The organism is Streptomyces sp. NPDC059477 (genome assembly GCF_042749375.1).
GTDB lineage: Bacteria > Actinomycetota > Actinomycetes > Streptomycetales > Streptomycetaceae > Streptomyces.
Genome location: NZ_JBHYUG010000040.1, coordinates 1 through 57,671, shown reverse-complemented (window position 1 = coordinate 57,671; position 57,671 = coordinate 1). Strand labels below are relative to the sequence as shown.

The window sequence follows — 57,671 nt, the reverse complement described above, 5'->3', positions numbered from 1 at the left end:
AGCCAGTACCGCCGTGTCTTCGAGTTGCAGAGCGACTTCTCGCTCTGCCAGACCCTCCCGCCCACGGCGGCGTGCCCCAACACAGCCGTGGAACAGGGGCAGACGACGGCTGGTACGGGCGCTCGGTGAACGACCGCCGCCGCCCCCACCCCGCCCTGCTCGCCCTGGCGGCCGTGCTCTCCGCCGCCATGACGCTGGCCCTGCACTCGTCCAGGACGACCACCGCGGCCCCTCCCCGGGCTCCTCCGCCCCGGTGCAGACACGACCGGGAGCGCAGGACCCGACGAACTTGCCGCCCACCGGACCGAGTCCCGCGTGCGCAGGCGCCAATCTGGAAGGCATCACCGGATCCGGCGACGACACCGGAAGCGTCCAGGCGTACTGGCGCGGGCTGGTCGGCCCTGTGTATGAGGCAGCCTGCGCGGGGGACGAGCGCCCCCTGTCCAATCTGTTCCTCTTCGTCGAGTCGCACGAGGACTTCATGACCTCGCCGTGCCCGGGGTGCACACCCGGCGAGATCATCACGATGTGGCTGAAGGACTTCGGATTCGGCACCGAGGACCTCGCCCTGCTCCTGGAGACCCCGCCGACGCAGGACCAGAGCGGGCTGACGTACCGGCGGGGCGACGCCGTCACCTGGTTCTCCCGCGGCACCCACGACACACCGGGCGGATGGGCCGGCCTGTATCCCGGGTGCGAGGCGGATCGCCGGTGCCGCGAGTACCTCGCGCCCTGAGCTTGCTCGTGCCTGTCGGCGTGCGTCTGGCACAGCCATTGGCAAAGCCAACCCCGACGATCAGCCGGACCGGGACCGGCAGGGGCAGGCTGCTCGACGTCCACGCCCTTGCGAACCTCGGCTACGGCATAGCCCCCCACCCCGTCACGCTGCTCCGCCTGGCGATGGGCGCCGTCGAGGACGGGCCGCTCACCCTGGCCCGCGAAGGCACCCAGGACCAGGCCCGGCGTGGCCTCACATGTCGTCTCCCTGGAGAGGTTTGCCGAGGTAGTAGAGGATCTCGTGGCTCGTGGAGTGGACCACGTGCTCCGAACCGCGCCGGTAGTACAGGTCGAACGTGGTCGGCCGGGGAGTGAGATCGACGGGCCGGCCGGCGCGCAGCGAGGCGACGATCCGGGGGATGTCGTAGGCGAAGCCGACCGCGCGGGCGACGTAGTACTCGACGCCGTCCCGGACCTCGGTCGGCAGGCCGGGCTCCGTCGCCGCCTCCGGCGGTGCGTGGACGGGGTGGGTCTCCAGGTCGTAGCGGATCATCTCGTCGAGCAGTGGACGGTGTTCCGTGGCCAGCCGGTCGCGGACGCTCTCCCGCCACCAGCGCCGCAGCAGGTCCTTGGCGGCCGGGTCGGTGTAGAGGATGCCGACGGCGACACCGCGCTGGTCGCGGCCTCCCACCGTGGCGTCCCGCGCGGCGCGCAGCGCGCCCGCGACCGGGCCGTCCGCGCCGTCGATCCAGCGGGCGAAGTCGCGCAGCAGCTGTGTCTGGGTGAACCCGGCGAGTTCCGCCATGCCGACCCAGATGTTTCTCAGTACCAGCATCTCGGCGAGCACCCTGATCCAGAACAGCAGGCGGAGCATCTCCTGATTTTCCGTCAGGCTCGTGCTGCGGTGGGCCAGGACATACTCGAAATCGTCACTGTCGCCACGCACGGTGATGAAACCGTGCTCGGCCTTCTTCGTCGCGTAGTCCGTGTTGGGCAGGATCATCATCGGATACGGCGAGATCTGTGTGACGTGGCGGGCCAGCCGGTCGTAGCCCGCCATGAAGGTCTCCGGCGTCTCTCCCGGCGCGCCCCAGATGAGTTCCGCTTTGACGTCCATGTTCTCCGTGGCGAGCCAGCTGACGAGATCCTCCCAGTCGTTGACCTTCATGTTCTTCCGGTTCATGGTGGCGAGGACGTCGTCGTCGAGGGTCTGGAGGGACAGGACGAAAGAGCTGTGCAGGCCGGCCCGCTTCATCTTCTTGACGATCTCGTAGAAGGTGAGGGACTTGTTCTTCGCCCAGGACGCGACCAGCGCCTTGGGGAATCCGTACTCCGCGCGCACCGCGATCACGTCGTCGATGAAGTCGACATCGCTGCGCAGCATCCCGAAGTTCGCGTCGCACAGAAAGATCGAGTGCACTTTGAGCCGGGCGAACGTCTCGATCTCGGCGCGCAGCCGTCCCCGGGAGAACGTGCGCACCTTCTGCCCGATCGCCCCGCCCCAGTAGCAGAACGCGCATTTGTAGGGACAGCCGCGGTTCGTCTCCATGAGGCCGACCCGGTAGCGGAAGGCGCCGTCCGTGTCGGTGAGGGGGATGGCTCCGGTGAGAACGGGAGACGGTATCTGTTCCAGGTCCTGGATTCGCTCCCGCTCGCGGGTCGTGCGCGCGGTTCCGTCCCGCTTCCGGTACGAGATGCCGTCGATGTGGCTCAGGGTGTCGAGATCGCCGGGATCTCCGCCGTCGAGGTAGGCGTGGAGTATCTCGCGGAAGACGAATTCACCCTCGCCGTTGACCACCACGTCCACCGCCGGGTACATCCGGAAGACCCGTTCGCTCTGGCCGGACACATGGGTGCCGCCGAAGACGACCCAACCGTGCGGATTGAGTTGTTTGAAGGTTTCCGCCAGTTCGCCGAAGGATCGGTAGTTCCAGCCCAGCACGGAGAACGCCAGGACGTCCGGTACCGCACCCGTGAACAACTCGGCGGCCATCTCGGCGAGCGTCGTTCCACCGCGAAAGCTGACGATCTCGATGTTCGCGCCGTGTTCGATGCGTTCGTCGGCGAGCGCGGTGGCCTTGAGATAGCCCGACGCCAGGGGCATCGACTCGCGGCGGCTGGCCCAGACGCCCTGTTCCACCAGCCGGACCGACAATCGCTCACTGGTCATGGCGTGCTCCTTCCCGGACGCGGCCGAGAACCTCGACGATCAGGCAGCCGGGCTGGGCGTGCAGGATGCGGTGGCGTGCGGCCAGCTCGCTCAGGGACTCCGCGTCGACGTCACTGCGCATCGGGGTCTGCACCACGGCCACGTTCCGGCCGGCCCCGCTCCGGGCGGCGATGGTGTCGAGCACGGTCAACACCGGCGGCTGGGTCAGCCGCAGGTCGAGACCGCGCGCGAACGAGAACGCGCTCTGCCACGGCGGCGCCACTATGAACAGGCAGACGCCCTCGACCGGGCAGGGTGCGGTGAAGTAGGCGCCCCAGTCCCCGTGGCGCAGACAGGAGGGCGAGGTGCCCTGAAGGGACAGATTCCGGGCCGTGAGCCGCGCGACGGTGTGGTTCTTCTCGATTCCCAGGACGGGTTTGGCCAAGCTCTGCCCGATGTGCAGCATCAGGTTCCCGGACCCGGCGAAAAGATCGACGACGAGTTCCGGGGTCTCCCGGGCGGAGAGCGTGTCGCGCACGGCCTCGGTAATACGCACCGCGGTGGGATCGATGCAGGCCTCCACCAGCGTACGGCCGGGTACCCGGAATCCTTCGCGATACCACTGACTCGGCGGTCTTCCGTAGAGCGATATTCCCTCGGGGTCGTTGAAGAACACTCGACCCGCATTCTGGATGGTTTCCAGTTCGGTGGGCATGTTGCCGAGTTCGCCCAGCAGCAGGCGTCGGAGTTCGTCGGCATCGTGCCGGATCTTCTGGTCTTCGCTCAACAAGGGCTTTGGCACTTCCCTGGTCAATTCATGCAGTTTCGCTGCGGAGGCACAGCGAAATCACAACGACCTTCGCCGACCCTTCGCCGCGCTGACCGGATTCTTGCCCTTGCCTCCGGCTCGGCGCGATCGAATACCGGACAGTTTCGAGGCAGTTGATGTGATGCTGGAGGTGTCTGCCCCTACCATCTTTCGCTTCTCGCGTGATTCATCGGTGGGCCATGCGATGGCCAAGATCTCCTTTGGGGATACGGCGGGTGCGGCGGGTGCGACGCATGCGCGGATACTGCGAATGCCGCTCCCGGCAGGGACCCGGGCTTGTGGCCAAACGCCTGGAAGGCGCCAGCTCCGCGGCACAATGCGCCGCTCGGATCTGCGTCATCGGAGAAGACGCCGGGACCAGGACCGCGAGGGCGCCGACGGTGCCTACCGGCCACTGTGCTCACCAGCCACGACCGCCTCCGCTGGCCTCCGGCGGCCAGCTCACGCCATGGCCGAAAGTCGACCACCACTCGACCGCCAGCGCGCCTCCCGCTGGTCGCGCACCGCGAGGAGCCCGTGCCGGCGGGGGACGTGGAAGAGGTACTCCGTGACGGAAGAGTCCTCCATGTACGGCATGGCGCTGGCCCGCAGCCCGCAGCCTGTGGCCGCAGCGCGGCGCGAAGGACGCGGTCACCGACAGGCCCGCTGGACGAGACCGGCGTCTCGGTCGACCCGCAGCACCTGCGCCCGGTGCACGTCGTGCACCACCGGCAGAACTCCACCAATGAACGGATCGGGGCCCCGCCCAGGGACGCTGGTGTCCCGTTCGGCCATGGCTGCAACTCACCTGCTTTCTTTGACCGTTGGAGCCGTTGCCCGCCGTGCGCGCGATACCTAAGCTCTTCCCCCATGCGGCGCAGTGGTGTGACGGAAGCAACGGGTCGGCGGACACGATGACGGACACGACCGAGTTCCGGACGAGCGACGGCACGGTGGTGCGGGTGGAGGTCGACGGCGTGTCCTCGTCGGGGCCTTACGACGGTGACCCGTACGAGCCGATCTCCCGGCGGCGGACGGACCGCACGGCGGACACCGCCGACACCCTGCGGCAGGCGGTGGACCGCGTCCGGCCCGCCGCGCAGGACGTACTGGACTCGCTGCGCGCGATGCCCCAGATGCCTGACCGGGTGGCCCTGGAGTTCGGGGTGAAGCTGAGCGCGGAGGCAGGCGTCGTCCTGGCCCGTGCCGCCTCCGAGGGGCACTTCAAGATCCTGCTGGAGTGGGAGCAGCAGCCGGACGCACGGGGCCGTGACACGGAGCCGGCGGACGAGGCACCCCGCCCCGAGGCCCTCCACCCCGAGGCCCTCCACCCAGAGGACCCCCGCCCCGAGGACCCCGGCGCGCCGGACGCCGCCCGGTAGCCGCCGTGCAGAACGCCGTCATCGCCGGGGACATCACCGCTCCCGTCACGGGTGGGAGCGATGGCAGCCTCTGACGCAAAGCCACCGCTCTCGTCGTCCTCCGGCGCGGTCTTCGAATGGGGGCTCGCCCGGATCCTCGGCCCGGACGGCGAACCGCGCGGCGCCGGATTCCTCCTCGCTCCCGACCTTGTCTGCACCTGTGCCCACCTGCTGGTCGGACGGCCACAGGCGGACTCGGTGGCTCCGGATGTGCCGCTACGGGTGGACTTCCCGCTGCTCGCGGATCCGTCGGCGCCGGTCGCGACCACCGTCGCCGAGTGGCGCCCGGCGGACGACATTCTGGTCCTGCGTCTCGCCGACGAGGTGCCGGGCACCATGCCCCTGCCGCCGGCCGGTCTCGACGCGCCGCCCTGGGGGGTCGAGGCCCGCGTCTACGGTTTCCCGGAGACCACCCGCAGCGGAGTGAACGCCCACGGAGTCCTGCGCGGCGGCGAGGGAAGGGGCCGCTTCCAGCTCGACGCCGGGCACGGCAGCGTGCCGCTCACCGGCGGCTTCAGCGGTAGTCCGGTCTGGGACGTCCAGGCACGCGCGGTGGTCGGAATGCTCGCGACGCGTGGGCGGGCGGGCCTGGAAGGGACGGCGTATCTCGTCCCCGAACGGCGCCTCGCCCTCCAGGACGCCGCCGTCGGATCGGGCCCCTTCAAGGGCCTGCTGCGCTTCGAGGAGGAGGACTCGCACCTCTTCCACGGCCGCGAAAGGGAGACGGAGGACCTCGCGGAGGCTGTCCGGGTCCGTCCGCTGACACTGCTGACCGGCCAGTCGGGCACGGGGAAGTCCTCGCTGCTGCGCGCGGGACTGCTGCCACGGCTGCGGGACGTACGCGCGGTCGTCACGGTACGCACGCCACGGGAGGCGGACGCTCCTGCCGAGTTCCTCGGCGAGGCATTGCTGGCCCTGTGGGACACGGCCGAGGGCGGGGCGTCGGACGACTCGCGCGTCAGCGTCGTACGGCAGGCATTGTCGGAGGGCGGGATCGCGCTGGCCCACCTGCGGGAGCGGCTGCGCGCCGCGGCCGGGGACCGGCTGTGCGTGCTGCTGCTCGATCAGTTCGAGGAGTATGCGGCGGCGCCCCGGGCGGCCCGGCAGATCGTGACCTGGCTGCGCGAACTCACCGATGTCGCCGACACGGTGCCGGGCCGCGGGCTGCGGGTGGTGCTGTCGGCTCGCCACGCCACGCTCGACGTACTGGCTCCCGCGCTGCCCGCGGCCGAACGTCGGGCCGCGCTCGTGTACGCCGACCCGCTCTCCGAGGCGGCCCTGGCCGAGATCGTCTCGGAACCACTGCGGACCACTCCCGGGATCACGCTCCAACCGGGCCTCCTGCAACGGCTGTTGCGGGACGCGCACGAGGCCCAGGAGGCGCATGGGGAGGCGAACTGCCTGCCGTTGCTGGAGTTCACCCTCGCCGAGCTGTGGCGCCACCGCACCGGCGGACGTCTCACCACGGCCGCGTACGAGGAACTGGGCGGCCTGTCCGGGGCACTGGCGGGGCACGCCCAGGCCACTTTGGACCACGCCGTCGCTGACGGCGCCGCCGACGAGATCGCGGCACGGCGGCTGTTCCAGCGGCTGGCTCGCCCGGACGGGGTCGGCAGGTTCGTGCCCGATGACGTACCGGCCGCCGAACTCGACGACAGCCAGACACGGTTGGCGCGGCGCATGGTGCGCGAGAAACTGCTCGTGTGGACCCGACCGCACAACGCGGAGGAGTCCGGCGAGTCGTTGCGGATCGCGCACGAGGCCCTGCTGCGTGAGTGGCAGTGGCTCGGCGACTGCCTGCGCGAGGGCGCCGAGTTCCGCGCCTGGCAGGCCGAGGTGGAGGACCATGCCCGCCGATGGCGCGAGTCGGGCGGCCGACTGCTGGCCGCGCCGCCCGAGCGGCTGCTGGGGGCGGCGAAGCGCTGGCTGACCGAGCGCGCCGCCGACGTCACCGAGCGGCAGCGCGCCTATCTGGCCGCAGGTCGGCGCCGCGCGCGCATGGGCACGTACGGATTGATGTCGTTCGCCGCCGTCACCGTCGTACTCGCCGTGCTGACGGCCCTGCTCGCGGTGGACGCGGTGCAGCGGCGGGACCGGGCCGAGGAGCGCCTGCGCACCCTCGCTTCTCAGCAGTTGGCCGACCTTTCCGAGGAACGCGCCAGTTCCGACTTCGAGTTCTCCGTGCAGGCCGCGATGGGAGCGTGGGCGACGCAGGACACCGACAAGGCGGAGGCGGCGCTGTTCCGGCAGTACCTGCGCATGCGGGGCGTCGAGAGCGTACGCACCGGGTTGTGGCAGGGCAGGGCGACAGCCATGGAATCCGCCCCGGCAGGCGATGCCCTCGCGGTCGTCATCCAGTCGGAGGACGAGACCCGCGGCCAGATCCGGCTCATCACCGGCGCGACCTCCGACCAGCCACGGGGCCGGACCCTCCAGGGCATCCCGAAAGGCGACTTCCAGGACGCCTTCAGCGACGACGGCCGGTGGTACGCCGTCACCGCCGCCGACGGCTCGGTCCGCCTGTGGGAGGTCGGCTCCGACGACACCGCGGGACGGCTTCTATCGGCCGCGGGACCCGCCTATCACGCGGTGTTCGGACCCTCGCTCGACTTCTCCGACGACGGCACACGTCTGCTGCGCCTGCATGCCTACGACGCCGAGGCGGGCGGGACCGATCAGCAGGCTCGTCTGGACGCCTGGACGGTCTCCACCGGCCGGCCGATCCCCATGGCCGACCGGATCAGGGACAGACCAGCCGAGTCAGCGACCTTCGTCGCAGGCGGGGACAGCGTCGCCGTCACCTGGAACGGGCCCGACTCGAAGGAACCGACCTGGTCGGCCGGAGTGTTCGCGCTGTCCGACGGACAGGAGAAGCGGCGACTGGTCACGGACAGCAGCTCCATCATCCGGTTCACCGCGCGTGGGACGCTGCTGGAGACCGGAGTGAGCAACGCCCGCCCGGCGTTCATGACCCTGGACGGCACCGAACAGGGCACGGGCTTCCCGCTGAGGTTCCTCGATCCCGACGCGACCGGGCTGTACCGGACAGCCTTCGCCGAAGCGGGCGACCCGCTCGAAGGCGTCCCGGAGTACGGGGTCCTCGCCGTGACCGCCGTACGCCCGGACACTGCCCCGAGAAAGACGTGGACGGCGATCGTCCCCACGGACGGCACGGCTGAGGAGAGTGTCCCCGTCGCCGTCTGGCCGCCCCGCAGCGACGGCGGAGTACCCACAATGGCCGCGGCACTCGGCGAGAGCCTGCTCCTGCTCAACCCGGTCGAGGGCCTGCCGCCGGGCGACCTCGACTTCGAGAGCGGTGTGAACGCTGTCGCCCTGGCCCCGGCCGCCGATCGGTTCGCCGTGCTCCAGGAGAACCGGCTGTACGTCGTCGGCGAGGGCGTTCCGATCCGGTCCGCCGTGCCGCCCGGCGAGCCGGAGGGATCGGAGGGATGGCAGCTGACCTGGATGGACACGGACGGCTACGGACAGGTGGCCCTGTGGGACCCGGGAGGCCGCGCCATCAGCCTGCACGCGGCCGACGATCCCGCCCGTCGCGCGGACATCGAGCTGCCGATGCCGGACGGGTCACACATCGAATGGGTCACCCAACTCGGCAACGGCGACCTCGCCGTACTGCTGTCCTCGAACGAGGTGCTGCGCGTCGATCCCGACACCGCGACCATCCTCGCTCCCGCGCTGCGGGTGGCTCCCGCACCGCAGGGCGCCCCCTCACCCTTCGCCCCGATCGGCCAGATCGTCCCGCGTCCCGGGCACCCCGCTCAGGCCCTGATCACCACCAGCATGGGCAGCCGAACGGGAGAGGTGACCGTATGGGACCTCGTCGAAGGCAAGCAGGTGACCCGCTGGGACGGGTCGGTCGGCGTGCGGAATCCACTCTTCCTGACACAGGAACCTCCTTCGGTCACGTTCAGTGCCGACGGAAGCCTCGCCGCGGTCGCCCACTCGGACCGAAAGATACGGTTCTGGAATGTGGCGAGCGGACGCAAGGTGGGAAACACCGTGCCCTTTCCCACCGGTTCCAAGCTCGTCGCCTTCGCGGGGACGACCCGGCTGCTGGTGCTCGACGCGGGCAACACCCTCGCGCTGTACGACGCACCTTCCGGCCGCGCGGTGGGCGCCGGTCCGTCCCCGGCCGGCGGGAGCGGGTTCGGAGCCGTCACTTTGCCCGACTCCACAGTCCGCTTCGTTGTCAGCGGCCAGATCCAGACACTCGCCATCGAAACGGACACCTGGTGGCGATCCCTCTGCCGGATTGCGGACCGGCCCTTCAACGACCGGGAGCGCGAGGAACTTCCTCCGGGCTCGCGCCCCGAGCCGCCCTGCACCGCGGAGTGATTCCCCGGTGACCGCCGACCCAGTACGCGCGCAACGGCCCCAGCGCCGCTACCCGGTGTACCGCTCCGGGCCAGGTGCCGCCGTCGACCGACAGGGCGGTAACGGTGACGTACGAGGCCTCCGGCGAGCACGGCCACACAGTCGCGGCTGCCGCAACGGAGGGGGGTGCGATCGTCGTTGACAGGCGATCGCTCCAGTGTCAGGAGCCTCCGACCAGTCTCTTGACCTCCGGAGGAAGGTCGTTCTCCAGGGCTTTGGCTATGAACAGGACGCCATCGGGTGCGTCGTCCACAGCGATCGCGATGCTGGGATCCACTCCCTCGACCGCGTAGGCGATCGTCAAGTCCGGCGAAACCGGACTGTTTCCATCACCGGGTGTGTCGTCGCAGGGTGGGACAGTCGCCGGGCCCAGTTCTTCCCCGATCTTGAAGTCGGCGTTGGCGAGGTCGGAGTACACGCGCCGGTCGTACTCGACCCGGTATTCGCAGGACGATTCGGACTCGCCGCCGCTCGGCGAAGCGCAGGAGGCGGATACCGCGACGGTCACCGCTGCCGCCAATGCCGTCAGGACGCTGTGCCGTCGGACCAGGACCACGGCGTTCACTCAGTTTCCTCCTTCTGGAGCGTCCGCTCCCAGGTCAGCTGTACCCGGCCCTATCAACTCCGCCGGCCCGGTCCCCGAACCCGCTCCCGCCGCTCGCGGATCAGCGTGTGATAGTCGTCGTACCAGGGGGTGGCGGCAGCCGCACGGACCACCCCATGTGCCCGCCGGTACTGGCCCCGGTCACGGTGTGCCGCCTCCAGCACAGCCCACATACCCAGGACGGGAAGCAGCCAGCGTATCCAGGAGGCCGGGACGAGGGCGGCCACCACCGCACCGATGCCTCCGACGAGGGCGATGGAGATACCCATTCCCCACATGTAGACCCGGGGCCCCAACTCCTTCACCTCATCGGCGTCGGCGTCGGGTCCTTCGTCCTCGGGCAGCCGGTAGAGCCAGACGATCCTCCCGAGCGGTACGGCCACCACGGCCGCGAACAGCGGCAGATAGACCACCGAGGCGAAGGCCACGGCCCGGGCGTCCTCGGCCGGGATCACCCACACCACGACCGCGCAGGCGACGGCGATCACGGCGTGTATCCACGGCTGGATGACCTGTCGCGCCGCGAGGGTGCCTTCGGCCTTGGCGAGTTCCCTGACCTCAGCGGCGTATCTCTCGCGTCGCTTCACTTCTCGTGCCCCCTGTCGGGCTGTTCGCCGGACTGTCGGCCGTCGACGCGCGCCGCAGCGGGGAGCGGACAGTCCAGCAGCTTGTCGTTCTTGGTGGGCGACGAGCATGGTGATGTCGGCGCCGAGCGAGTTGGCCCGCGCACGTCGCCTACCGCACGGCGACATGGTCCCCGGTCGACGACTTCGCCCCGGAGGCGGAGTCCCCGCTGCATGACCACCGCCACGTCCCCGTCCCGGTCGCCTTCACCGTGGTTCTGAGCGCTCCTGTACCACTGGAGGTCGCTTTCTTGACCGTCGTGTACGAGGACGCTCCCGCCGGCACCGCCACCCCCGTGAACACGACCGCCGCCCCGCCGACCACCGCCGCTCTCCACATCGTCTTCCCCATCTCCGGCCCGCCCTCTCCCCTGAAGCCTGAACCGAACACACAGGAACACCGGTCAGAGGCCCCTGTGGCTGACTGTGTGACAAGGGAGAGCTTCACGCGGTTGCACGCAATGCGGCAACGATTTGATCACCACCGCATCGCCTTGACCCGGTTCTCGGAGGGCGACCCATGCCCTTCGGCCCGGGAGGCCGCCCCGGTCTGCGGGGCACGATCCCCACATGGGTGGCACTGGCCGGCCGACTCGGTGGCCGCAGCGGTCATCCGGGTCTGCTCCAGCCGATTCCTCGCCGCTCGGGCCGACGACTCCGGGCACACCGTGGACCGACCGAAGTCCGGGTCGTCGTAGCCGATCGCGGCACCGAGTCCCATCTGCTCGCGTCTGCTCCTGTTCTTCGGCCGTGCTGGGAAAAGCCGAGTAGCTCGGCGGCGGCTCGCTCGATACTGCCTCCGGCGCTTGGCGGCCGTCGCCGTCGGATGGGAGACAGATCTGCATGGACGGCGTGCTGCTCCGGACAGCAGAGGTTCCGTCGGGATGCTCCGTACCGATGCCTGAGGAGTTGATGGGTTCACCTCTGTGTCGGATGACGCGCAGCGCCCCAAGGCAGGCTCCCCGCGATCGAGGCGTCCCGCCCGGTCGGCATCGACCATCCAGGGTCTTGCTGGGCCAAAAGGCGAAGCCTCCACTTCCTCCGGTCGGGTACTCCCGGGTGCTGATGTATGTGACTGTGCCAGGGGAGTGACTGGCGTGAGGGTAGTGGGCCGCCGGGGGCACACGGAGGACGCGTTCAGTCGTCCCAGCGGGCGAGAACCTTCGCCCGGATCTCGGCCCGCTGGTTCGAGTGGCGTCCGCCCGCGAAAAGACCCGGTCGCTCCAGTGATGCAGGTCACATCTCTGCCAAGTCACAGGGCGGCAGGCTGCCTCGTCTCGGGTGTGTAGCCACTCACGAGCACGGAGGAACACACCATGGACGCGCGACTGGACTTCATGGCCGAGCCGAGCACCGGCAAGGCCCTCAAGTACCTGATGTCGGCGGGCAAGGCGCTCAGGGACACGACGCTGCCGATCACCACGCAGGAACTCGTCTCGGTGCGGGTGAGCCAGATCAACGGCTGTGCCGCCTGCCTCGACATGCACACCAAGGAGGCCCTTGCCGTCGGCGAGGACCCGGTGCGACTGGGTCTGGTGGCGGCGTGGCCGGAAGCCACGGTCTTCACCGACGCCGAGCGGGCTGCGCTGGAGCTGGCCGAGGAGGGAACCCGGCTCGCGGACGCGGCGCACGGCGTCAGCGACGAGGTATGGGCGAACGCCGCCAAGCACTACGACCAGCAGCAGCTTGCCGCCTTGGTGCTGCTGGTCGGCTTCCTGAACCTGGCGAACCGGATGAACATCATCACCCGGCAGCCCGGGGGTGACTACCAGCCCGGGAAGTGGCACTGAAGCACGGAATCACGGGAGCAACTGCGAAGTCGCGGATATCCGTAGCCGACCGGCCAGCGAGACGCACGCTGACCGGTCAGCGGTCGAATGAGCACCGGACGGACGAAAAGCGGGTCAGGTTGTCGGCAGGGCCGAGGAGTTCGCAGAACTGCGACCGTTGCTGTTCTCGATCGCCTACCGGATCCTGGGCAGCGTCAGGGAGGCCGAGGACGCGGCTCAGAAGACCTGGCTGCGCTTCGAGGCCGGCCCTAGGGTGTGGGTCGGAGCGCTCTAGGTTGGCTGATGTGAGTGCGCGGGGGCGGAGTTGCCGATATGTCGGACCGGCCGAGCCGAAGGCTGCGGTCCGGCCTGGCAGCGGATTTCGCGGCGGCGCAGGTAGGTACGGTTCTTGCGGGAGGCGTACGCCTTGTCCGCGCGGACCCGGTTGGTTGGGGCGGACGCGCGTGGGCGACCCGGTCCGATACGAGGCACGCGGACCTTCTCCAGCACAGGCTCGAACTGCGGCGAGTCGCCGCGCCGCCCGGCCGTCACCACGATCGACATGGGCCTCTGACCTTGCTCGACGGCCAGAGCGCGGCTTGGTCGTGAACCCGCCGCGTGAGCGTCCCGGACCGTGATGTCCCGGCTCGGTGAACACACCGCCCGGTGGTTCTTTCTGCGGGTCGTCGCCCTGCTTTTGCGGGCCCCGGCCGCATGCTGATGGGCGCGGCACACCGTGGAGCCGATGCTCAGGTCCCACGTGATCGCGCTTTTCGTGTGGGTCGGGGCTTGGAGCCGGGTGAGGGGGCGCGCCGCCCGCTCGGCGTTGTGTGACGTCGTCCCGGTGAGTGGTCGGGGCATCGGGGTCGGTCAGTCGTCGATCCGGTGGGTGGTCCAAAACGGGGTCAGGTCCTTGGTGGTGGCGGACTGGGCGGCGGCCTTGAACGCGGGTGTGGTGCTCACGCCGTAGCGGTGGGTGCGGACGTAGTCGTGGAGCAGGCGGGTCATCGCGTCGGCTCCGATCGTCCGGCGTAGGTCGTGCAGTGCGCAGGCGCCGTAGGTGTAGACGACGTCCTCGTAGCGGGCCGGGTGTTCGTCCCAGTACGCCATGCCGTTGGTGATCCGCTCCTGTGGTGTCGTCCACTCGACGGCTCTCCAGCAGTCCGAGCCGTCGCGGCCGAGGGCGAGTTCGGTGGCGTACTCGGCGAAGGATTCGTCCAGCCAGGGCTGGTGGTACTGGTCGTCCCCGACGATGCCGTACCACCACTGGTGGGCGATCTCATGGATGAGGGCGGACGTCTTCACCCGGTTCAGGACGAACCCCGGGTACTCCATGCCGCTGAACCAGAGGTCGTTGTCCAGTACGACGTCCAGCTCGGGGTAGGGGTAGGCGCCGAACGCGCGGGCGTGTGTGTCCATCGCCGACCCGGTGGCGGCCAGCATGGCCCGCGTGTCCGCCGCCGTGATGCCTGCGCCGCTGTGGACCTTGATCGTGACCCCGCCCGCCATGACCTGGGAGACGGTGTCGAACGGGCCCGCGGACCAGGCGAAGTCACGTACCTTGCGGGCCGTCGCCGTGGTGACGGTCCGTCCGGTGGTCCCCGGGGTGTCCCACGTGCTGCCCGTGGCGGGCACCACGATGGTGGCCGGGTGGTCGAGTGCCACGGTGAAGTCGGCGGCCAGGGTGTAGAAGGACTCCCCGGTATCGGTGAACGGGGCGAGGTGCCAACCGGCGGTGTCCCGGACCGCGAGCAGCGGCAGGGCGTTGCCGAAATGGCTGTACGCCCCGTGCCGTCCGAACCTCCCGGCGTTGTCGGCGAGTTCGGGGGCCCGTACGGTGAGGTCGAAGTCGATCGTGTGGCGCTCGCCGGGACCGAGCGGGGTCGGCAGGGCGAGCCGCAGCGCCGTGCAGCCGACGTGGAGGCCGTCCGCGGTGGCCCCGGCGAGATGGGTCACGGTGACCGCCGGCGCCGCGCAGCCCCCGTGGGCGTTGCCCCACAGCCTGAGGAAGACCTCCCGAAGCGGATCGGCCGAGACATTGGTGAAGCTCACCCGCTCGTGCCCGGACCACTGGCCTCCCGAGGAGTCACCGGCCAGCTCGACCGTGTACGCCGCCGAGGCCGGCGTCCGGGTATCGGTATGACGCTCCTTGCCGGGTGGTGCGCCGCCCGTCATCGAGGCGAGCAGCGCGACACACCCGAGCACGGCTGCCAGGAGCCGAGCGGACCTGCTCAAGCGTCCTCCTGTGGAGTCGGCGGTGGGGCCTCGTGCCCGCTCCGGAGAGCCAAGGGGCGATGCGTGGTCAGTCCTTGAGGAAGCACTGGATGAACGCGTCGCCGGTGGTACCCCCGTGCGTGTACTCGGTGGTGTCGTACGCGACGAAGGGGTGCCGCTCGACCCGGATCCGGCGGAAGTGCGGGAGGTACTGCCAGCGCAGCTCCGGCTTGGTGCTGAAGAACGGGATGAAGACACCGCCCGGGCGCAGCACCCGGACGACCTCCGGCATGGTCCGGGCCCACAGCGCGGCGTCCGTCCAGACGTCCATGTCGAGGGCCGGGTCGAAGAACATCCCGTCGACGCTCTCCGACGGCAGTTCGAAGATCCGCTCGAAGAAATCGCCGCGCTCGACCGTGAGGGTGTCGGGTACCGCGGGGTACCGGGTGCGGAACAGGTCCTCGACCTCGCCGAAGAGTTCCAGCACCGTGTGGCTGCGGGTCACCGGATTGCCCGCGATACGCAGCGCGGACAGACCCAGGCCCAGCCCCACCTCGTAGAAGTCCTGGCCGTACTCGCACAGCATGTCGGCGCTGGCCCACATCAGGTCGCGCTCCCAGGCCTGCATGGCCTGCTCGCCGCCGATGCTGAGGGTGACTTGGCCGTTCTGCTCGATCAGTTCGATCGCCGGCCTGCCCTGGGGCGCGGTGCTCCGCTCCGAGACGTTCTGGCTTTCCATGGTCTTCTCCTTACGGGGGTGTGGGCGGGTGGTCGGGCATGGGAGGGAGGGGGAGGGGCGGTCAGGTGGTACGGGGGACGACTCCGAAGTGGCGCCGGGCCGTGGAGACCGCCAGGTCCTGTACGGCGAACACCGTGAAGTAGTAGGCCTGCGGAGCGGTGCCGGGCGCGAACCGCACACGGAACGTGATGTCCTCGGCCCGCCCACCGGGGAGCCGGCGCCTGGTGGTGGCCGGTTCCACGGTCGTGTCCTCGCGCAGATAGGTCGGTACGAACAGGCCCAGCCGGACCGGGCCCGTGCGGGCCGCGGTGACCGTGGCCCGCACCTCCAGCACCTCGCCCTGCCCGACCTCGTCTGCGGCGTGGGCGAGCAGGGCGGGGGCGTCCGGGATCCGGAAGGTGACATCGCCGCACCGCATGCAGACCGCACACGTGGTGTCCAGGACGTGCGGGAGCAGACCGCGCCGGGTGAACTCCTGCGCGGGACGGCCGCAGTGGCAGGTGACCTCCCGGACCCGCGGGTCCAGGGTGCTGCGGTCACCGAAGTACGCCGGGTAGTTCATCAGCTCGGTCTCGGGGTCGGCCGAGATTTGCTCGGTGATGACATGGTCGAGGGACTGGAGGTCCGCCGTGAGCGATGCCTTGATCTGCTCGGGCGACTGGTCGGCGAGATGGGTGGGCCTGGCCACCCACAGGTCGACCTTCCGGGCCAGTTTGGTCAGCCGGGGCCGCAGCGGGTGGTTGTGCGGCAGCAGGTCCGAGGCGAGGTAGGCGGTGAGCCGACCGCCCACGGTCAGCAGCAGCGGGTCGGGGCGGTGGTCCGCCGCAGGGGGCGGCGCCGGTGTGTCCTCCGGCGGACCCGGCAGTCCGAAGCGCATGAACGCCGGGTAGGGGTGCGAGCCCGCCAGGCTGGCGTTGAGGGTGTCGACCGAGTCCGCGCCGACGAGGGCGCCGTGCATCCAGGCGACGTTCTCCGGCCGGTCGGAGTCGTGCACCGACACCGCCGAGACCACCGTACGGGCCGGGCCGTCGAGGGCGTTCAGCAACAGCTGGTACTTCGGGTCGTACAGGGCGAGGTCCGCGAGCGGGCCGCTGTTGCACGCGCTGAGCACCAGCTCCACGGCCTCCACCCGGTTGAGGGGGACCAGCTTGTCCTCCGGCTTGTAGCAGGGCAGCCCGTACGCGCAGCGCGGGCCGAGCAGTCCGGGGGTGGCCGGGGCCGAAGCGTTGAGACCGCAGATGGTGAACTCGCCGAGGTTGACGCTGTCGTCCTTGCCGTGCCCCTGGAAGCCCACCCGCAGCCACCGGGTGCCCAGGATCTCCGCCTGGATGTCCGCCCGCTCGAAGTCCCGGTCGTCGAAGACCTGGACACCGGGCAGCCGGGGCGGCCGGTCGGTGTCGGTGAACAGGCCCAGCGCGTCGACGTCGAGCGCCGGCCGCGCGTACTGCTTGGCGACGTTCCAGCAGACCGAGGCGCCGTCGCGTCCGCTCAGCAGCGTCAGTCCGTGCCGCGGCCCGCGGTAGGTCGCCAGCAGCAGGGCCCGTACGGGGTCGAGGGTGAGCCGGTCGTAGCAGCCGACGACCAGCACCGAACCGCCGTGCCGGGCCCGGAACGCCGCGACGTCCGCCAACTCCTCCTCGCCCGCCCACGTCCGGGCGAACGGACCCGCCAGCTCCGCCAGCCCTTCGGGCAGGTGCGCTTCACCGAGGACGATGCCCACGTCCAGCGGGTGCGGCCGGCGCAGGCCGCCGTACAGCCGGCCGGCGAGTTCGACGCTCTCCGTCAGATCGGCGCGATCCTCGGTGGGGACCGGCACCGGGCCGGGCTGGGGGGAGTCCAGGAACTCCCGGACGGCTCGGGCGAACTCCTGCCGGGTGACCGGACGGAACAGGGGGGCCGGCCCGGACGGCCGGTCGGCTCGCTGCTCGGTGAGCGCGGCGTTCATGGTGAACCACCTCGTGTGGCCCGCGCCGGAGCGCGGGGGAAGGGGCGGGGATGGGGGAGTGGGGAGGAGGGATTGGGGAGGAGAGGAAGGGCGGCTCGCGCCGATAGGGGTGAATGGGCCGATGGAGGGCCTCGGGTGGCGGGGACGGCCGTCATACTGCGTGCGGTCCTCGTATCGCGTACGGCCCTCGTGCCCCGTACGGCCCTGATGGCGCCTGCGGTCCTCGTGCCGCCTACGGCCCTCGTGCCCCATACGGTCCTCACACCGCCTACGACCCTCCCGCCCCGTACCGCCCTCATACCGCGCACCCCACCGTCGGTGTCGCCCGCCGGGTCAGCAGCCCGCGGCAGGCGAAGGCCAGCCCGGCGGCGGCCAGGGCGGTTCCGGTCGCCACCGCGAACACCGTCCGGGGCCCGAACGGGTCCATCAGCAGTCCGCCGACCTGTTGGCCCAGCGCGTCGCCCAGGACGGTGGCCAGCGACGCCCAGGTGAACGCCTCCGCCATGGACCGTGTGTCGGCGATGCCGCTCACCAGGCTCATCTCGGTGGCGGAGACCAGGGCGATGGGCGCGCTGCCCACCGCGAGCGCCACGGCCAGGCCCAATGGGGAGCCCGCGAGCAGCGTCAGCCCGGTGCCGACGGCGTAGGCCAGCAGCAGGCGGGGCAGGCGCACCTGAGGGGCCACCTCGGACTGGGACCGGCCGAGCCAGATCGCCCCCAGCGCACTGCCGACACCCCAGCAGGCGTACACCACGCCCGCGCCGCCCGGCCCCCCGTGCCGGTCCACGAACGCCGGGATCGCCAGGGTCAGCAGGCCGATGGGCACCGCGGAGACGGCCATGACGACGGTCAGCGCCAGCAGGGCCGGTTCCCGCAGCGGGCCCAGCGGGTGACGCGGGCCCTTCGACACGGCGGGCGCGCTCTCGGTGCCGGCCGGTAGCCGGGTGAACGCGAGCCCGAGCGTGCCCAGGCCGCCCACCGCCGCGATCACGGTCAGCGCCAGGCCCGCCGAGCCGGCCAGCATCAGCGCCGCCAGCATCAGCGGCGCCCCGATCACCAGGACCTCGGTGAGCAGCGCCTCCCACAGATAGGCCGTCTCGCGTTCGTCCTCCCGGAGCGGCAGCCGCGCCCACAGCGCGCGCATGCAGGCGTTCGCGGGCGGCAGCACCACCCCCGCGGCGAACGCCGTCACCGGCTGCGCCCAGCCGCCCGGGTGGGTCGCCCACACCAGGACGGCGAGTGCCGCCGGGTAGGCGAGGGCGGTCGCCGTCAGCACGGCCGAGCGGCCGTTGCGGTCGAGGCGGCGGGCGATCAGCGGGCTGCCCACCGCCATCCCGAGCGTGTACAGCGCGGCGACCAGGCCGGCCTGGGCGTAACTGCCGCCCTGTTCACGGACGGTCAGGACGAGGGCCAGCGACATCAGATAGACCGGCAGCCTGGAGACGACGCTCCACCAGGCGGCCCCGGCCACCCGGGGACGGGTGAGCAGGTCGAGGAAGCGACGGGGCAGGCCGCTGGTCATGTGTCGGTCTCCGTTCGAGGGCCGCGCGGGGCGGCCGGGGCGGGTGCCTGGTCGCTGTCCGGGCGGACGGCACGGGCGGATGCCACAGGTGGATCAACGTGTGGACGGCACGGGGTGGATGGGCCCATGGACGAGCCCGGGTGGACGGTCGGGTGGATCGACCCACGGACGGGCACAGGCGGATGGACGAGCGCCCGGACCCCAGGACGGGCACAGGCCGATGGACAGGCACAGGCCGACGGACGAGCGGCCAGCCCCATGCCCGCCGCTGCCAGCAATCACGTGGCAACGACATGTCCCTCCCGCGCCCCCACCTCGATCGTGAAACGCGCGAGCACCTCCCGCATCCGGCTCTCCACCTCCCCGACCGAAGCCCCCACGACATGGACGTACCCCGAGGCGTTGTGCGAGGCCCGGCGGGCCGTCACCGGGTCACCGGCGCGGACCTTGAGCACCGCGTCGATGACCCCGGGCATCTCCAGGAGTTCGTCCCGGGAGGTGATCCGCCGGACCAGCCCGGTGCCGGGCAGCGGCAGCAGCAGGTCACCGGCGCAGCAGCGCTCTTGGTAGTCGAGGTCGGGGCGGCGGCCGAGGTAGACCGCCAGGGTCGCGCCGAACACGTCGAAGCCGTACGCGTGGCCATGGTTGGCGGGGATCTCGCAGCCCGCGAGCCGCACGCCGATCTCACCTGCGTACACCTCGCCGTCGATCAGGAAGAACTCCATGTGGGCGTAGCCGTGGTCGACACCGATCCCCGTGATGATGCGCTGGATGAGCGCCCGCAGGTCGACCGGCGGGCCCTCGGCGGTGCCGACGCTGATGTTGGCGTTCATCGCGCCGTCGACGATGTCCAGCGGACGGCAGGGCATGGCGCTCGGCCACACGTCGAGGACCTCGCCGCCCAGGACGATCGCGCAGGCCTCCCACTCGGTGCCCGCGAGGTACGCCTCCACCATCCAGTCCCGTGCCGTGAGGTCGATCCCGGCGAGGTCGCCCGGCCCGTCGAGCCGGTGGGTGTCGACGCAGGCGAACGAGTCCACCGGCTTGAGCACCACCGGCCAGCCGTGCCGGGCGGCGAACCGCTCGATCCCGGCGCCCGACCGCACCCGCGCGAACTCCGCCGTACGCAGGCCCAGTTCCCGGAAACACTCCTTCATGGCGGCCTTGTCCCGGACCAGGGCCACCTGCCGCTCGCTCAGATGCGGCAGACCGGCCAGCTCCGCGAACCGCTGGGCCACGGCCTGCCGGGGTTCCGAGGGGTTGCAGAACCTGGTCGGCGCCACCGGCAGCCCGGCCGCCCAGTCCCGGTACCGGCGGGCCTCCCCGCCCACCGTGGAGCCCTCGCGCACCCAGAAAGCGGGCAGGTGCGCGGTCTCCCGCAGATACTCCTCCGGCAGGTCGGGGCGGCTGTCGGCGAACCGCAGCAGGACCAGCCGGCCGGCCAGCTCCCGGGCCGCGTACCGGGCGAACGACGACGGCCGGTCGTCCATTAGCAACAGCACCTCGGCGCCGCTCACACCGCCTCCAGCACCCGGCGTACGGCCTTGGCGGCGACGACCTGTTCCCCCTCCGGGAGTTCCGGGGAGAGCGGCACGCACAGGGTGCGCTCCAGCAGGTCCCTGGTCCGGGCGAAACCGTCGCGGCTGAGCGTGAGGGGGCCCTGCGGGGCGTGGTTCCAGGGAAAGCCGTCACGGTAGAGAGAACGACGGCCGGTGAGCACCGGATGCTCGGGCAGCAGATACTTCCCGAGCGTCCAGTTGGCGATCCCGGCCGCGGTGAGCGCGGCCACCGCGGCGTCCCGCAGCTCCTTGCTCTCGCACCGGAACCGCAGACTGACCTTCACATCGCCGGCGGCCCGCGGCAGGGCCTCCAGGCCGGGCCGGTCGGGCAGCTCGGCCATGGCGATCGCGTACATCCGCTCCAGCCCGGCGAGCAGTTCGTCGAGGTGGCGGAACTGCTGGCACTGGACGGCCGCGACCTGCTCGCTGGTGACGAAGTTCTCCCCGAAGTGGGCGTCGTCGTTCCATGTCGGGTAGTGGCCGGGCACCCGCGCAGAGCCGTGGTCGTGGTAGCCGCGCATGGCCGCCCAGGCGTCGTCGTCGTTGGTGACCACGAGGCCGCCCTCGCCCGAGGTGAGAACCTTGTTGTGGTGGAAGCTGAACGTCCCGGCGTAGCCCGCCGTCCCGACGTACCGGCCGTCCGGGAAGCGCGCGCCGAGGGACTGCGCGCAGTCCTCCACCAGATACGGCACATCCGTCGGCAGCGGTGCCACGGTGCCCTCCATATGGGCCGTGATCACCCGCTGCGCGCCTGGCGGCAGCAGCGTCGGGTCCATGGAGAGCGAGTCGTCGGCGTCCACCAGCACCGGGATCAGGCCGCACGACAGCACCGCTCCGGCCACCGCGACGAACGTCACCGCCGGGATGTGCACCAGGTCGCCGATGGCCGGGCGGGTGGAGATCAGCGCCAGCCGTAATGCCTCCGTGCAGTTGTGCACGGCCAGGACGTGGCCCGCGCCGAGCCGTTCGGCCACGGTCCGCTCCAGGCGGGACGCCATGCTCTCGGTCTCGGTCTGGTACCGGAACAGGACCTGGTGCTCGATCACCTTTTGCAGTTCCGACATGTCGGACCAGTCGAGGTAATTGGCTCCGTAGGGCAGGAAGCGCTGCCCGAGCCGCTTGTCGAGGTTGCTCATCGTGTGCCCGCCTCCGTGATCGGCTGCGCGTCACCGCCGATGACCATCTCCTGGCCTCGGTAGTTGCGGAGCAGCAGGCCGTCGGGGGTGGGGGTGAAGGAGGGCCGCGCGATCGGGATCTTGCCGATTCTGGTGGTCAGGACGTACTGGGGGACGCCGAATCCGGTGATGTGCCCCTGGAGGCCGTCCATGATCTCCCAGCCCTTCTCCACCGTCGTCATGAAGTGTGAGACGCCGGTGACGTTGTCGCAGTGGTAGAGGTAGTACGGCCGCACCCGGATCCGCAGCAGCTCCGTCATCAGGGTGCGCATCGTGGGGACGTCGTCGTTGATCCCGCGCAGCAGCACCGTCTGGTTCCCGACCGGGATGCCGTGCCGCAGCAGGCGGTCCACGGCCGCCGCGGCCTCCGGTGTGATCTCCTTGGGATGGTTGAAGTGGGTGTTCAGCCAGACCGGGTGGTAGCGGGAGAGCATCGAGCAGAGGTCCTCGGTGATCCGCTGCGGCAGCAGCACGGGGAACCTGCTGCCGATCCGGATGATCTCCACACTGGGGATCGCCCGCAGCCCGGCGATGATCTCCTCCAGCTTGCCGTCCTGGTACGACAGCGGGTCGCCGCCGGTCAGCAGGACGTCCCGGATCTCGGGGTGGTCGGCGATGTAGCGCAGATCCTCGTCGAAGGAGCCGCCCTCGTCGTCACGGAAGTAGGTGCCGTCGACGTCGGTCGTGTGGAACTTGCGCGTGCAGTGCCGGCAGTAGACGGGGCAGGCCTCGGTGATCAGCATGATCACGCGGTCCGGGTACTTGTGCACGACCCGGTTGGTCTTGCGGTAGTAGGTGTCCCCGACCGGGTCGACCTCGGCCCCGGGGAACTCCGCCAGCTCACCGAGCGCCGGCACCGCCTGCTGACGGACCGGGCAGCCGGGGTCGTCCGGGTCCATCAGGGAGGCGTAGTACGGGGTGACGCTCCAGCGGTACTTGCCCGCCACCCCGGCGATGGCCTCCTCCTCGTCGGCGCTGAGGTTGATCCACTGCCGGGCCTTCTCGACGTTGGTGATGCGTCGGCGCATGTGCCAGCGCCAGTCGTCCCAGTCGGTCTCCGGGACTCTGGGGCGGATCAGTTCGGGGCGGGGGGCGGGCAGGGGTTCGTGGAGGGGGGCGGGTACGGGTTCGCGGAGGGTGTCGGACATGGCGGCTCCTGCACGACGCGGACGCCGTGGGTGGGTGGCCGGAACCGGCGGGGCCGGATCGGCGGGCTGACGAGGCGGCATGCACAGGGGGTGCCACGGGCCCGCGGCGGGCGGGCTCAGGGCGGGGCTCACAGGGGCGCGAGCGCGAGTTGACGGAGGGTACGGGCGACCCGCTGCGCACCGCGCAGGTCGTCCAGGGCCGGGTCGAGCAGGTGCCACGGCCCGGCTGCGGACGGAGGTGACCACAGGCCCGGGTCGTCGGGATCGTCGGCCGAGGGCAACGGCAGCACCTGGTCGAGCTGCCCGGCGAGGGCCCGCTGAACGGGCCCCAGCGGCGGCAGCAGTGCCAGTGGTGCCCGGCGGGCCTGTGCGAGGGCGAGCGCCCCCAGCACCGGCGAGGCGAGGAACACGGCGGCGTCGGCATGGAGCGCGTCCGGGTCGGCCTCGGCGGCCCGGAGCACCCGGACACCCGGATGCTCCGCCAGGGCGGACCGTACGAGGCCGAGCGCGGTGTCGGCGACCACGGTGCAGCTCCCGGTGCGGTGCAGCGCGGCGGAGACCAGCTCCCGCAGCGCGCCGGACGCGAAGGCCCCCGCTTCGGCTTCGGGGACACGCCACAGGGACAGCAGCACCAGCGTGCCCGAGCGGCTCGGGCTCCTGCGGGTGCGCCGCGGCGCGAGGACTCCGGTGGGCGGTGCGCCCCGGACCGGGGGCCCGGGCTCTGGCAGCCAACCCGGCCGGTGCACCCGTACGAGCGCGCGCCCCGGCGGTGCTTCGCCTGCGGTCGGGTCAGGGGGACCCGATCGCAGGTGCACCACCGGTACGCCCAGCGTCAGGAGCCGTTCCGTGGCCGCCGTGTCGTCGCAGACCAGGGCCGCGACCGGGGGAGGTTCCCGCTCGGACCAGCCGGTCGGGCGCAGGTCGCCGAGGTGGGCGGCCACCCGGGCGAGGGCGAGGGTCGAGTCCAGCTGGTCCTCGCGGGCGCTCAGCAGCACCCGCGGGCCGTGCCCGGCACCGCTGTCGGGCGTGGCCGCAGCCGCCCCGGCCGGGTTCAGTAGTGCCATGCCCCCACCGCCCCGAGCCGGGCCACGTCGTCGCTGTATCCGGCGGCGGTGGTGGAGCACCCGTTGCACACCGCGGGGCCGCGCTCGCGGAAGTAGTCGGCGTGCGCCCGGAACACCGGGGTGTCCAGCCGGATCACCCCCCGCTCCCGCAGCGGCGCGCCCCCGGGGCTGCCGTCGCCCTCCCGGTGGGGGATGCAGCTGCACGCGTACATCCGCCCGTACTTGCCGTCCACGTAGATGACGTCATCGGCGACATGACACAGCGGTTCGGCGGCGCGCGGTGTGACGGACCCGGTGAAGTAGCGCTCCTGTTCCTGCGGGGTGTCCCCGTAGAAGCGCTTGCCCATCGGGACCAGCAGGGCGGTCGGGTCGGCGTCGTAGATCGGATCGCAGACGCTGCGGACATGGTCGGCGTCGGGGTAGGTGATCGAGCGGTCGAGCTTGAGCGCGGACAGTTCCCACTGCCGTACCCCCGCCTGTGTCAGCACCTCCTGGAGCCGTGGCATCTCGGTGTAATTGTGCGGTCCCACCACGGTGTTGACCCTCGGCAGGACACCGAGCGCGGCGGCCTCCCGCAGGCCCCGCAGCCCGCTGTCGAACATGCCGGGGGAGCGCCGGTAGACATCATGGGTGGCGCCCGAGGAGCCGTCCAGGCTGACGATCACCTGGGCCAGACCCGCCTCGGCCAGGGGAGCGGCCATCCGGGGCAGCATGGAGCCATTGGTGATCAGGGACATCTTCATCCCGCCCGCCGTGCCCGCGCGCACCAGCTCCACCACGCCGGGGTGCATCAGCGGTTCGCCCCCGGTGAACCGGATGTAACCCACCCCGGCGTCCCTGGCCTTGGGCACCAGGTCGGCGAAGTCCTCCTGGGAGAAGCGGAACGTGTCGCGGGAGAGCGCGAACTCGCACATGAAGCAGTCGGCGTTGCAGGCTTCCAGGATTCTGATGAAGAGGTAGCGATCGCGTGTAGGCACGGGCGGGAGACCTTCCAGGCGACTCACGGGGTGGGTGGGACGGTGCGGGGGGAACGGCGCCGGGTGGCTTCCGCGCCGACCGCGACGCCCGGCTCGGGCGCGTCGGGTGAGGGGACGGCCGCGCCCAGGACTTCGAGCAGCGCGTCGGCCACCTGGGCCGCGCCACCGGTGCCCACCGCGGTGGTGAGCGCGTCCCACCGGCTGACACCGGCGGTCCGGTGCAGCGCGTCCAGGACGCCGTCCCGCAGGGCGCGGCCGATGTCCCGCCGGTCGTCGCCCCGCGCGGCCGACCCGATCGCGCCGTAGATGTGTTCGAGAGCGTGGTCCTCGCCCTCCGCACGGAGCGCCAGCGCCTCGTCCTCGACGAACACCTCCTTGGGCCAGAGCACCCGCAGTTGGGCCCCGAGCGCCTGGCTGTGATACCGGCCGTTGAAGATCTGGCTGAGGTTCTGCGGCGGCAGACAGACGGTGGGGACGCTCAGTCCGCCCGCTTCGAGCAGGGTGGTCAGACCGGGCGAGGTGAGCAGAACGTCGCAGGCGTCCAGCCGTTCCAGGAACGCGCTGTGCCCGAGCGGGCCGGCGGTCGTCCGCGGCGGGGCGACGGACGAGTCGACGAGACGGGCCGCCAGGCCCGCGGGCAGATTCCCGGCGATGTGCGCCTTCTCGATCCCGTGGGCGGCGAGGGCCTCAAGGACGGCCGGGACGACCAGGCGCGGGTAGTCCTCCGGATCGACGAGACTCGGCGCCCGCAGACCGCCCAGGCTGACCAGCGCGCTGCGGTACGGGCGGTCCGCGTCCCGCCGGGCGTCACGCTCCGGCTCCGGGGCCCGGGGCCGGGCGATGACGGCCTCCACCCAGCGCAGCCCCCTCGCGTCGGCCAGGACGGCCCGGCACTCGGGCGGCAGCTCGACGCATTTCTGGGCGCAGTACACCGTCGCGTCCAGCGGCAGCGCGGCCCGGTCGCCCTCGGACCAGAGGAAGGGCAGGCTGTCGACGAAGACCGTGGGTACGCCGATGGCCAGCAGCGCCGCCGCCGCCGCGCCGTCCAGGACGACCACGGCGGCCCGCACCCCCTGTGTCCGCACGAACTCCTCGACCGCGGAGGTCAGCCGGCCGGGATCGTCCGGCAGGTCGTACCAGCCGTCCACGGCGTGCTCGGCGAGCAGGGGCCGGCCCAGTCCCGACGCCATCCCGATGAACCGCAGCGGAGGTGTCGACCGGTCCTGGAGCGCGGAGAGCACCGCGCTCAGTTTCCCCGAGCTTCCCCACCCGAATTCGGCGCCGATGACAGCGACGGTCAAGGGATCTAATCGTGTGTCAGGGGCCACGGAGTGCGTGGCGGCAATGGACGGCATCGGCTGACTCCCGCATTTTCAAGATCGCGTGGTCCCTCTTCGAAGCCTCTTTCGAGCACCACGCTGACATGCGTGGGTGCGGGGACGCAAGGAATCGGCACGCCATCGGAACCGGCGAGTGAATAGCCAGATCAGGCGACATGAATATGAGCCGACGAGTGATAGTTGAGAACTCGTCAAAGAAATGGAAGAAATCGGCCAGGAAGGGCCGCCGGAACTGAAATTCCTCCCGAATTCCGGCGGCCGGTATGTACTCCATGGGCTGGCTCGAAGACGAGGGCCGTTGTCAGGCTCCGTCGCCGAACTCCCAGTAGTCGAGGTACTCGGAGATCTCTCCCTCGGTGTTGGGGCCGTACACCGCGATCATGCGGGCGTACTCCGGGGCCCAGTAGCGGCCGGTGCGGCCCTTGGGGACGAGTGCCGCCTCGCCCGGTCCGAGGACCACGGTCCTGCCCTCGCACTCGATGTGGAGTTCGCCGCGCAGGACGTAGTTCAGTTCGTCATGGGCGTGATGGTCCGACCAGCCTGCGCTGATCAGCTCCCATTCGGACACGGAGTAGTCGCTGCCGCCGTCTATCGGCGGAATGATCCACCGGCTGCGCATATTTCGGGTCGCCTCGTTGAGGGCCACCAGCGGGACCGGCCGCCACACCGGGAGCGCGCCGGTCTCGGCGGCGGTGGCGAAGCGGTCGCGCGGCGCGCTCCTCGGCTCGTGGGGGAAATCGGTGCCGGCCTGCGACCGGGCTTCCTCGGATGCCATGCGGGTGCCTTTCCGTATGTTCGGTTCTGGATGTTCGGTTCTGCGTGCTCAGGGAGTCGGATGTGCCGCCCGAGCGCCCGGCGGCACGGTCCAGGTCCAGGTCCGGAGGCGGCCTCAGCCCGCGATGGCGGCCATGACGTGCTTGACGCGCGTGTAGTCCTCCAGGCCGTACATCGACAGGTCCTTGCCGTAGCCGGACTGCTTGAAGCCGCCGTGCGGCATCTCCGCCACCAGCGGGATATGGGTGTTGATCCAGACGCAGCCGAAGTCCAGGTCCCGGCTGAAGCGCAGCGCGCGGCCCACGTCCTTGGTCCACACCGAGGAGGCCAGGCCGTACGGGGTGCCGTTGGCCAGTTCCAGCGCGGCCCGTTCGTCCGTGAAACGCTGCACCGTGATCACCGGTCCGAACACCTCGCGCCGGACCAGTTCGTCGTCCTGGCGCAGCTCCGAGACGACTGTCGGGGCGAGATGGAAACCGGCCTCGCCCAGCCGGTGCCCTCCGGTGGTGACGGTGGCGTGGGCCGGGACGCGGTCGAGGAAGCCGGTGACCCGCTCGAAGTGCGCCGCGCTGTTCAGGGCGGGCACGAACGCCTCGTCGCTCGCCACGCCCTTGTCGTACGTGGTGGACAGGGCCCTGGCCTGTTCGGTGAGCGCGGCCACCAGGTCGTCGTGGACACCGGGGGCGGCCAGGATCCGGGTCGCCGCCGTGCAGTCCTGTCCCGCGTTGAAGTAGCCCGCGACGGCGATGGCCTCCGCGGCGGCGGCGATGTCGGCGTCCTCGAACACGACGACCGGTGCCTTGCCGCCGAGTTCGAGATGGACGCGCTTGAGATGGTCGGCGGCGGCGCTCGCCACCTGTCTGCCCGCCTCCACCGAACCGGTGATGGCCACCATGTCGGGCCGCGGATGGGCGATCAGAGCGCGGCCGGTGGCGCGGTCGCCGCACACCACGTTGAGCACGCCCGGGGGCAGGAACTCGGCGGCGATCTCGGCCAGCAGCAGGGTGGAGGCGGGGGTGGTGTCACTGGGCTTGAGGACCACGGTGTTGCCCGCCGCGATGGCGGGGGCCAGCTTCCACACCGCCATCATCATCGGGTAGTTCCAGGGGGTCACCTGCCCGACGACACCGACCGGCTCGCGGCGGATCCACGAGGTGTGGTCGGCCAGATACTCTCCCGCCGCCTTGCCGTCGAGGAGGCGGGCCGCCCCCGCGAAGAACCGCAGATGGTCCACCATGGGCGGCACCTCCTCGGCGGCGGTCAGCGGGATCGGCTTGCCGGTGTTCCGGGACTCCAGCGCCGCCAGCTCACCCGCCCGCGCCTCCACCGCGGTGGCCACGTCCAGCAGGGCCTTCTGCCGTTCGGCGGGGGTGGTGCGCCGCCAGCCGGTGAACGCGTCGGACGCGGCCCGGTAGGCGGTGTCGACATCGGCGCGGCCGGAGACCGGGGCGCTCGCGAAGACCTCACCGGTCGTGGGATCGACCAGGTCGCCGGTGATTCCTTCCTCGGTGTCGGTGTACCGGCCGTTGACGAAGTTGCGCAGGACGAGCTTCTCGCTCATCTGGTTCCCTCCAGGGGATGGGTGGTCGGGCGGATGGTGTGCGCGGGTGCGTCAAGTCGCCCTGGTCCGGCGCCGGACACGGTCCACGAGCAGCGCGGTGATCAGCAGCGCGCCGAGCAGGATCTGCTGGACGTAGCTCTGCACCCGGATCAGATCCATGCCGTTGCTGAGCAGGACGAGGAACAGGGCGCCCATGAGGACGCCGGACACCCGTCCTTCGCCGCCGTTCAGGGAGACTCCGCCGAGCACCGCCGCGATGATCGACATCAGCGGGTACTGGACGCCGACGTTCGCCTCGCCGGTGGACATGCGGGCGGTCAGCATGAGCCCGACCAGGGCGGCCAGCAGACTGCCGGTCACCATCACCGTGAGCAGGGTGCGGCGGACATCGACCCCGGACTGGTAGGCCGCGCTCTCGTTGCCGCCCACCGCGTAGGACTGCCGGCCCAGGCGGGTGTGGTTGAGGAAGACGTACGCGGCGGCCAGGACCAGCAGCAGGATGACGGTGGGGAAGGGGACGCCGAGCACCATGGACGTGCCGAACCGGCGGGAGAACTCCGGCGGCAGGCCCACCACGGGGGTGCCGCCGGACAGCAGCAGCGCGGTGCCCGTCGCCACCGAGGCCGTGCCGAGGGTGACCATGAACGCGGAGATCCTGAACACCGCGATCAGGACGGCGTTGAGCAGGCCGAGGACCAGACCGACCCCGATCCCGGCCAGGCACCCCAGGAGGATGGCGGTGGCCGGGCCGCTGTCGGCCAGGGAGGTCATCACCATCGCGCACACGATGGAGGACAGGGCGACACAGGCCCCGTTGGACAGGTCGTAGTGCCGGGTCACCAGGTAGAGCATCTGGCCGACGGCGACGATGCCCAGGAAGCTGAGCTGCCGGGCGACGTTGGTCAGGTTCTCCGTGGAGAGGAAGCGCGGTTCGATGACGGCGAAGGTGATGATCAGGGCGAGCAGCAGGACGGGCAGGATGCCCCACTGGACGAACAGCGTCCGGGCGTAGCGGGCCGGGGCCGAGGGTGCCGGGCGTGCGGTGCCCGCCGGCGTTTCGACCTCCTCGACGGGCGGGGCTTGGGTCACGGGGTCGCTCCAGCTTCTTGGGACGAGTGAGGGAAGAACGCGGGGAGTACGGTCTCCTCGGTGAGGTCCGCGCCGGACAGTTCCGCGGCGATCCGGCCGCCCGTCACCACGTAGAGGCGGTGGGCCAGGCCGAGTACCTCGGGGAGGTCGGAGGAGATGACCAGGACCGCCGCGCCGGCCCGGACCAGGTCGTGCATGGCGGCGTAGATGTCCGCGCGGGCGCCGACGTCGATGCCCGCGGTGGGTTCGTCGAAGATGTGCAGGGCGTAGGGCCGGGTGAAGCCCCGGGCGAGCACGATCTTCTGCTGGTTGCCGCCGGAGAAGGTGGTGGGCGGTGCCTGCGGGGTCATCGGCCGCAGGCTGAGCCGCTGGAGCACCTCGGTGGTGTCGCGGCGCTCGTCCCGCCGACGGAGGAACCCGCGGGCGGTCCAGCGGCCGAGCGCGGACAGGGAGACGTTCTCGGCGGCGGGGCGTACCGCGATCAGCCCGTCGCGCTTGCGGTCGGCGGGGTAGTAGATGACCCCCTCGGCGAGGTGCCGGGCCGGGGCCGACCGGGCGCCCATCTCCTTGCCGCCGATCAGTATCCGACCGGCGGTGCGTTGCGCGAGGCCGAAGCAGAGGCGGCCGATGGTGGCCTTGCCCGAGCCGACGAGCCCGGCCAGGCCGACGATCTCGCCGCTGCGCACGGTCAGGTCGATGTCATGGACGTCCTCGCCCGACACCTTCCGCAACTCCAGCGCGACGGCTCCCGGCCGGTGGGCGACGGTGGGGAACATGGTGTCGACCCGACGTCCTGTCATCAAGGTCACCAGGCCCGTGTCGTCGACCTCGTCGAGACGGCAGGTGCGCACCAGGGCGCCGTCACGCAGGACGGTGACCCGGTCGCCGATGGCTCTGATCTCCTTCATCCGGTGGGTGATGTAGACGATCGCCAGGCCCTCGGACCGCAGGCGCCGCACGATCGTGAAGAGCCGGTCGGTCTCCTCGTCGGTGAGCGAGGCGGTGGGCTCGTCCAGGATCAGCACCCTGGCGGAGTCCTGGAGGGCCCGGGCGATCTCCACGACCTGCTGCTGTGCCCGGCTCAGCTCACCGGTCAGGGTGTCGGGGGCGAGGGACGAACCCACGCGGCGCAGCGCCTGTTCCGCGACGCGCCGCCGTTCCCCCCGCCACAGCAGACCGCCGCGCAGGGGTTCCCGGCCCAGGGTGAGATTCTCGGCGACCGTCAGCTGTGGCACCAGGGCGGGGTCCTGGAAGACCGCGGTGACGCCGTGTTCGCGGGCCTGGAGCGGGCTGGTGGCGGCGAGTTCGGTGCCGTCGACGCGTACGGTCCCGGCGTCGGCGCGGTGCACTCCCGCCAGCACCTTGATGAGCGTCGACTTCCCGGCCCCGTTCTCCCCGAAGAGCACATGCACCTCACCGGGCAGGAAGTCGACGCTGACGTCCCGCAGGGCGGTGATCCCCTGGAAACGCTTGGTCAGGGACCGCACGGACAGCGTGGGTCCGGAGCGGACAGGCACGGACCCGGCGGCCCCGGTGCCTGCGGCGGTGGCTGCGGTGTCGGACATGGGTGGCCCGCCTCAGTTGACGTTGAACACGGGGCGGAATCCCGGCGAGGGAAGATTCAGTTCCTGCACCAGCTCATCGAGGTTCGCCACCTCGGCACCGGCCGCCGGACCGCAGATGACCTGGGCGTTGGTGCCGATGTACCCGCCGCCGACCAGCGGCTCGTCCTCCAGCACCCGGACGGCCATGTCCATCGCGATCCTGGACAGGATCAGGTCGTTGCCCGCGCTGGCACAGGTCGCGTCACCGTTCTTGAGCAGGGTGTGCACCTCGGGGGTGAAGTAGTACGACGCCGTACGCACCTTGTCGCTCAGTCCGCGCTCCCTGAGGACGCCGTGGGCGGCGTCGGCGGTGGTGGCGCTGCCGAGCACGTAGTCCATCTCGGGGTAGGCGCCCAGGGCGTTCTCGACCAGGTTGAGCTGGGTGTCCTTGCCGGTGTCGCCGTACTTGGTGCCGAGGACCCGCACCTCGCTGCCCTCGGCCTGCTGCTTGAAGCAGGACATGAGCTGTTCCAGGGAGCCGACGCCGGTCGGCCCCGGGAACCACACACCGTTGACCGGCTCGCCCCGCTCCTTGAGGTAGGTGGCGAGGCTGGCGCCGAGGGTGCAGTAGTCGAACAGGGCACGGCCCTGGACCTTCTGGCTGGTGACACCGGTGACCATGTCGATGACCACGACGCCCTGGGCGGTGATCTCCTCGATCTTGGGGTTGAGCGCCTCGTTGCTGACCGCGCCGAGCAGAACGGCGTCCGCGCCCTGGGCCACACAGTTGGACAGCTGGTCCAGTTGCTTGCCCACCTCGGTGTAGCCGCCCGCCTCGTACACCTGGAGGTGGACGCCGGTGCGGTCGGCCTCGGCCACCAGCGCCTCGTTCTGGCCGACCCAGTAGGGGTCCTTCACATGGGGCAGGAGTGCGCACAGCGACCAGTCGCCCTTGATGCCGGTGGTCGGCAGCGGGGTGTAGACGCCCGGCTCGCGCTTGCCCTCGCATCCGGGGCTGTTGCAGTCGATGACCTGGACGGGCATCGCCCAGTCCTTCTTGGTGACCGCCGCGCGCAGGGCGGCCGGGGTGTTCCTGGTGGGATCGGCGTACACACCGCCGGCTTCCTTCGGCGCGGTCACCGGCGCCGGGCGGTCGGCCCGGGTGCCGGTGGTACCGGCCTGTGTGCAGGCGGCGAGGCTCAGTGAACAGACGGCGCCGAGAACGAGCGCGCGCTTGCGGCTCAGGAGTCTGACTTCCATGGCGGTGATGCACCCCTTGCGTGGACGGGCTACGGCCCATGTCGGTGAAGGTCGTTCGGTTGCTGCGGAACCGAGGGTGTGGGACCGGGGGTGTGGGGGTGTGTGTTCCGGAGGCGGTGGTGTGCCTCCGTGCGGGCCTGCCGGGCGTCGGCCGTCGCTTCTGATGACGGCCGGACCGCGTGGGCCGTCCCGTCGACAATGGCTCACGCCTGGTCGGCGGGGCCATGACCGCCTCTCACGGTGTCCGGGGACGGTGGGAGAGGGGTGTGTGGTGCCGAGGATTCAAACACGGTCACCTGTCCAGGTCAACCGTCCATGTCCAGTGTCTTGATCTGCTGTCCCAGACGCTCGTCTTGGTCGGATGTCCATGAATCTGTGTATAGTGACGAGACCGCTGTGGGTACGGGTGTCGGCCCGTCCGGCGGGGCAGACAGCACAAGCACAGAGCCGCACGGTGTGACCCACGGCCACCGTGCCGCCCGAGCCGAATCGAGGTAGCGTGCGGGTTCCCACGACCGAACGACGACGGCAGCTCATCGAGGCCGCCGTCGAACTGATGCGGTCCTACGGGGTCGACCAGGTCACCCTGCGGAGCATCGCGCAGAAAGCCGGCGCCCCGCTCGCCACGCTCCACTACTGCTTCCGCGACAAGGACGAGCTGATGCGCGCCGCCGCGGATCACTGGCTCGACTGCTTCGTACGCGACCCGATCCCCGAAGGCATCGCCCTGGACGCCGGGTTGCGCGCGACCATGGACCGGATCACCGAGGCGTTCTGGGAGTTGATCGAGTCCAATCCCGCCGATCTGCGCGCCCAGATCGAGCTGGTCACCTGGGCGGTGCGCGACGGGGCGCACCCGGATCTCGCGGAGGCCATGTACTCGCGCTACGAGGAGACGCTCGGTGAGGTGTTCGCCGAGACCCTCGCCGCGTCCGGCGAGCAGTCGGCCGTCGACCCGAAGATCCTGGCCCGCGCCTACATCGCGGCGGTCGACGGCGCCATCCTGCAACGCATCTCCGAACCGTCCAGCGACCGCCCGCGCGAGGTCTTCGACCTCCTGGTGGAGTCACTCCTGCTGCGCGCGGGCGTCTGACCCGGACGACGTACGCCTCCCGCTCACCGGCGTCCCGCTCATTTCTCACCGTGACCGACGCAGTGGGGCGGGCGACGGCCTGCCCCTGAGTGCCGGTGTGGACAACGTTCCGATGCGCACCGAGAGTTGGGGATCACCCACTGTGTCCTGTTGGCACCCGTCCCGGCAGGCCGGGACGGGGGAAGCCGGACCGTGACCGACCGTGCGGGCCACCGACGGTGCGGCTGTCGGCAGCGAGGCCGAGGCGGGCCCGCGTGTCGGAGTCTCTCAATGCGATCATTCCTGGCGATGTCCGCGTTACGGTTGATTCACAGGGCGACTCCAAGGGGCCCTGGCCTTCTGCACCGGTCAGGGCATGGGCGTGGGCGTTGGCCCGGTCTAGGGAGGTGGGCGGACGTGGTGCGGTCACAGCCGGGCGGGAGGACCGGGGTCTTCATCTTCCTCATCGTCTACATCGCCGCGGTCTCGGCTACCCAGTACCCCACCTCACAGGGCGGTGTGGTCCGCCTCGGCGGGCTCTCCATCCTGGGCCCCCTCGCGGCGAGCGCGCTCCTGCCGTACCGGCGGGCGCTGATCATCTGCGGGCTGACCATGGTGGCCGTGGTGGTCCTCTACGGCGGTGTCATTCCGGGGCTGCCGATGCTCCAGCGCCTTCTCACCATCGCGATCGTCTCGCTGGGCACGGCCGCGAGCGTCCTGGTCCTGCGTATCCGCCTCGCACATGAGGAGCGCATCAAGGGGCTGATGATCGCCCGGGACCGGCTGAGCCTGCTCACCGCCGCCGGCGAGCAGGTCGGCTCGACGCTCGACGTCACCCGCACGGCCCAGGAGTTGACCGACGTGGCCGTGCCGCAGTTCGCCGACGCCGCTGCCGTCGACCTCTTCGGCACCATCATGTCCGGTGACGAACCCCCCGTACCGCCGGCCGCGGAACCCGTCATCGTACAGCGGGTCGCCTGTTCCCGCGCGGGGGCGGAGCCCGCCCCGGACTCCGGGTCCGGCACCGGCGGTCCGCAGACCTACCCGCCCGGGTCCCTGCCCGGCGACGCCCTGCTGTCGGGCCGCCCGGTCCGTGGCGAGGTCATGGACTCGGACGCCGTCGACAGCAGGTTCGCCCGGGCCGACGCGCCCCTCACCGGCCTCGGCGGCGGCTCGGTCCTCGTCGTACCGCTGCGCGCCCGGGGCATCATCCTCGGTGTGGCGACCTTCGTCAGGGCGGCGGGCCGGGTGCCCTTCGACGCCGACGATCTGCTGCTCGCGGAGGAGATCGGTACGCGTTCCGCGGTGTGCGTGGACAACGCCCGCCGCTATGCCCGGGAACACCTGACCGCCCTGGCCCTCCAGCACAGTCTGCTGCCGTCCGGCCTTCCCGAGCAGAGCGCGGTCGAGGCCGCCCACCGGTACCTGCCCGCACAGGTGGGGGTCGGCGGCGACTGGTACGACGTCATCCCGCTCTCCGGTGCCCGGGTGGCCCTGGTGGTGGGAGATGTCATGGGCCATGGCGTGCAGGCCGCCGCCACCATGGGCCGACTGCGCACCGCCGTGCACAACTACGCGGCACTCGATCTGCCGCCCGAGGACCTGCTGACCAACCTCGACGATCTGGTGAAGCGCCTCGATTTCGAGGAGTACATCGCCACCTGCCTGTACACGGTGTACGACCCCGTGGCCCGCCGGTGCACCCTCGCCCGCGCCGGGCATCCGCCACCCGCCCTGGTCCTCCCCGACGGTTCGGTGCACTTCCCCGACGTCCCGGCCGGGCCACCTCTCGGCGTGGGCGGGGCCCCCTTCGAAGCGGTGGAGATCCCCGTACCCGAGGGCAGCCGGCTGGTCCTGTACACCGACGGTCTCATCGAAGCGCGCGACCGCGACATCGACACCGGGATGGAGGCGCTCCGTCACGCGCTGGAGAACGCCCCGGACCGCTCCCCGGAGGAGACCTGCCAGGCGGTCATGGCGACGCTGCCGGACTGCCGCCCCCGCGACGATGTGGCCCTGCTCGTCGTCCGCACCCTGGGTCTCCCGGCCGACCGGTGCACCAGCTGGGACGTGCCCAGCGACCCGGCGGCGGTCTCGGCGGTGCGGGAGCGGGCCCTCAAACAGCTGGAGGAGTGGGAGCTGGCCGAGTACGAGTTCAGCACCGAGCTGATCATCAGTGAACTGGTGACCAACGCCATTCGCTACGGCGGTACGCCCATCTCCCTGCGGCTGCTGCGTGACGACAGTGTCCTGATCTGCGAGGTGCGGGACGGCAGCGGCACCTCGCCCCGGCTGCGCCGGGCCGGTGCGGCCGACGAGGGGGGCCGCGGTCTGTTCCTGGTCGCCCAGCTCTCCGAGCGCTGGGGCACCCGCTACACACCCAACGGAAAGATCATCTGGACCGAGCAGCCCCTGTCCGCCGGTCCGGTGTCTTCCTGAGCGGCAGCCCCAGCGCGCTCACCCCTGCTGCCGGGTCAAGGCGAGCGTGGCCGGTTCACTCCGGCGGGGGGTGAGTTCTCGCCCGGTAGCGGGGGATTTCGGTCAGGACGGGTGGGGCGGGGGGCCACGGGTGAGGCGGCTGTGGTGGCCGGTGGCGGTTGTGGTGTCGTGCGGCGCGGGGGCCGAGGGGGTGGGCGGGTACGCAAACCCGCCGTGCCGGGTTGGCCGGAGCCATGAATGCGGCACTGTACGTGGTTCTTCTCCTGCGATGCGCTACTGAGCGTCGCGGTTCCGCCCCGGCAACCAGGTGTGGAGCCGGTCGGCGTGCCCTCCAGCAGCGTCAACTCCAAGGGGAAGAACGATGACCATTCCTCCTGTTCCTTCCGCTCCGCTCCGGGTCGCCCTCGTCAACGGCAGCTTCGAAGCGCCCGCCGTGACGGACTACGAGATCCTGCCGGACGCCAGCCAGACCCAGGCGCCCAAGCGCGTCCCCGGCTGGCTCACCACCGCCTCCGACCACATGGTCGAGCTGTGGCATTCGGGCTTCCTCGGGGTGCCGTCCGCCGAGGGCACCCAGTTCGCCGAGCTGAACGCCAATGAGGTCTCCACGCTCTACCAGGATCTGCCGACCACCCCGGGCACGACGCTGTACTGGCGGCTCCATCACCGTGGCCGGCTGGGCGAGGACACCATGGCGCTGGACATCGGCGTGCCCGGTGCGGCGGTGGAGCAGCGGCGCTTCTCCGACGGGAAGGACGCCTGGGGGCACTACACGGGCACCTACGTCGTCCCGGCCGGGCAGACACTGACCCGGTTCGCCTTCCGCTCCATCGCCGCCGCGGGCGGCAACCGCGGTGTCGGCAACTTCCTGGACGGCATCTTCTTCGGCACCGCCCCTCAGGTGGTGCTCGGCAAGACCGCGATTCCCGCCGGGCCGCTGGACGTGGGCGATGTCATCACGTACCGCGTCACCGCCAGGAACGAGGGCGGTGGCGCGGCCGAGACCCTTGTCCTGACCGACGCCATCCCACCCGGGACGACCTATCTGCCCGGGTCCCTGCGGATCGTCGACGGCCCGAACACCGGAGCGCTGAGCGACTCGCCGGGCGACGACCAGGCGTACTACGACCCCGGCGCGAACCAGGTCGTCTTCCATCTCGGTGCCGGTGCGTCGGGCGCCGCCGGGGGCGGTCTGCCCAGCACGGAGAGCCTGCCGGGCGGGACCACGGCGGAGTACCGGGTCGTCATCGACCGGGCCGCCGGCGGAAGCCGGATCAGGAACACCGCGACCGCCTCCTACGAGAACCGGCTCGGCGAGACACCCCAGCCCCTGACAGCCACCTCCAACGAGGAGATCACGGACGTCGAACCGGCCGCCGACCTGAGTGTCGTGAAGGCCGCCGACGCGACGACCGTCACCGTGGGGCAGACGGTGACCTACCGCGTCACCGTGCGCAACACCGGCCCGAACCGGGCCACCGGCGTCCGAGTCACCGACCGGCTCCCGGACGGGCTCGCCTTCCTGTCCGCCGACGGCCCCGGAGGCTACGACCCGGCCACCGGCCGGTGGACCGTGGGTGACCTGCCCGACGGGGCCGCCACCACCCTCGTCCTGCGGGCCAAAGCCACCAGGACCGGCCGGATCGACAACACCGCCACCGTCACCGCCAACGAGAAGGACCCCGACCCCACCGGCAACACGGACTCCACCACCCTCTGCGTCGAACCGGCCCCCTCCTGCTGTGCCCCCTGCTCCACCGAGAAGTAGTCCGCGCCGAGAGGCGGCCTGCGCCGAGAGGTGGCCCGCACCGGGACATGGTCCGCCCGGCATCGGGGACAGCCGGTCAGGGAGTTCCCGGCAGGCCCGCGAGGGCCTCCGTCGAGACGAAGCGCAGGTTCCGTTCCAGGAGGCCCTCGATCACGGCGGGCAGCGCCCGCACGCTCTGATGGCGGTCGCCGCCGCCGTCGTGCATGAGGATCAGTGAGCCGGGGCCCGCGTGATCGAGGACCGTCGTGGCGATCTTCTCGGGGCCCGGCCGGGCCCAGTCCCAGGAGTCGACGTCCCACAGGGCCAGCGCCGGGCCGTCCGCGAGGAGTTCGGTGAGGGTTTCGGGGGTGCGCGACCCGTACGGGGGGCGGAAGACGGCCGGGACGCGGCCCACGGCCCGGTCGAACGCCTCGCTGGTGCGGTCGAGTTGGAGCCGGAACTGGCGGGCGGTCAGGTCCGGCAGGAAAGGGTGCGACCAGGTGTGGTTGCCGAGGGAGTGTCCGGCGTCCACGATCCGCCGTACCTCGTCCGGCAGCGCGTTCACGTGCAGCCCGACGCAGAAGAAGGTGGCCTGGATCCCGTAGCGGGCCAGGATGTCCAGCACCTGCCGGGTGTACACGGGGTCCGGGCCGTCGTCGAAGGTGAGGGAGACCTCCTGACGGTCGCGCGGGCCGTGCCGGAACCAGCGGCCCGCCTCGGTGAGTTTCGCCTCGACCGGCGCGCTGCGGCGGATCCCCTCGTGGTAGTCCGCGTCCCGCCCGGTCTGGCCGCCGCCCTGCGCGGTCAGTGGTGACAGCGCCTCGCGCCCGGTCCTGGCCAGCTCCGCGAGGAAGAGGGCCGGTACCGAACCGAAGTCCGGGCGCTCGCCCAACTGCCAGGGATCGACGCGGTACACCTCCAGCCCGGCCGCCGTCAGCAGCCCGTCCACCAGGCCGTTCGTGCTCTCCAGGGCCACCGCGCAGGGGCCCTTGGGCGTTCTCTCCTCGCCGCACAGCCACCGGGTCAGTTCCGGTACCCGCTCCGCGCCCCAGTGCCTGGCCGCCATGGCGCGCACGCCGTCGGCGTCCACCACTTCGACCTGATAGCCATCGGCGGACCAGGCGATTCCCGCGTACAGCATCTGTGTGATTCCTACTCGCTCGCCCGGGTACGGCGACGTACCCGGGAGCCGGATGAAGGTGACGGTGAAGACGCGTGGGGGCGTGGGGGTATGGGGTGCCGGACGGGTCGGGGTGTCCAGTGAGGTAGTTGCACCTCTTGTGACGAGGGGTTTTGCCGAGAGATCCGGGCCCGGGGGGTCCGGCTCGCGCGGCCGATCCCCACCGATGTCCATGAACTCTCCATCATTGCGACACAAGTGCGACAGTGGCGCGCTATCCTTCGCCGTGCCCGCCGAATGGTCCAGACCATACCCAAGGGTGGACTTCGCGCGCCATGCCCAACGACCGACTCCTGTGTCATCGCATGTCCGGGTCAACTCCCGCACACGACCACGAACTTGGAGGGCGTCATCAACGCACCGCCCGCTGTGCCGACCGTTCCCGAACTGCTCGACGCCCGGGCCGCCCAGCAGCCCGACGGCGTCGCGATCCAGGTACGCGGCGGCGGCACCCTCACCTACGGCTGCTGGCGGTCACGGGCCGTCCGCGCCGCCCATGGACTCGCCGCGGCGGGAGTGCGCCCCGGTGACCTCCTCGCCCTGCGCTTCACCCAGCAGGAGTGGGACGCCTACGCGGTCGCCTTCCTCGCCACCCACTACGCCGGAGCCGCCGCGCTCGCGCTCCGCGCCGACCTGCCCGAAGCCGAGGCCGCCCGGCTCGCCGCGATGTGCGGCGCCGGCGCGGTTTTACGGGGGGCCGAACTGCCGTCCCTGAGTGACGGGTTGGGGGCCGCAGACCATCTGCTCGCCGAGGTCGAGTCGGTCGGCGCCATGATCGTCGGGGCCGGCGGTACAGCCGACGCCAGTACCGACGCCGACGTCAGCGTCTCGCCCCCGTACTTGCCCGCCCCCACCGACACCGCCCAGATCGTCGGCACCTCCGGCACCACCGGGGCGTCCAAGGGGGTCGTCGCCTCCCACGCCAGCCTGACGGCCGGGCAGCGGCTGAACCCGCGCCACCGGCCGTACGCCCACTCCCGGCACGCCCTGCACGCCTTCCCGATCGGCACCAACGCGGCCCAGATGATGGTCATCGGTGCGCTGACCGGCGCGCCCACGACCGTCGTCCTGCCCCGGTTCGACGCCGAGGAGTTCGGCCGGGCCGTGGCGGAACTGCGGATCGGCACCGTCTTCCTCGTCCCCTCCATGGCGATCGAACTCCTCAACTCCCGTGTCGCCGATCGCCATGACCTCTCCAGCGTGCTGCTGCTCTCCTCCTCGGCCGCCGCGCTGCCCGTACCCGTCGCCCTGGCGCTGACCGAGGCCCTGCCCAAGGCCACCGTCGTCAACGCCTACACCTCGGCGGAGGCGTCCCCCGCCCAGCTCTCCACCATCGTCGACCTCGCCCGCCCCGGGTCGGTCGGCCGCCCCACCGACCCCCGGGACCTGCGCCTCCTGGGCCCCGACGGGACGCCGGTGGCGCCCGGGGAGACCGGCGAGATCTGGCTCCGGCAGCCCGGCCCGCCCCGCAGCTACGCTGGTGACCCCGCCGCCTCCGACGCCGTCTTCCGCGGCGGCTGGGTGCGGATGGGCGACCTCGGACGGATCGACGACGCCGGATACCTCCATCTCGTCGACCGCGAGAGCGAGGTCATCAAGTCCGGCGCCCTCAAGGTCTCCACCCTGCGCGTCGAGGACGTCCTGCACGAACACCCCCAGGTCGCCGACGCCGCCGTCCTCGGCGTCCCGCACCCCGTCATGGGCGCGGTCCCGGCGGCGGTCGTGGTGCCCGCCCCGGACGGGCTCGACCTGGACGCACTGCGTCTCTTCCTCGCCGCGAGGCTGAGCCGCGCCGAACTGCCGGTGCGGATCCTGCTCGCCGACGAGCTGCCCCGCAACGCCACCGGGAAGACCGTCAAACACCGGCTGAGACCCCTTTTCGACGACCCCGGGACCTTCGACGCCTCCGGCCCCGACGACGACGTATCCCCGGCACCGCCCCGCACCCCCACCGAAGTGGCCCTCGCCACGCTCTGGCACGAGGTGCTCGGGCGCCGGGCGCGTCACACCGAGGACGAGTTCTTCGCGCTGGGCGGCGACTCCTTCCGCGCGGTGCGGCTCGCCTCGGCCCTCGGCGAGCGGTTCGGCGTCGACGCGAGCGCCGCCCTCGTCTTCGGCCGCCCCTCGCTGCGTGCCCAGGCCGCCTGGATCGACCAACGGGCCACCGACGCGGGCGCCGCACACCCGACGGCCGGCCCGTCCGCCCCCGACGACCCGCCGGTCCTCCCCCCGTACCTGCGCGCCCTGCGCGCCCAGCCCCACCAGGTCCCCCTCACCAGCCAGCAGGAGAACTTCCTGGACTGGATGGCCGAGGAACCCGGGCGTGACGTCGGCGCGGTCACCGCGCTCTTCCGGGTCACCGACCGGCTCGACACCGAGGCCCTCGGCCGGGCGGTCACCGCGCTCGCCGACCGCCATCCCGCCCTGCGCACCCGGTTCGTCCCTGTTTCCGCCGGACCCGACGGTGGACCTGGCGGACCCGACGGTGGACCTGGCGGACCCGGCGACGGACTCGACGGACCCGCCCACGTACCCGGACTGGTCCGCACCGTCCTGGACGCGGAACCCCGCGTCCGGCTCACCCTCCACGACGCCCCCGGCGCCACCGACGACGAGACCGACGCGCTGCTGATCGCCGAACGCGACCGGCTCACCGACCTGGGCGAGGACCCGCTCACCCGGCTGCTGGTCGTCACCCGCGGCCCCGAGGATCACGTCGTCCTGCTCGCCGTCCACCACCTCGTCGCCGACGGCTGGTCCATCGGCGTCCTCCTGCATGAACTCGGCCTCGCCTACGACGCCCTGCGCCGGGGCCGGACCCCCCGGCTGCCCGCCCACGCGATGCCCTACCAGGAGCTGGTGCGGTGGGCGGCGGAGCAATGGGAGGCCGGACGCCGTCACTTCGCCACCGCGCTGGACGGCGCCCCCTCCGCCCTCGACCCGTTCCCCGGCCGCCGGGACGTCGACCGGGTCCATACGGTGGCCCACCCCTTCACCGTCGCCGCCGGGCCCGCCGGGCGGCTGCGCGAGCGCGCCCGGGACCTCGGCGGTACCCCGTTCATGGCCGTCGCCGCGCTGTGGTGCGGGGTGCTCTCCGCCCGCTCCGGCGGCAGCGACCTGGTGCTGATGACGCCCGTACCCGGCCGGACCCGGCCCGAGGCCCAGCGGACCGTGGGCTGTCTGGTGCAGTCCCTGCTGGTGCGCGTCGACTGTTCCGGCGGCCCCGGCTTCGCCGAACTGGCCGAGCGGGTCCGGCTCGCCGCCACCGGGGCGCTGGACCACCAGATGTACCCGTACGCCGAGTTCAAGCCGCACCGGATCGCCTTCCCGGCCTGGCTGCGGTACGAGAACTGGGCCGCCGACGCCCACCTCCCGGGCCTGCGCTGCGAGCCGTGGACGCTGCCACGGGGGACCACCGTCCCCTGGCCGCTGCCCGGCGGCGACCTGGGTGTGCCCGAACTCACCGTCGTGGAACAGCCGGACGGCTCGCTGGACTGCTGGATCCAGTTCAACGCGCTGGCCTTCGAGGAGGGCGACATCATCGCCCTGGCCGATGGCTTCACCGCGGCACTCACGGCCGCCGCGGCTGTCGTGGCTGTCGTGGCGACTCCGGGCGCCTGACGCCCGTACCGCCCGCAGCTCACGCGATTTCCCTGCCCGCCCATCGACATCCATCGACATCCATCGACACGAGTGACCGGACCGCCGGGTGCCGCCGCCCCGGCCGTACGGCACCTCGCGCCCGTTTCCGCGCCCTGTCCCTGTCCGCGCTGTCCGCGCTGTCCCTCTCCGAGCCCGCCCGCACGACCGAGCCACCGAGGAATCCACACCCGTGACCAGCATCCCCGCGAGCCCCGCCCAGCAGGGCATCTGGATCAACGAGCGGCTCGCCCCGCTCGGTTCCGTCCACCACATGGCGTTCGCCCTGCACTTCGAGGGCGCCCTCGACGAACCGGCGCTCGCCGCCGCCGTCGCCGACGTGAGCGCCCGGCACCCCGCGCTCTCCCGCACCGTCCAGGAGGACGACGGCAGCCCCGTACTCGTCCCCGGCCCGGCCCCCTCGCTCGGGGTACGGGACATCGCGCCCGGATCGCGGGACGCCGTGACGGCCGAGGAGAGCGCGGCCCCCTTCGACCTGGCCGCCGGACCCCTTGCCCGCTTCACGCTGCTGCGCACCGGCATCCGCCGGGCCACCCTGCTGGCGGTCCTCCACCACCTCGTCCACGACGGCACCTCCACCGACATACTGCTCACCGATCTCGCCGCCTGCTACGCCCACCGCACCGGCCACGGCCCCGCCCCCGACCCGCTGCCCGCACCCCCCGGCACCACACCCTCGTACGGGCCCGGCGACCTGGCCGCGGCGGCCGAGCACTGGGGCGGACGGGAACTGCCCGACCCCACCGTCCACCTCCCCGGCCTCGGCGCCGACCCCGACGGCCCCTCGGGCCCCGGCACCGGACCCGGCGCGTTCGTCTCCTTCGACCTCGACCCCGGGCTCCGCGCCGATCTCGACATCACGGCCGGGAAGATCGGCGTCACCCCCTTCGAACTCCTCCTCACCGCCGTGCACACCCTGCTGCTGCGGTACGGCAACGAGCGGCCCGCCGTCGCCGTCGACCTCGGTACCCGCGGCCCCCGGGACGAGGGCCGGATCGGCATGCACGTCAACGAACTGCCCGTCGTCAGCGCACCCCGACCCGACACCCCCTTCGGGACCTTCGCCCGCGCGATCCGGGCCGAACTGCGTGCCGCCTACCCGCACCGCCGGATCCCGCTGGCCCGCGCCGCGCGAGGCGTGCGGCCCGGCGTCACCCTCGCCCCGGTGTCCCTCACCTACCGGCGCCGGATGGCCCCCGTGACGCTGCACGGTCTCGGCACGACCACCGACTGGTTCGTGTTCCCCGGCACCGCGCGCGGCGCCCTGCGCGTGCATCTGCTCGACGGCCCGGACCGGCTCAGCGTCCTGCTGATCCACCGCACCGACCGGCTGGCGCCCTCGCGCGCCGAGCGGATCGGCGCCCATCTGCGGCGCCTGCTCGCCGCGGTCGCCGCCGCCCCCGGCACCGCACTGGCCGACCTGTCCTTCCTCGACGACGCCGAACTCGCCCCGCTCACCGGGCCCGCGCCGGACGCCGACACCACGGGCGCCACCCTGCCCGCCCTGCTCACCGCCGCCTTCGCCGCCCACCGCACCCGCCCCGCCCTCACCGCCGGGGACCGGACCGTCACCTACGGGGAACTGGCCCGCGCCGCCCACGGACTGGCCCGCACACTGGTCGCCGACGGGGTGCGGCCGGGAACCGTGGTCGCGGTCTGCGCCGAACGGTCCGCCGAGACCGTGGCCGCCGTGCTCGCCGTCACCCTCGCCGGGGGCACCTACCTGCCCGTCGACCCCGGATATCCGCCGGACCGGGTGGCGTTCGTCCTCACCGACTCCGGCGCCCCGGTGGCCCTGGTGCAGCGACGCACCGCCGACCGGGTTCCCGCCGGGGTCCGTACGGTGCTCATCGACGGCTTGTTCGACGCCGAGGCGCCGGGGGAGGGGGCCGCCGCCGGGGCGCTGCCGGGGGGCGCCGGGGATGCCGTTGCTTCGGCGGAATCCGTGGGCGAATCCGTGGGCGAATCCGTGGGCGAATCCGTGGATGCATCCGTGGATGAACCCGTGGGCGCAACCCACCCCTCCGACCTCGCGTACCTCATCTACACCTCCGGTTCCACCGGCCACCCCAAGGGCGTCGAAGTGCCCCACGGCGCCCTGGCCCATCTGCTGCTCGCCTTCCGTACGTCGCTGGCGTCCCGTCCCACAGACGTCTGGCTCGCCGTCACCTCCCTCTCCTTCGACATCTCCGCGCTGGAACTCCTGCTGCCGCTGATCACCGGCGGCCGGGTGATCCTCGCCGACGAGAGACAGGTGCGCGACGGCCGGGCCCTCACCGGCCTGGTCGCGCGGCACGCGGTCACCCATCTCCAGGCCACCCCGTCCGGCTGGCGCCTGATGCTGGACGCGGGGCTCGACGCCCCCGGTCTCACCGCCCTCAGCGGCGGCGAGGCACTGCCCCTGCCGCTCGCCCGCGTCCTGCGCGACCGGGTCGGACGGCTCTGGAACGTCTACGGCCCCACCGAGACCACCATCTGGTCCACCGCCGCCGAAGTGCCCCCGTCGCCCGCGGAGATCACCATCGGCCGCCCGATCGCCGGGACCACCGCCCTCGTCCTGGACCGCTGCGGACGGCCCGCGCCCCACGGAGTCCTCGGCGAACTCGCCCTCGGCGGCGCGGGCCTGGCCCGCGGCTACCGTGACCGGTCCGCCCTGACCGCCGAACGGTTCGTCACCGACCCGGCGACCGGCACCCGCCTCTACCGCACCGGCGACCTCGCCCGGGTCCGCCCCGACGGCGCCCTCGACTGCCTGGGCCGCCTGGACGACCAGGTGAAGCTACGGGGTCACCGCATCGAGCCGGGCGAGATCGAGGCCCGCGTCCAGGAGCACCCGTCCGTGGCCGCCGCCGCTGTCGCCGTACGCGGCACCCCCGACGCCCCGGGCGGACAGATCCTGACCGTGTACCCCGTCTGGCGGCCGGGCGTCCCCGTCCCCACCCTCTCCGAACTGCGCGCCTTCCTCGCCCTCACGCTGCCCGCCGTGATGCTGCCGGGTGCCGTCCACGCGCTGCCCGCGCTCCCGCTCACCCCCAACGGCAAGACCGACCGGCGCGCCCTGCCCGAACCCGACCGCGACCTGCCGGCCCCCGACGCCGCCGAGATACCCGGCGCGGCCGGGACACCCGACGGCACCGCGCCCCGCCCCGACGACGACCCCTGGGACGAGGTCACCACCGAGGTCGCCGCCATCTGGCGCGAAGTGCTCGGGCTCACGTCCCTCGGCCTGGACGACGACCTCTTCGACCTCGGCGCCCACTCCCTGACGATCACCCAGGTCGCCGCCCGCATCCGCGACCGCCTCGGCGCCGAAGTGCCGCTGCACATCTTCTACGAGGCCCCCACCGTCGCCGCCGTCGCCGACGCCGTCACCCTCGAACTGCTGGCGGAGGAGCACTGATGGCCCTCTCGGACCGGCCCGCGCCCGCCCCCCTGGACCAGGGGATGCCCATCCCGACGACCGTGCCCGCGCCGGTCCCGGCCCCGCCCTCACCCCCCTCCCCCCGACCCCGCCGCACCCTCACCCCCGAACAGAAGGCCCTCCTCGCCGCCCGCCTCCGCGATCGCCCCGCCTCCGGCACCCGTACGCCGTCCGTCCCTCCGCGTCCGCCCGGCACCCCCGCGCCCCTGTCCCTCGCCCAGGAACGCCTCTGGTTCGTGGAGCAGCTCACCCCCGGCACCGCCGCCTACGTGCTGCCCATCGCCGGACGGCTGCGGGGCGCGCTCGACGCCGACGCGCTCGCCGGGTCGCTGCGGCTGACCGCCGTACGGCACGAGACGCTTCGGGCGTCCTTCCCGGCCGATGACGACGGCGGCCCGCTGCTGCGGATCGCGCCGCCGGACACCTTCACCGTGCCCTGGCGCACCCTGGACCTGAGCGCGCTCCCCGAGGAGGAGCGGGAGGCCGCCGCACGCGCCGAGGTCGAAGCCGAGGTCGCCCGGCCCTTCGACCTCGCCGCCGGGCCCCTGGTCCGCGCGCTGCTGCTGCGCCTCGCCGCCGACGACCATGTCCTCGCCGTCTGCCAGCACCATCTCACCGGCGACGGCTGGTCCGCGTCCCTGCTGCTCGACGAACTCCTCGCCGGGCACCAGGACCTGGTGCGGGGCGCCGAGCCCGTCCGCGCGCCGCTGCCCGTCAGCTACGCCGATGTCGCCCACTGGCAGCGCGAGCGCCAGGAACTCCCGGCCGCGCGGGACGGTCTGCGGTACTGGCGTGACGCGATGACCGGCGTGCCCGCGCTCGAACTGCCCACCGACCGGCCCCGGCCCGCCCTGCCGGGGCCCGGCGGCGCCACCCACACCTTCCGGCTCGACCCGGCGACGTACGCCGCCGCCCGCGCGCTGTCCCGGGCCCGGGGCGCCACCCTCTACATGACGCTCCTCGCCGCCTTCCAGGTCGTGCTCGGACGCTGGTCCGGGCAGCCGGACTTCGCGGTCGGCACGCCGTTCGCGGGCCGTCCCAGCGAGGCGACCGAGGGGGTGATCGGCCTGTTCAGCACCATGCTCCCGCTGCGGGCCGACCTGAGCGCCGACCTCCCCGACGGGCCGTCCCCCGACTTCCACACCGTCCTCGCCCGGGTCCGGGCCGCCGCCCTGGGCGCCCAGCAGCACCAGGACACCCCCTTCGAGCGCCTCGTGGAGGCCCTGGACCTGCCGCGCGATGTCAGCCGCCCGCCCCTGTTCCAGGTGTCCTTCGCGCTCCAGAACCATCGCGCCCAGCGATTCGCGCCCCGCGACCTGGAGTGGCGCACCTTCCCGTTCCACGGCACCGGGGTCCATCTCGACCTCGGCCTGTACTGCACCGAGACCGACGACGGACTCGACGCCTTCCTCACCTACCGCACCGACCTGTGGGACCCGCGGACCGCCGCCCGGCTCGCCGAGCACTGGCAACGCGTCCTCGCCGGAGCCGCCGCCGACCCGCACGCCCCCGTCGGCACCCTGGAACTGCTCGGCCCCGCCGAACGCCACCGCGTCCTGACCGAATGGAACGACACCGGCACCGCCACCCCCCGCGCGGCGACCCTCGCCGACGCCGTCACCGCCCAGGCCGCCCGCACCCCCGACGCCACCGCCCTCGTCCACGACGGACACACCCTCACCTACGCCGCCCTGGACCGGCGGGCCAACCGGCTCGCCCATGTGCTGCGCGACGCGGGCGCCCGCCCCGATGCCCTGGTCGGTGTCTGCCTCGACCAGGGCATCGAGCAGGCCGTCGCCCTGCTCGCCGTCCTCAAGGCCGGGTCCGCGTACGTCCCGCTCGACCCGGAGCAGCCCCCGCGCCGCCTCGCGCACATGCTCACCGACTCCGCCCCGGTCGTCCTGGTCACCACCGCCGCCCATCGCGCCCTGCTGGACGGCGCCGACAGCCCCGTACTCCTGCTGGACGACCCGGCGGGGCCGCTCGCCGCCGCGCCGGACACCCCGCCCGACCCGGAGGGCGGGGCCGGACCGGACCATCTCGCGTACGTCATCTACACCTCGGGGTCCACCGGCACCCCCAAGGGCGTCGCGGTGCAGCACCGGCAGGTGCTCACCTATCTCGACGGGGCGCGGCAGCGGTTCGCCGAGGCCGGACTGACCGACGGCGCCCGCTATCTGCTCCTCCAGTCGCTCGCCTTCGACTTCGGCCTCACCACGCTCTATCTGTCCCTCACCACGGGCGGCACCCTGCACCTGCTCCCGCCCCGCACCCCCGGCCCCGAACTCGCCGCCCACCTCGCCCGGCACCGCATCGACTGCGTCAAACTCACCCCCTCCCATCTCGCCGCCCTCACCGCCGAGGTCGACGACCCCGCCGAACTGCTGCCCCGGCGGCTGCTGATCCTCGGCGGGGAGGCGTCCGGCTGGGAGTGGAGCCGGGGTCTGGCGCGGGCGGGGGCCCGTACCGGCTGCCGGGTCGTCAACCACTACGGGCCCACCGAGGCGACGGTCGGTGCCACCACCCATCTGATCGACCCCGACCGCCCCGCCGAGGGGCCCACCACCCCCATCGGCCGGCCGCTGCCCGGTGCCCGCGTCTACCTCCTCGACGCCCAGGGCGCCCCGGTGCCGCCGGGAGCGGTCGGCGAGCTGTGGATCGGCGGCGACCGGCTGGCCCGCGGCTATCTCCACCTGCCCGACCTCACGGCCGCCCGCTTCCGGCCCGACCCCTTCGTCCAGGACCCGCCGGGGCCGACACCGCCCCGCATGTACCGCACCGGCGACCTCGCCCGGCACCGCCCCGACGGCACCGTCGAGTTCCTCGGGCGCGGCGACGACCAGGTCAAGATCCGCGGCTACCGGGTCGAACTGGGCGAGGTCGAGGCGCATCTGGCGCGGCTGCCCGGCGTCGGACAGGCCGTGGCCGCCGCGCGCGGCCCCGCGGACGGACTCATCCTCGTCGGCTACCTCGTGCCCGCCGACCCGGACACCCCGCCCCCGCCCGCCGCCGAACTGCGCCGCCTGCTCGCCGAGCACCTCCCCGACTACCTGGTCCCCTCCCGTTTCGTCGTGCTCGGCGAGCTGCCCCGTCAGGCCCACGGAAAGACCGACCGGCGGGCCCTGCCGGAGCCCGGACGGCCCGGCCCCGGCGAGGGCGCCGACCACATCGAGCCGCGCACCGACGCCGAACGGACCGTCGCCGCCCTGTGGGCCGACCTGCTCGGGCTCGAACGCGTCGGCGCGCACGACGACTTCTTCGACCTCGGCGGACACTCCCTGCTCGCCATGCGGATGGTCGCGTCCCTGCGCCGGCTGCTCGGCCCCGAGGCCGGCATCACCCTCATGGATGTCTTCCAGCACCGCACGGTCGCGGCCGTCGCCGCCCTCGCCGACCGCACCGGGCAGGAGCGCGGCCCACGCCGCCTGCTGCACCGGCTCACCCCGCCCCGGCCCGGGCGAGAGGTCACCCTCTCCCTGGTCTGTCTGCCGTACGGGGGTGGCAGTGCCGTCGTCTACCAGCCGCTCGCCGATGCCCTGCCGGACGGTGTGGCGCTGCACGCCGTCGCCGTGCCCGGCCACGACCTCGGCATGTCGGAGGAGTCACTGCCGCTGGCGGAGGTGGCCCGGCGCTGCGCGGACGAGGTGCTGGAGTCCGTACCCGGACCGGTCGCCGTCTACGGGCACTGCGGGGTGGGTGCCGCACTCGCCGTCGAGACGGCCCGGCTGCTGGCCGCCGCCGGACGTGAGCCCGCCGCCGTCTATCTCGGCGGCATCTTCCCCTTCGCCCGGCCCACCGAGGGGCTGCTCGGTCTGCTGTCCCGGTTCTCCGTCCTCGACCGGCGGCGCAGCGGGCGGCTCCATCTCAACTGGCTGCGGTCGATGGGCGCCGACCTCGAAGGGCTCGAACCCGAGCAGGTGACCACCGTCGTCCGCAATGTGCGGGAGGACTCCCGGGCCGCCGAGGCGTACTTCACCGAGCGGCTCGCCCAGCCGCCCGCCCGGCTCAGCGGCCCCGTGGTCTCCGTCGTCGGCTCGGCGGACCCGGGCACCGAGTTCCACCGCGAACGGTTCCGTGAATGGGGGTTCGTCGGGCCGACGACCGCGGTGGCCGTGCTCGACGAGGCCGGCCACTACTTCCTCAAGCACCGGGCCGCCGAACTCGCCGAGATCGTCACCACCGTCCATCCGGCGGTGCGGGAGTCGGCCGCGGACGCGCGGGAGCCGGAGGGCCTGACCCGTCAGGGGCGTCCGGCCGGGGCCACCTGGTGGCTGGACGGGGCCCATCACCACGAGCCGGCGGCGGCCGGTGAAGCCGATGCCGCCGCCGATGCCGATGGGCGGGTCCGCACCCGTCGTGACACCCGCCGCTTCGTCGCCGTCGCCGCGTCCCAGACGGTCTCCCAGACCGGTTCCGCGCTCACCGAATTCGCGCTGCCGCTGTGGATCTACCTCACCACCGGCTCCGTGGCCTGGTTCGGCCTGTTCGCCGTCCTCGGCATCGTGCCCGGACTGCTCGCCGCGCCCGTCCTCGGCAGTCTCGTGGACCGTGTCGACCGGCGCCGGGTCATGCTCGTCACCACCCTGGTCTCCGGCTCGACGGAGGCCGCCCTCGCCCTGCTGCACGCCTTCGGCGCCCTGCACCCCTGGCACGTGGGGGCGCTGATGGCCGTCCTGTCCGTGTCCCTGACCGGACAGCGCCTCGCCTTCCAGTCGGCCATCCCGCAACTCGTCCCCAAGCGCTACCTCGGTCACGCCAACGGAGTCGTCCAGATCTCCGGCGGCATCGCCCAGGTCGTGGCCCCGCTGGCCGCCGTCGGGCTGCTCGCCGCGATCGGTATCGGCGGGGTGCTGCTCCTGGACGTGATCAGCTACGCGGTCGCCGCGACCGTCCTGCTGACCGTGCGGTTCCCCCGTACGCTGCCCGCCACCCGCCGCGAGACCCTGCGTCAGGAGATCGTGGCGGGGTTCCGGCTGGTCGTCGCGGAGCGGGGCTTCCGGGCCATGCTGGTCTTCTTCGCGGTGCTCAATCTGTTCCTGCCGGTGCTCTTCCAGATGATCTCGCCGCTGGTCCTCGGCTTCTCCTCGCTCGCCTCGGTGGCCTCGGTCTCCCTCGCCGGGGGCCTGGGCGCGGTCGTGGGCGGGCTGGCGATGGGGCTGTGGGGAGGTCCCCGGCGCCGCCGGATGCGGGGCATGCTCCTGGTCGTCCCGGTCCTCGCCCTGTTCTGCGCCCTGACCGGGCTGCGGCCCGATCTGCTCGTGGTCGGCGCCGGGGTGTTCGGGATGTCCGCGTCACTGTCCCTGCTCAACGGCATCTATCTGACGATCGTGCAGGTCAAGGTCCCGCAAAGGTTCCATGGCCGGGTGATGGCCCTCAACCAGCTCGTCGCCTGGTCCACCCTGCCGGTCGGCTTTCTGGTGATCGCCCCGCTCGGCACCGAGTTGCTGGGTCCGCTGATGACCTCCGGCGGCGCCCTCGCCGACACGGTGGGCGCCGTCCTCGGCACCGGGACCGGCCGGGGCATCGGGCTGCTGTATGTGCTGCTGGGGGCCGCGATCCTGCTGCTGGGCGTGGTCTCGCTGCGGGTGCGCGGACTCGCCCGCTTCGACCACGAGGTGCCCGACGCCCAGGCCGACGACCTGGTGGGCCTGGCCGCGCTGTCCTCCGGACGGCGTGAGGGGGTGGAGGACCACCTGAGCAGGGTGTGATGCGCGGGGGCGGCGCCCGAGCAGGGGTGCTCGGGCCCCGCCCCGCCGTCCTCGCCGATGGTGTCACCGGCCGGGATGCGCACCCGGCTACCCTCCCCGCATGTCTCTCACCGCTGACCAATTGACCGGGTACGTGGACCGGAGTCTCGACGCCGATCTGGCGCGCTGGTTCCCCGACGCACCCCGGGTGGACATACCGGCCCCGACCCGGCCGATCGCCCCGTTCCTGTCCCGGCTCCCGCACGAGGCCGCGACCGCGTTGGCCGTTTTCGATCGCAAGGTCCGCTCGGGCGGCCTTGCGCAGTTCCTCGACATCTACGACTGGTCGTACGCCTTCGACTTCGCGGCCAACGACTGCCAGATCCTGGACTCCGACTACGAGACGGAGCTGTCGGGTGACGAGGTGTGGTCCCTCGGCTGCGACGGCTCAAGCAACTACTACGTCATGCTCACCAGCGGCAAGGTCGCGCTGTGGTTCCACGAAGAGCAGGTCGTGGAGGGCCATACGCGGTACGACAGCCTCGACGTGTTCCTGTGGTCCGCTGTCCGGTACCAGGCGGTACGTGCCGGGACCCTCGACCTGGCGGCGGTCGAGGCCGACTTCCGGTCCCTCGGGCAGCCCGGCGTGCTGGCACCGGAGATCGGGCTCCTCGCCCGGCTGTCCGGTCACCGGGCGTAGCCTCGTTTGCGTACGCAATGGGTGAAGGGGGTCCCTCGCGCCGAGGATGCGAGGGACCCTCGGCGGGGCCGCGACGGGAGAACTACAGCGCTTTCCCATGCGTCGGCAAGAGCCGCGGCGGAGTTAGTCCAACGTATTGACAAACGATGACGGCGGTTCATACCTTCCGAGAGAACCACTACTCGCCACCAGTACGCACCACTTCGCATCACCACCCAGCATCACCCAGTACCAACCCGGTACCACCACCCAGTACCCGCCCGAACAGGAACACCTCCCGCTTCGGTCCGCTTCGCTGGGTGTCCTTCCCACCCCACTCACCACTTCGACCGCCGTATCTGTCCCACGCGGCGCCGAAAGGGAGCGTGTATCCACTTGACCACCCACACCCGACGGGCGCTGGTCGTCCGCGGCGGCTGGGACGGGCATCAGCCCGTGACCATCAGCGACATGTTCGTCCCGTTCCTCAAGGAACAGGGCTTCGCCGTCGAGACCAGCGAGGACCTCGCGGTCTACGAGGACGCGGAGCGTGTCGCAGCCAATGACATCGTTGTCCAATGCTGGACCATGGGCACCCTGACCCGTGAGCAGAGCGCCGGGCTGGCCGCCGCGGTCGCCGCGGGGACGGGCCTCGCCGGCTGGCACGGCGGCATCGTCGACAGCTTCCTCGACCACGGCTACCACCTGCTGACCGGCGGGCGGTTCGTGATGCATCCGCCGGGCTTCCACGACCACACCGTGACCCTGGCCCCCGAGCACGCCGAGCACCCGGTCATCGCGGGCCTGACGGACTTCGACGTGCACACCGAGCAGTACTGGGTGCTCACCGACCCGTACATCGACGTGCTCGCCACCACCACCTTCCCGCCCGACGAGCTGCGTGACCGGCCCGCGGTGATGCCCGCCGTGTGGACCAGGACCTGGGGCGCGGGCCGGGTGTTCGTCTCGACCATCGGGCACAAGCCCGACGACTTCGACGTGCCGCAGGTGCGCACGCTCACCGAAAGGGGACTGCTGTGGGCGAGCCGCTGAGGATCGGCATCGTGGGCGCGGGGAAGATCAGCGGCGAGTATCTGGCCACCCTGGAGCGGCTGACGTCGGTACGGCTCACGGCCGTCACCGACCTGGACCGGGGCCGCGCCGAGTCGGTCGCCGCCCGGGTCGGGCACGAGGTGGCCGTGGCGCCTACCGTGGCCGACCTGGTGGCCAGGGACGACGTGGACGCCGTACTCAATCTGACCATCCCCGCCGCGCACGCGGAGGTGGCGCTCACCGCGCTCGCGGCCGGAAAGCACGTGTACGGGGAGAAGCCCCTCGCGGCGGACCGCAAGGAGGCCGACGCGGTGCTCACGGCGGCGCGCGAGGCGGGGCTCCGGGTCGCCTGCGCCCCCGACACCGTGCTCGGCACCGCGACGCAGACCGCCCGCAAGGCGGTCGACGACGGGCTGATCGGCACTCCGGTGTCGGCCACGGCGTTCATGACGAGCGCCGGGCACGAGAGGTGGCACCCGGACCCCGAGTTCTACTACCGGCCGGGCGGCGGCCCACTGCTCGACATGGGCCCCTACTACCTCTCCGCGCTGGTCCATCTGCTCGGCCCGGTGGTGAAGGTGACCGGTGCCTCCTCCCGGCCGCGCGCCGAGCGGACCATCGGCAGCGGACCGCGCGCCGGGCAGACGTTCCCGGTCGAGGTGGACACCCACATCACCGGCGTCCTGGAGCACGCGGGCGGGGCCCTGTCCACGCTGATCATGAGCTTCGACGTACGCGCCGCCCACCTGCCCCGGATCGAGGTGCACGGCACCGAGGCCTCGCTGTCCGTGCCGGACCCCAACGGGTTCGCGGGCCCCGTCGAGATCCACAGCGGTGACGGCTGGCAGCCGCTGCCCGTGACCGCCGGCTACCAGGAGGCGGGCCGGGGCACCGGACTCGCCGACCTGGCCGGGGCGCTGGAGGCCGGGAGCCCGCACCGGGCCTCCGCCGAACTCGCCGCCCATGTCCTGGACGTGATGCTCACCCTCCTGGACGCCGCCGCCGAGGAACGCGCCCTCCCGGTGACGAGCACCTGCGAACGGCCCGCCCCCGTGCTGTGACCCCGCTCCCGCGGCCGGACCGCGCCCCGCGCTCCGACCCGGCCACCGCGCCCTGACCCCGCCCCCGACGAGTCCCCTCGCACGCCCCTCACCGTCCCTCCCCCCACCCCTGCCGCAACAGGAGACCTTCTCTTATGCACGACGACCGGAAGCTGGTCGAAGCCCGCCTCGAACGCGTTCTCAGAGAGCGCATCCGCCCGGCGGTCCACCCCCTGTCGATCCCGTTGTCCGTCGAGATCTGGTCCACCACCGGCGAGCCCGTCCCCGTCGCCGAAGGGCTGACGGCGGACACCCGCCCGATCGCCCCCGGCACCGCGTGGGGCGCGCCCTGGGGGACCAGCTGGTTCGACGTGAGCGGCACCGTGCCCGAGGAATGGGTGGGCCTGACCGTCGAGGCCGTCCTCGACCTCGGCTTCACGCCGCGCACCCCCGGCTTCCAGTGCGAGGGCCTCGTCCACCTCCCGGACGGCACCCCGGTGAAGGGCCTGCACCCGCGCAACGACTACGTCCGCGTCGGCGCGCCCGTGGCCGGCGGCGAGCGGGTGCACTGGCGGATCGAGGCGGCCTCCAACCCGGACATCGACGGCGTCGACCGGCCGCCGTTCCAGCCGACGCACCTCGGCGACAAGGAGACCGCGGGCGACCAGCCGCAGTACGTGCTGGGGGACATGCGGCTCGCGGTGTTCGACGAGACCGTGTGGAACCTCGTCATGGACCTGGAGGTGCTCGGCGAACTCATGGCCGAGCTGCCCCTGGAAGGCGCCCGCCGCTGGGAGATCCTGCGCGCGGTCGCCCGCGCCCTGGACGCCGTCGACCTCCAGGACGTCGGCGGGACCGCACAGGCCGCCCGCGACGAACTCGCCGGTGTGCTGGCCACGCCGGCCGGCCCGGCCGCGCACCGCATCAGCGCCGTGGGCCACGCGCACATCGACTCCGCCTGGCTGTGGCCGCTGCGCGAGACGGTCCGCAAGGTCGCCCGGACGGCCTCCAACATGACCGCGCTCCTGGAGCAGGAGCCGGACTTCGTCTTCACCATGAGCCAGGCGCAGCAGTTCGCCTGGCTCAAGGAGCGGCGGCCCGAGGTCTACGCCAAGGTGAAGAAGGCCGTCGCCGACGGCCGGTTCGTGCCCACGGGCGGGATGTGGGTGGAGTCCGACACCAACATGCCGGGCTCGGAGGCCATGGCCCGGCAGTTCGTGCACGGCAAGCGGTTCTTCCTCGAAGAGTTCGGGATCGAGAGCGACGAGGTCTGGCTCCCCGACACCTTCGGGTTCGCCGCCGGTCTGCCGCAGATCATCAAGGCGGCCGGCTCCAACCGGCTGCTCACCCAGAAGATCTCCTGGAGCCGCACCAACTCCTTCCCGCACCACACCTTCACCTGGGAAGGCATCGACGGCACCCGCATCTTCACCCACTTCCCGCCCGTCGACTCCTACAACTGCGAGATGACCGGCAGCCAACTCGCCCACGCGGCACGCAACTTCAAGGAGAAGGGCGCGGCGACCCGCTCCCTGGCGCCGACCGGATTCGGCGACGGCGGCGGCGGCACCACCCGCGAGATGGTCGCCAAGGCGGCCCGGATGCGCAGCCTCGACGGCGCCCCGAAGGTCGTGTGGGAGACACCGCAGGAGTTCTTCACCCAGGCCGAGGCCGAGTACCCCGATCCGCCGGTATGGGTGGGCGAGCTGTACCTCGAACTGCACCGGGCCACCCTCACCAGCCAGGCGCAGACCAAGCGCGGCAACCGCCGCAGCGAGTCACTGCTCACCGAGGCCGAGCTGTGGGCCGCCACCGCCGCCGTACGGACCGGATTCAGCTATCCGCACGAGGATCTGGACCGGATCTGGAAGACGGTGCTGCTCCACCAGTTCCACGACATCCTGCCCGGGTCGTCCATCGCCTGGGTGCACCGGGAGGCGCGCGAGACCTACGCCCGGCTGGCGGACGAGCTGGAGCAGATCATCGGGGCGGCACAGCGGGCCCTGGCGGGGGAGGGGAGCGTGGAGCTGGTCTTCAACTCCGCCCCGCACGAGCGTGGCTCCGCCCCCGCGCTGGGCGCCGCCGCACACGGACAGGGCGGCGCGGTGACCCCCGTGCCGCGCGCCGAGGGCGGCTACGTCCTGGAGAACGACCGGCTGCGGGTCGAGATCGACGCGCGTGGCCTGGTCGTCTCCGCCTACGACCACGAGGCCGGGCGCGAGGCCGTCGCGCCGGGGCAGGCGGCCAACCTGCTCCAGCTCCACCCGGACTTCCCGAACCAGTGGGACGCCTGGGACGTCGACGCCTTCTACCGCAACGTCGGGCGCGACCTGACCGACGTGAGCGCACTGGTCGTCGAGGGCGGCGCGGTGCGGATCGAGCGGGCCTTCGGCCACTCGACCGTCACCCAGTGGCTCACCGTCCCGGCGGGCGCCAAGCGGCTCGACATCGCCACCGAGGTGGACTGGCACGAGACGGAGAAGTTCCTCAAACTGGCCTTCGCGCTGGATGTGAAGGCCGACCGGTACGCCTCCGAGACCCAGTTCGGGCACACCTACCGGCCCACCCACCAGAACACCAGCTGGGAGTGGGCCAAGTTCGAGGCCTGCAACCACCGTTTCGTGCACGTCGACGAGCCGGGCTTCGGCGTCGCCGTCGTCAACGACGCCACGTACGGCCACGATGTGACCCGCGCGGTGCGTACCGGCGCCGACGGGGGCACCACGACGACCGTCCGGGCCTCCCTGCTGCGGGCGCCGCGCTACCCCGACCCGGAGACCGACCAGGGTGTGCACCGGTTCCACCACGCGCTGGTGCCGGGCGCCACGATCGGTGACGCGGTACGCGAGGGCTACCGGGCCAACCTGCCCGAGCGGCGGGTCACGGGATCCGCGCAGCGGGTCGCCCCGCTGGTCAGCGTGGACAACGACGCCGTGGTGGTCAGTGCCGTGAAGCTCGCCGACGACCGCAGCGGTGACCTGGTGGTCCGGCTGTACGAGGCCAACGGCGGCCGGGCCCACACCACACTCCGGGTCGATGGCGTGGCCGCCGACCGGGCCGTACTGACGGACCTGCTGGAACGTCCGCTCCTCGACGAGGAACGGCCGGCCGAGCGGGACGGCGCGCTGGTGCTGAGCCTGCGCCCCTTCCAGCTGCTGACCCTGCGCCTGCCCCGCACCTGAAAAGCCCCGCGCGGGTACGGCGGCACCTGACGAGCGGCGTAGCCGGGCGGCACCCAACCCCCACCCCCGCTAGACACACGCCCCCGGCGCCCGCAAGAGCCCGCCCACCCCCCC

The 57,671-nt window shown here is 72.0% G+C and carries 37 protein-coding genes and 2 pseudogenes (1 of these 39 running past the window's edge); 17 read left to right on the top strand and 22 right to left on the bottom strand.

Annotated elements, in window-relative coordinates; translation table 11 throughout:
• The 3 genes and pseudogenes from ACFXAZ_RS21080 to ACFXAZ_RS21070 all read left to right on the top strand — a co-directional run.
• A protein-coding gene (locus ACFXAZ_RS21080; RefSeq protein WP_384593223.1) for a hypothetical protein crosses the window boundary here: on the top strand, positions 1-129 show its 3' end. The gene continues 714 nt to the left of window position 1, outside the view; the window shows 129 of its 843 coding nt (coding positions 715-843); its start codon lies beyond the left edge, outside the window; its stop codon occupies positions 127-129.
• A 160-nt stretch (positions 130-289) separates the two neighbouring features.
• Positions 290-736: a hypothetical protein gene (locus ACFXAZ_RS21075; RefSeq protein ID WP_384593220.1), complete on the top strand. Its 447-nt coding sequence runs from the start codon at positions 290-292 to the stop codon at positions 734-736.
• Between the two features lie 68 nt (positions 737-804).
• Positions 805-954 (top strand): annotated as a pseudogene (locus ACFXAZ_RS21070) (methylisocitrate lyase); the annotation flags it as partial.
• 16 nt (positions 955-970) lie between these two features.
• On the opposite strand, the gene ACFXAZ_RS21065 reads toward ACFXAZ_RS21070, so the two are convergent.
• The 3 genes from ACFXAZ_RS21065 to ACFXAZ_RS21055 form a co-directional block, all read right to left on the bottom strand.
• A complete protein-coding gene (locus ACFXAZ_RS21065; protein ID WP_384593217.1) occupies positions 971-2,887 on the bottom strand; it encodes a KedN5 family methylcobalamin-dependent radical SAM C-methyltransferase in 1,917 nt (638 codons plus the stop codon).
• Positions 2,877-3,680 carry a hypothetical protein gene (locus tag ACFXAZ_RS21060; RefSeq protein ID WP_384593214.1) on the bottom strand — a complete coding sequence of 268 codons (804 nt, stop codon included), beginning with the start codon at positions 3,678-3,680 and terminating at the stop codon, positions 2,877-2,879. Before ACFXAZ_RS21060 ends, ACFXAZ_RS21065 begins: the two co-directional genes overlap by 11 nt.
• A gap of 456 nt (positions 3,681-4,136) precedes the next feature.
• Positions 4,137-4,262 carry a hypothetical protein gene (locus ACFXAZ_RS21055; protein WP_384593211.1) on the bottom strand — a complete coding sequence of 42 codons (126 nt, stop codon included), beginning with the start codon at positions 4,260-4,262 and terminating at the stop codon, positions 4,137-4,139.
• Between the two features lie 326 nt (positions 4,263-4,588).
• Here ACFXAZ_RS21055 and ACFXAZ_RS21050 point away from each other — a divergent pair, with 326 nt between their 5' ends.
• Both ACFXAZ_RS21050 and ACFXAZ_RS21045 read left to right on the top strand, forming a co-directional pair.
• Positions 4,589-5,056, top strand: coding sequence for a CU044_2847 family protein (locus ACFXAZ_RS21050; RefSeq protein WP_384593208.1), 468 nt, complete (start codon positions 4,589-4,591; stop codon positions 5,054-5,056).
• A 60-nt stretch (positions 5,057-5,116) separates the two neighbouring features.
• Positions 5,117-9,451, top strand: coding sequence for a trypsin-like peptidase domain-containing protein (locus ACFXAZ_RS21045; protein ID WP_384593205.1), 4,335 nt, complete (start codon positions 5,117-5,119; stop codon positions 9,449-9,451).
• Positions 9,452-9,650: 199 nt separating this feature from the next.
• Here the strand turns inward: ACFXAZ_RS21045 and ACFXAZ_RS21040 are convergent, their stop codons facing one another.
• Both ACFXAZ_RS21040 and ACFXAZ_RS21035 read right to left on the bottom strand, forming a co-directional pair.
• Entirely contained in the window at positions 9,651-10,055 is a 405-nt protein-coding gene (locus ACFXAZ_RS21040; RefSeq protein WP_384593203.1) for a DUF6281 family protein, read from the bottom strand.
• A gap of 53 nt (positions 10,056-10,108) precedes the next feature.
• Complete coding sequence (locus tag ACFXAZ_RS21035; RefSeq protein ID WP_384593199.1) at positions 10,109-10,681, bottom strand: hypothetical protein; 573 nt, start codon at positions 10,679-10,681, stop codon at positions 10,109-10,111.
• A gap of 1,352 nt (positions 10,682-12,033) precedes the next feature.
• Between ACFXAZ_RS21035 and ACFXAZ_RS21030 the strand changes: the two genes are divergently transcribed.
• Together ACFXAZ_RS21030 and ACFXAZ_RS21025 are read left to right on the top strand one after the other, a co-directional pair.
• Positions 12,034-12,507: a carboxymuconolactone decarboxylase family protein gene (locus tag ACFXAZ_RS21030; protein WP_384593196.1), complete on the top strand. Its 474-nt coding sequence runs from the start codon at positions 12,034-12,036 to the stop codon at positions 12,505-12,507.
• Between the two features lie 148 nt (positions 12,508-12,655).
• A pseudogene (locus tag ACFXAZ_RS21025) lies at positions 12,656-12,751 on the top strand (sigma factor); the annotation flags it as partial.
• A gap of 26 nt (positions 12,752-12,777) precedes the next feature.
• Here ACFXAZ_RS21025 and ACFXAZ_RS21020 read toward each other — a convergent pair.
• From ACFXAZ_RS21020 to torT, 16 genes are all read right to left on the bottom strand, one after another.
• Entirely contained in the window at positions 12,778-13,347 is a 570-nt protein-coding gene (locus tag ACFXAZ_RS21020) for a transposase (RefSeq protein WP_384593193.1), read from the bottom strand.
• 9 nt (positions 13,348-13,356) lie between these two features.
• A complete protein-coding gene (locus tag ACFXAZ_RS21015; RefSeq protein ID WP_384593190.1) occupies positions 13,357-14,721 on the bottom strand; it encodes a M1 family metallopeptidase in 1,365 nt (454 codons plus the stop codon).
• Between the two features lie 67 nt (positions 14,722-14,788).
• Positions 14,789-15,439, bottom strand: coding sequence for a class I SAM-dependent methyltransferase (locus ACFXAZ_RS21010; protein WP_384593187.1), 651 nt, complete (start codon positions 15,437-15,439; stop codon positions 14,789-14,791).
• 61 nt (positions 15,440-15,500) lie between these two features.
• Positions 15,501-17,384 carry a hypothetical protein gene (locus ACFXAZ_RS21005; protein ID WP_384593184.1) on the bottom strand — a complete coding sequence of 628 codons (1,884 nt, stop codon included), beginning with the start codon at positions 17,382-17,384 and terminating at the stop codon, positions 15,501-15,503.
• Between the two features lie 295 nt (positions 17,385-17,679).
• Positions 17,680-18,906, bottom strand: coding sequence for an MFS transporter (locus ACFXAZ_RS21000; protein ID WP_384593182.1), 1,227 nt, complete (start codon positions 18,904-18,906; stop codon positions 17,680-17,682).
• Between the two features lie 278 nt (positions 18,907-19,184).
• Positions 19,185-20,423 (bottom strand): ATP-dependent carboxylate-amine ligase, encoded by a 1,239-nt coding sequence (locus tag ACFXAZ_RS20995; protein WP_384593179.1) that lies wholly within the window; start codon positions 20,421-20,423, stop codon positions 19,185-19,187.
• A complete protein-coding gene (locus ACFXAZ_RS20990; RefSeq protein WP_384593176.1) occupies positions 20,420-21,601 on the bottom strand; it encodes a DegT/DnrJ/EryC1/StrS family aminotransferase in 1,182 nt (393 codons plus the stop codon). Before ACFXAZ_RS20990 ends, ACFXAZ_RS20995 begins: the two co-directional genes overlap by 4 nt.
• Positions 21,598-22,788, bottom strand: coding sequence for an arginine 2,3-aminomutase (blsG, locus tag ACFXAZ_RS20985; RefSeq protein ID WP_384593173.1), 1,191 nt, complete (start codon positions 22,786-22,788; stop codon positions 21,598-21,600). Before blsG ends, ACFXAZ_RS20990 begins: the two co-directional genes overlap by 4 nt.
• A gap of 128 nt (positions 22,789-22,916) precedes the next feature.
• Positions 22,917-23,852, bottom strand: coding sequence for a CGA synthase-related protein (blsF, locus tag ACFXAZ_RS20980; RefSeq protein ID WP_384593170.1), 936 nt, complete (start codon positions 23,850-23,852; stop codon positions 22,917-22,919).
• The gene (gene blsE / locus ACFXAZ_RS20975) at positions 23,840-24,829 is read right to left on the bottom strand and encodes a cytosylglucuronate decarboxylase (RefSeq protein ID WP_384593167.1); all 990 of its coding nucleotides are present in this window, start codon (positions 24,827-24,829) and stop codon (positions 23,840-23,842) included. Before blsE ends, blsF begins: the two co-directional genes overlap by 13 nt.
• A 23-nt stretch (positions 24,830-24,852) precedes the next feature.
• The gene (locus ACFXAZ_RS20970) at positions 24,853-26,130 is read right to left on the bottom strand and encodes a hydroxymethylcytosylglucuronate/cytosylglucuronate synthase (RefSeq protein WP_384593164.1); all 1,278 of its coding nucleotides are present in this window, start codon (positions 26,128-26,130) and stop codon (positions 24,853-24,855) included.
• A gap of 340 nt (positions 26,131-26,470) precedes the next feature.
• Positions 26,471-26,944, bottom strand: a complete 474-nt coding sequence (locus tag ACFXAZ_RS20965) for a cupin domain-containing protein (RefSeq protein ID WP_384593161.1) — start codon at positions 26,942-26,944, stop codon at positions 26,471-26,473.
• Between the two features lie 114 nt (positions 26,945-27,058).
• Complete coding sequence (locus ACFXAZ_RS20960; protein ID WP_384593158.1) at positions 27,059-28,504, bottom strand: gamma-aminobutyraldehyde dehydrogenase; 1,446 nt, start codon at positions 28,502-28,504, stop codon at positions 27,059-27,061.
• A 51-nt stretch (positions 28,505-28,555) separates the two neighbouring features.
• A complete protein-coding gene (locus tag ACFXAZ_RS20955) occupies positions 28,556-29,593 on the bottom strand; it encodes an ABC transporter permease (RefSeq protein WP_384593155.1) in 1,038 nt (345 codons plus the stop codon).
• Complete coding sequence (locus tag ACFXAZ_RS20950; RefSeq protein ID WP_384593152.1) at positions 29,590-31,158, bottom strand: sugar ABC transporter ATP-binding protein; 1,569 nt, start codon at positions 31,156-31,158, stop codon at positions 29,590-29,592. The genes ACFXAZ_RS20955 and ACFXAZ_RS20950 overlap by 4 nt, the downstream gene beginning before the upstream one ends.
• Positions 31,159-31,170: 12 nt before the next feature.
• On the bottom strand, positions 31,171-32,397 hold the full coding sequence (torT, locus tag ACFXAZ_RS20945; RefSeq protein WP_384593149.1) for a TMAO reductase system periplasmic protein TorT: 1,227 nt from the start codon (positions 32,395-32,397) through the stop codon (positions 31,171-31,173).
• 499 nt (positions 32,398-32,896) lie between these two features.
• On the opposite strand from torT, the gene ACFXAZ_RS20940 reads away from it, so the two are divergent.
• The 3 genes from ACFXAZ_RS20940 (at position 32,897) to ACFXAZ_RS20930 (ending at position 37,676) form a co-directional block, all read left to right on the top strand.
• Complete coding sequence (locus ACFXAZ_RS20940; RefSeq protein ID WP_384593146.1) at positions 32,897-33,490, top strand: TetR/AcrR family transcriptional regulator; 594 nt, start codon at positions 32,897-32,899, stop codon at positions 33,488-33,490.
• Between the two features lie 396 nt (positions 33,491-33,886).
• Positions 33,887-35,908, top strand: coding sequence for a SpoIIE family protein phosphatase (locus ACFXAZ_RS20935; protein WP_384593143.1), 2,022 nt, complete (start codon positions 33,887-33,889; stop codon positions 35,906-35,908).
• Between the two features lie 361 nt (positions 35,909-36,269).
• Positions 36,270-37,676, top strand: a complete 1,407-nt coding sequence (locus tag ACFXAZ_RS20930; protein ID WP_384593141.1) for a hypothetical protein — start codon at positions 36,270-36,272, stop codon at positions 37,674-37,676.
• 76 nt (positions 37,677-37,752) lie between these two features.
• Here the strand turns inward: ACFXAZ_RS20930 and ACFXAZ_RS20925 are convergent, their stop codons facing one another.
• On the bottom strand, positions 37,753-38,796 hold the full coding sequence (locus ACFXAZ_RS20925; protein WP_384593138.1) for a polysaccharide deacetylase family protein: 1,044 nt from the start codon (positions 38,794-38,796) through the stop codon (positions 37,753-37,755).
• A gap of 276 nt (positions 38,797-39,072) precedes the next feature.
• On the opposite strand from ACFXAZ_RS20925, the gene ACFXAZ_RS20920 reads away from it, so the two are divergent.
• From ACFXAZ_RS20920 to ACFXAZ_RS20890, 7 genes are all read left to right on the top strand, one after another.
• On the top strand, positions 39,073-42,456 hold the full coding sequence (locus tag ACFXAZ_RS20920) for an AMP-binding protein (RefSeq protein WP_384593135.1): 3,384 nt from the start codon (positions 39,073-39,075) through the stop codon (positions 42,454-42,456).
• Positions 42,457-42,667: 211 nt separating this feature from the next.
• The gene (locus ACFXAZ_RS20915) at positions 42,668-45,895 is read left to right on the top strand and encodes an amino acid adenylation domain-containing protein (RefSeq protein WP_384593132.1); all 3,228 of its coding nucleotides are present in this window, start codon (positions 42,668-42,670) and stop codon (positions 45,893-45,895) included.
• Positions 45,895-51,624 carry an amino acid adenylation domain-containing protein gene (locus ACFXAZ_RS20910; RefSeq protein WP_384593129.1) on the top strand — a complete coding sequence of 1,910 codons (5,730 nt, stop codon included), beginning with the start codon at positions 45,895-45,897 and terminating at the stop codon, positions 51,622-51,624. Before ACFXAZ_RS20915 ends, ACFXAZ_RS20910 begins: the two co-directional genes overlap by 1 nt.
• A 100-nt stretch (positions 51,625-51,724) precedes the next feature.
• A complete protein-coding gene (locus ACFXAZ_RS20905) occupies positions 51,725-52,303 on the top strand; it encodes a hypothetical protein (RefSeq protein WP_384593126.1) in 579 nt (192 codons plus the stop codon).
• 375 nt (positions 52,304-52,678) lie between these two features.
• Positions 52,679-53,335 (top strand): ThuA domain-containing protein, encoded by a 657-nt coding sequence (locus ACFXAZ_RS20900; protein ID WP_384593123.1) that lies wholly within the window; start codon positions 52,679-52,681, stop codon positions 53,333-53,335.
• Positions 53,320-54,396, top strand: a complete 1,077-nt coding sequence (locus tag ACFXAZ_RS20895) for a Gfo/Idh/MocA family protein (protein ID WP_384593120.1) — start codon at positions 53,320-53,322, stop codon at positions 54,394-54,396. Before ACFXAZ_RS20900 ends, ACFXAZ_RS20895 begins: the two co-directional genes overlap by 16 nt.
• Before the next feature lie 134 nt (positions 54,397-54,530).
• On the top strand, positions 54,531-57,557 hold the full coding sequence (locus ACFXAZ_RS20890; RefSeq protein WP_384593117.1) for an alpha-mannosidase: 3,027 nt from the start codon (positions 54,531-54,533) through the stop codon (positions 57,555-57,557).
• Positions 57,558-57,671: the final 114 nt, after the last annotated feature.

What these genes read in the sequence shown, in the direction of transcription:
- blsG (WP_384593173.1), bottom strand. Translation starts at nt 22,788, where the DNA reads ATGTCCGACACCCTCCGCGAACCCGTACCCGCCCCCCTCCACGAACCC.
- ACFXAZ_RS21030 (WP_384593196.1), top strand. Translation starts at nt 12,034, where the DNA reads ATGGACGCGCGACTGGACTTCATGGCCGAGCCGAGCACCGGCAAGGCC.
- ACFXAZ_RS21005 (WP_384593184.1), bottom strand. Translation starts at nt 17,384, where the DNA reads ATGAACGCCGCGCTCACCGAGCAGCGAGCCGACCGGCCGTCCGGGCCG.
- ACFXAZ_RS21045 (WP_384593205.1), top strand. Translation starts at nt 5,117, where the DNA reads ATGGCAGCCTCTGACGCAAAGCCACCGCTCTCGTCGTCCTCCGGCGCG.
- ACFXAZ_RS20960 (WP_384593158.1), bottom strand. Translation starts at nt 28,504, where the DNA reads ATGAGCGAGAAGCTCGTCCTGCGCAACTTCGTCAACGGCCGGTACACC.
- ACFXAZ_RS20965 (WP_384593161.1), bottom strand. Translation starts at nt 26,944, where the DNA reads ATGGCATCCGAGGAAGCCCGGTCGCAGGCCGGCACCGATTTCCCCCAC.
- ACFXAZ_RS20890 (WP_384593117.1), top strand. Translation starts at nt 54,531, where the DNA reads ATGCACGACGACCGGAAGCTGGTCGAAGCCCGCCTCGAACGCGTTCTC.
- ACFXAZ_RS20920 (WP_384593135.1), top strand. Translation starts at nt 39,073, where the DNA reads ATGGTCCAGACCATACCCAAGGGTGGACTTCGCGCGCCATGCCCAACG.
- ACFXAZ_RS21055 (WP_384593211.1), bottom strand. Translation starts at nt 4,262, where the DNA reads ATGGAGGACTCTTCCGTCACGGAGTACCTCTTCCACGTCCCCCGCCGG.
- ACFXAZ_RS20990 (WP_384593176.1), bottom strand. Translation starts at nt 21,601, where the DNA reads ATGAGCAACCTCGACAAGCGGCTCGGGCAGCGCTTCCTGCCCTACGGA.
- blsF (WP_384593170.1), bottom strand. Translation starts at nt 23,852, where the DNA reads ATGGCACTACTGAACCCGGCCGGGGCGGCTGCGGCCACGCCCGACAGC.
- ACFXAZ_RS20905 (WP_384593126.1), top strand. Translation starts at nt 51,725, where the DNA reads ATGTCTCTCACCGCTGACCAATTGACCGGGTACGTGGACCGGAGTCTC.
- torT (WP_384593149.1), bottom strand. Translation starts at nt 32,397, where the DNA reads ATGGAAGTCAGACTCCTGAGCCGCAAGCGCGCGCTCGTTCTCGGCGCC.
- ACFXAZ_RS21050 (WP_384593208.1), top strand. Translation starts at nt 4,589, where the DNA reads ATGACGGACACGACCGAGTTCCGGACGAGCGACGGCACGGTGGTGCGG.
- ACFXAZ_RS21065 (WP_384593217.1), bottom strand. Translation starts at nt 2,887, where the DNA reads ATGACCAGTGAGCGATTGTCGGTCCGGCTGGTGGAACAGGGCGTCTGG.
- ACFXAZ_RS20950 (WP_384593152.1), bottom strand. Translation starts at nt 31,158, where the DNA reads ATGTCCGACACCGCAGCCACCGCCGCAGGCACCGGGGCCGCCGGGTCC.
- ACFXAZ_RS21000 (WP_384593182.1), bottom strand. Translation starts at nt 18,906, where the DNA reads ATGACCAGCGGCCTGCCCCGTCGCTTCCTCGACCTGCTCACCCGTCCC.
- ACFXAZ_RS21020 (WP_384593193.1), bottom strand. Translation starts at nt 13,347, where the DNA reads ATGCCCCGACCACTCACCGGGACGACGTCACACAACGCCGAGCGGGCG.
- ACFXAZ_RS20925 (WP_384593138.1), bottom strand. Translation starts at nt 38,796, where the DNA reads ATGCTGTACGCGGGAATCGCCTGGTCCGCCGATGGCTATCAGGTCGAA.
- ACFXAZ_RS20930 (WP_384593141.1), top strand. Translation starts at nt 36,270, where the DNA reads ATGACCATTCCTCCTGTTCCTTCCGCTCCGCTCCGGGTCGCCCTCGTC.
- ACFXAZ_RS21010 (WP_384593187.1), bottom strand. Translation starts at nt 15,439, where the DNA reads ATGGAAAGCCAGAACGTCTCGGAGCGGAGCACCGCGCCCCAGGGCAGG.
- ACFXAZ_RS20910 (WP_384593129.1), top strand. Translation starts at nt 45,895, where the DNA reads ATGGCCCTCTCGGACCGGCCCGCGCCCGCCCCCCTGGACCAGGGGATG.